At 52.4% G+C, this 53,520-nt stretch carries 42 protein-coding genes and 10 pseudogenes; 14 read left to right on the top strand and 38 right to left on the bottom strand.

Going from position 1 to position 53,520, the window contains the following annotated elements:
- Positions 1-165: 165 nt before the first annotated feature.
- The 4 genes and pseudogenes from DES54_RS18940 to iraP form a co-directional block, all read left to right on the top strand.
- A pseudogene (locus tag DES54_RS18940) lies at positions 166-306 on the top strand (JAB domain-containing protein); the annotation flags it as partial.
- A 310-nt stretch (positions 307-616) separates the two neighbouring features.
- Positions 617-718: pseudogene (locus DES54_RS19285) on the top strand (hypothetical protein); the annotation flags it as partial.
- 53 nt (positions 719-771) lie between these two features.
- Positions 772-1,235: pseudogene (locus tag DES54_RS18935) on the top strand (tyrosine-type recombinase/integrase); the annotation flags it as partial.
- A 159-nt stretch (positions 1,236-1,394) separates the two neighbouring features.
- On the top strand, positions 1,395-1,730 hold the full coding sequence (gene iraP, locus DES54_RS11885) for an anti-adapter protein IraP (protein WP_113867632.1): 336 nt from the start codon (positions 1,395-1,397) through the stop codon (positions 1,728-1,730).
- Positions 1,731-1,813: 83 nt separating this feature from the next.
- Here the strand turns inward: iraP and DES54_RS11880 are convergent.
- Both DES54_RS11880 and DES54_RS11875 read right to left on the bottom strand, forming a co-directional pair.
- Positions 1,814-1,942, bottom strand: a pseudogene (locus tag DES54_RS11880) (integrase core domain-containing protein); the annotation flags it as partial.
- Positions 1,943-2,155: 213 nt separating this feature from the next.
- Positions 2,156-2,560, bottom strand: a complete 405-nt coding sequence (locus tag DES54_RS11875; protein ID WP_113867630.1) for a hypothetical protein — start codon at positions 2,558-2,560, stop codon at positions 2,156-2,158.
- On the opposite strand from DES54_RS11875, the pseudogene DES54_RS11870 reads away from it, so the two are divergent.
- Both DES54_RS11870 and DES54_RS11865 read left to right on the top strand, forming a co-directional pair.
- Positions 2,561-2,755, top strand: a pseudogene (locus DES54_RS11870) (Arm DNA-binding domain-containing protein); the annotation flags it as partial.
- Positions 2,756-3,008: 253 nt separating this feature from the next.
- Positions 3,009-3,905: an NAD-dependent epimerase/dehydratase family protein gene (locus DES54_RS11865; protein WP_113867628.1), complete on the top strand. Its 897-nt coding sequence runs from the start codon at positions 3,009-3,011 to the stop codon at positions 3,903-3,905.
- 175 nt (positions 3,906-4,080) lie between these two features.
- On the opposite strand, the gene DES54_RS11860 is transcribed toward DES54_RS11865, so the two are convergent.
- Together DES54_RS11860 and DES54_RS11855 are read right to left on the bottom strand one after the other, a co-directional pair.
- Positions 4,081-4,815: a phosphatase gene (locus tag DES54_RS11860; protein WP_113867626.1), complete on the bottom strand. Its 735-nt coding sequence runs from the start codon at positions 4,813-4,815 to the stop codon at positions 4,081-4,083.
- A gap of 54 nt (positions 4,816-4,869) precedes the next feature.
- A complete protein-coding gene (locus tag DES54_RS11855) occupies positions 4,870-5,535 on the bottom strand; it encodes an HAD-IA family hydrolase (protein WP_113867624.1) in 666 nt (221 codons plus the stop codon).
- 391 nt (positions 5,536-5,926) lie between these two features.
- Between DES54_RS11855 and ptsP the strand changes: the two genes are divergently transcribed.
- From ptsP to DES54_RS11825, 6 genes are all read left to right on the top strand, one after another.
- Complete coding sequence (gene ptsP / locus DES54_RS11850; RefSeq protein WP_113867621.1) at positions 5,927-8,440, top strand: phosphoenolpyruvate--protein phosphotransferase; 2,514 nt, start codon at positions 5,927-5,929, stop codon at positions 8,438-8,440.
- A gap of 341 nt (positions 8,441-8,781) precedes the next feature.
- Positions 8,782-9,843: a PTS fructose transporter subunit EIIC gene (locus tag DES54_RS11845; RefSeq protein WP_113867619.1), complete on the top strand. Its 1,062-nt coding sequence runs from the start codon at positions 8,782-8,784 to the stop codon at positions 9,841-9,843.
- A 16-nt stretch (positions 9,844-9,859) separates the two neighbouring features.
- A complete protein-coding gene (locus DES54_RS11840) occupies positions 9,860-11,113 on the top strand; it encodes a class II D-tagatose-bisphosphate aldolase non-catalytic subunit (protein ID WP_113867617.1) in 1,254 nt (417 codons plus the stop codon).
- A gap of 22 nt (positions 11,114-11,135) precedes the next feature.
- Entirely contained in the window at positions 11,136-11,456 is a 321-nt protein-coding gene (locus DES54_RS11835) for a PTS fructose-like transporter subunit IIB (RefSeq protein ID WP_113867615.1), read from the top strand.
- Positions 11,457-11,712: 256 nt separating this feature from the next.
- Positions 11,713-12,570 carry a helix-turn-helix transcriptional regulator gene (locus DES54_RS11830; protein ID WP_113867613.1) on the top strand — a complete coding sequence of 286 codons (858 nt, stop codon included), beginning with the start codon at positions 11,713-11,715 and terminating at the stop codon, positions 12,568-12,570.
- Positions 12,571-12,590: 20 nt separating this feature from the next.
- Positions 12,591-12,953 (top strand): PTS fructose transporter subunit IIB, encoded by a 363-nt coding sequence (locus tag DES54_RS11825; RefSeq protein WP_113867611.1) that lies wholly within the window; start codon positions 12,591-12,593, stop codon positions 12,951-12,953.
- 44 nt (positions 12,954-12,997) lie between these two features.
- On the opposite strand, the gene DES54_RS11820 is transcribed toward DES54_RS11825, so the two are convergent.
- The 3 genes and pseudogenes from DES54_RS11820 to DES54_RS11810 form a co-directional block, all read right to left on the bottom strand.
- Entirely contained in the window at positions 12,998-13,315 is a 318-nt protein-coding gene (locus DES54_RS11820) for a hypothetical protein (protein WP_113867609.1), read from the bottom strand.
- Between the two features lie 625 nt (positions 13,316-13,940).
- Positions 13,941-14,915, bottom strand: a complete 975-nt coding sequence (locus DES54_RS11815) for a chemotaxis protein (RefSeq protein WP_113867644.1) — start codon at positions 14,913-14,915, stop codon at positions 13,941-13,943.
- Between the two features lie 419 nt (positions 14,916-15,334).
- Positions 15,335-15,588, bottom strand: a pseudogene (locus DES54_RS11810) (hypothetical protein).
- A 23-nt stretch (positions 15,589-15,611) separates the two neighbouring features.
- Between DES54_RS11810 and DES54_RS11800 the strand changes: the two are divergent.
- Complete coding sequence (locus tag DES54_RS11800) at positions 15,612-15,914, top strand: SymE family type I addiction module toxin (protein ID WP_113867607.1); 303 nt, start codon at positions 15,612-15,614, stop codon at positions 15,912-15,914.
- 41 nt (positions 15,915-15,955) lie between these two features.
- On the opposite strand, the gene DES54_RS11795 is transcribed toward DES54_RS11800, so the two are convergent.
- The 24 genes and pseudogenes from DES54_RS11795 to DES54_RS11680 all read right to left on the bottom strand — a co-directional run bounded on the left by DES54_RS11795 (position 15,956) and on the right by DES54_RS11680 (position 45,501).
- Positions 15,956-16,324, bottom strand: a complete 369-nt coding sequence (locus DES54_RS11795; RefSeq protein WP_113867605.1) for a hypothetical protein — start codon at positions 16,322-16,324, stop codon at positions 15,956-15,958.
- Positions 16,324-19,476: pseudogene (locus tag DES54_RS11790) on the bottom strand (RHS repeat-associated core domain-containing protein); the annotation flags it as partial. The gene DES54_RS11795 and the pseudogene DES54_RS11790, both read right to left, overlap by 1 nt.
- A pseudogene (gene tssG, locus DES54_RS11785) lies at positions 19,470-19,982 on the bottom strand (type VI secretion system baseplate subunit TssG); the annotation flags it as partial. The pseudogenes DES54_RS11790 and tssG, both read right to left, overlap by 7 nt.
- The gene (tssF, locus tag DES54_RS11780; protein ID WP_113867603.1) at positions 19,946-21,712 is read right to left on the bottom strand and encodes a type VI secretion system baseplate subunit TssF; all 1,767 of its coding nucleotides are present in this window, start codon (positions 21,710-21,712) and stop codon (positions 19,946-19,948) included. The pseudogene tssG and the gene tssF, both read right to left, overlap by 37 nt.
- Before the next feature lie 2 nt (positions 21,713-21,714).
- A complete protein-coding gene (gene tssE / locus DES54_RS11775) occupies positions 21,715-22,146 on the bottom strand; it encodes a type VI secretion system baseplate subunit TssE (RefSeq protein WP_113867601.1) in 432 nt (143 codons plus the stop codon).
- Between the two features lie 5 nt (positions 22,147-22,151).
- Positions 22,152-23,630: a type VI secretion system contractile sheath large subunit gene (tssC, locus tag DES54_RS11770; protein ID WP_113867599.1), complete on the bottom strand. Its 1,479-nt coding sequence runs from the start codon at positions 23,628-23,630 to the stop codon at positions 22,152-22,154.
- 32 nt (positions 23,631-23,662) lie between these two features.
- Positions 23,663-24,166: a type VI secretion system contractile sheath small subunit gene (gene tssB, locus DES54_RS11765; protein WP_113867597.1), complete on the bottom strand. Its 504-nt coding sequence runs from the start codon at positions 24,164-24,166 to the stop codon at positions 23,663-23,665.
- Between the two features lie 938 nt (positions 24,167-25,104).
- A complete protein-coding gene (locus DES54_RS11760) occupies positions 25,105-26,046 on the bottom strand; it encodes an oligopeptide/dipeptide ABC transporter ATP-binding protein (RefSeq protein WP_113867595.1) in 942 nt (313 codons plus the stop codon).
- Complete coding sequence (locus DES54_RS11755) at positions 26,043-27,071, bottom strand: ABC transporter ATP-binding protein (RefSeq protein ID WP_113867593.1); 1,029 nt, start codon at positions 27,069-27,071, stop codon at positions 26,043-26,045. The genes DES54_RS11760 and DES54_RS11755 overlap by 4 nt, the downstream gene beginning before the upstream one ends.
- 1 nt (position 27,072) lies before the next feature.
- Positions 27,073-27,984 (bottom strand): D,D-dipeptide ABC transporter permease, encoded by a 912-nt coding sequence (gene ddpC / locus DES54_RS11750; protein WP_113867591.1) that lies wholly within the window; start codon positions 27,982-27,984, stop codon positions 27,073-27,075.
- 5 nt (positions 27,985-27,989) lie between these two features.
- Positions 27,990-29,006 (bottom strand): ABC transporter permease, encoded by a 1,017-nt coding sequence (locus tag DES54_RS11745; RefSeq protein WP_113867590.1) that lies wholly within the window; start codon positions 29,004-29,006, stop codon positions 27,990-27,992.
- Between the two features lie 96 nt (positions 29,007-29,102).
- Complete coding sequence (locus tag DES54_RS11740; RefSeq protein ID WP_113867589.1) at positions 29,103-30,695, bottom strand: ABC transporter substrate-binding protein; 1,593 nt, start codon at positions 30,693-30,695, stop codon at positions 29,103-29,105.
- An 84-nt stretch (positions 30,696-30,779) separates the two neighbouring features.
- On the bottom strand, positions 30,780-31,376 hold the full coding sequence (gene ddpX / locus DES54_RS11735; RefSeq protein ID WP_240635005.1) for a D-alanyl-D-alanine dipeptidase: 597 nt from the start codon (positions 31,374-31,376) through the stop codon (positions 30,780-30,782).
- Positions 31,377-31,458: 82 nt separating this feature from the next.
- Positions 31,459-32,334, bottom strand: coding sequence for a MurR/RpiR family transcriptional regulator (locus DES54_RS11730; RefSeq protein WP_113867587.1), 876 nt, complete (start codon positions 32,332-32,334; stop codon positions 31,459-31,461).
- A gap of 269 nt (positions 32,335-32,603) precedes the next feature.
- Positions 32,604-33,434 (bottom strand): 5-deoxy-glucuronate isomerase, encoded by an 831-nt coding sequence (gene iolB / locus DES54_RS11725; protein ID WP_113867585.1) that lies wholly within the window; start codon positions 33,432-33,434, stop codon positions 32,604-32,606.
- A gap of 111 nt (positions 33,435-33,545) precedes the next feature.
- A complete protein-coding gene (iolE, locus tag DES54_RS11720) occupies positions 33,546-34,436 on the bottom strand; it encodes a myo-inosose-2 dehydratase (RefSeq protein WP_113867583.1) in 891 nt (296 codons plus the stop codon).
- Between the two features lie 37 nt (positions 34,437-34,473).
- Positions 34,474-36,378: a bifunctional 5-dehydro-2-deoxygluconokinase/5-dehydro-2-deoxyphosphogluconate aldolase gene (locus DES54_RS11715; RefSeq protein WP_113867581.1), complete on the bottom strand. Its 1,905-nt coding sequence runs from the start codon at positions 36,376-36,378 to the stop codon at positions 34,474-34,476.
- A gap of 80 nt (positions 36,379-36,458) precedes the next feature.
- Positions 36,459-36,716, bottom strand: a pseudogene (locus tag DES54_RS11710) (Gfo/Idh/MocA family protein); the annotation flags it as partial.
- Between the two features lie 14 nt (positions 36,717-36,730).
- Entirely contained in the window at positions 36,731-37,762 is a 1,032-nt protein-coding gene (locus tag DES54_RS11705; RefSeq protein ID WP_113867579.1) for an ABC transporter permease, read from the bottom strand.
- 12 nt (positions 37,763-37,774) lie between these two features.
- Entirely contained in the window at positions 37,775-39,322 is a 1,548-nt protein-coding gene (locus tag DES54_RS11700; RefSeq protein WP_113867640.1) for a sugar ABC transporter ATP-binding protein, read from the bottom strand.
- Between the two features lie 134 nt (positions 39,323-39,456).
- Positions 39,457-40,413, bottom strand: coding sequence for a substrate-binding domain-containing protein (locus DES54_RS11695; protein WP_113867577.1), 957 nt, complete (start codon positions 40,411-40,413; stop codon positions 39,457-39,459).
- Positions 40,414-40,465: 52 nt separating this feature from the next.
- Entirely contained in the window at positions 40,466-41,452 is a 987-nt protein-coding gene (gene iolG, locus DES54_RS11690) for an inositol 2-dehydrogenase (RefSeq protein WP_113867575.1), read from the bottom strand.
- Positions 41,453-42,006: 554 nt separating this feature from the next.
- Positions 42,007-43,938 carry a 3D-(3,5/4)-trihydroxycyclohexane-1,2-dione acylhydrolase (decyclizing) gene (gene iolD / locus DES54_RS11685; protein ID WP_113867573.1) on the bottom strand — a complete coding sequence of 644 codons (1,932 nt, stop codon included), beginning with the start codon at positions 43,936-43,938 and terminating at the stop codon, positions 42,007-42,009.
- Between the two features lie 51 nt (positions 43,939-43,989).
- Positions 43,990-45,501, bottom strand: a complete 1,512-nt coding sequence (locus DES54_RS11680; protein ID WP_113867571.1) for a CoA-acylating methylmalonate-semialdehyde dehydrogenase — start codon at positions 45,499-45,501, stop codon at positions 43,990-43,992.
- Positions 45,502-45,833: 332 nt separating this feature from the next.
- On the opposite strand from DES54_RS11680, the gene DES54_RS11675 reads away from it, so the two are divergent.
- Positions 45,834-46,694 carry a MurR/RpiR family transcriptional regulator gene (locus tag DES54_RS11675; protein ID WP_113867569.1) on the top strand — a complete coding sequence of 287 codons (861 nt, stop codon included), beginning with the start codon at positions 45,834-45,836 and terminating at the stop codon, positions 46,692-46,694.
- 6 nt (positions 46,695-46,700) lie between these two features.
- Here the strand turns inward: DES54_RS11675 and DES54_RS11670 are convergent, their stop codons facing one another.
- From DES54_RS11670 to DES54_RS11640, 7 genes and pseudogenes are all read right to left on the bottom strand, one after another.
- The gene (locus tag DES54_RS11670) at positions 46,701-47,846 is read right to left on the bottom strand and encodes a M24 family metallopeptidase (RefSeq protein ID WP_113867567.1); all 1,146 of its coding nucleotides are present in this window, start codon (positions 47,844-47,846) and stop codon (positions 46,701-46,703) included.
- A gap of 29 nt (positions 47,847-47,875) precedes the next feature.
- Positions 47,876-48,652 carry an ABC transporter permease gene (locus DES54_RS11665; RefSeq protein WP_113867565.1) on the bottom strand — a complete coding sequence of 259 codons (777 nt, stop codon included), beginning with the start codon at positions 48,650-48,652 and terminating at the stop codon, positions 47,876-47,878.
- Entirely contained in the window at positions 48,649-49,497 is an 849-nt protein-coding gene (locus DES54_RS11660; RefSeq protein ID WP_113867563.1) for an ABC transporter permease, read from the bottom strand. Before DES54_RS11660 ends, DES54_RS11665 begins: the two co-directional genes overlap by 4 nt.
- Complete coding sequence (locus tag DES54_RS11655) at positions 49,494-50,609, bottom strand: ABC transporter ATP-binding protein (RefSeq protein ID WP_113867561.1); 1,116 nt, start codon at positions 50,607-50,609, stop codon at positions 49,494-49,496. The genes DES54_RS11660 and DES54_RS11655 overlap by 4 nt, the downstream gene beginning before the upstream one ends.
- Positions 50,609-51,742 (bottom strand): ABC transporter substrate-binding protein, encoded by a 1,134-nt coding sequence (locus tag DES54_RS11650; RefSeq protein WP_113867558.1) that lies wholly within the window; start codon positions 51,740-51,742, stop codon positions 50,609-50,611. Before DES54_RS11650 ends, DES54_RS11655 begins: the two co-directional genes overlap by 1 nt.
- A gap of 111 nt (positions 51,743-51,853) precedes the next feature.
- A complete protein-coding gene (locus tag DES54_RS11645; protein ID WP_113867556.1) occupies positions 51,854-52,699 on the bottom strand; it encodes a MurR/RpiR family transcriptional regulator in 846 nt (281 codons plus the stop codon).
- A gap of 384 nt (positions 52,700-53,083) precedes the next feature.
- Positions 53,084-53,434 (bottom strand): annotated as a pseudogene (locus tag DES54_RS11640) (nicotinate-nucleotide--dimethylbenzimidazole phosphoribosyltransferase); the annotation flags it as partial.
- Between the last annotated feature and the right edge of the window lie 86 nt (positions 53,435-53,520).

The raw sequence follows: 53,520 nt of genomic DNA, 5'->3' as shown, positions 1-53,520 counted from the left end.
TTTTATGGATGGTTTTCTGCATCCGACGTCGTTCGGTACGGGGTATTGGTGCTATGATCGGCATCGCTCAGTCCGGTTGGTGATTTGTGATTTTTAGCGATTGATCAGATCGCTCAACTCGGACTAAGTTCCCTCAAAGTGATCTACTATTTGGAACAGCTATTTAGCGTGGAAGTTCATCCCCGAATTATTGCTCGCAAGGCGCTCATTCATAATTCCAGAAGCCTGATCCTGGCACACAATCACCCTTCGGGAAATGCCTCGCCCAGCCAGGCGGATCGGGAACTTACCCGTAATATGGCGAAATATAATCTGAAAGCACCCTTCAATGGAGGGTGCTTTTTAATTATGCATTCATGAAAAATGGATTTTGTTATTATCTTTGACGAACTAAAAAGGGAAAGGGCCAACAGCAAGGGGTAAAGGTATTTAAGGGTAACAGGCTTTACCGAAAGTGCCAGAGGCAAAAGGCTATTTCCCTGAACAGGAAATCCTGTTTTCATGTGTTCAGTCTTTAATAAAATATGCTGGAGCTATTTTTGATTAATTGCCGATCTGTTAGCGGCTTTCCATCAAAGTTTCTCCTGTATTCATTCTTTTGGCTTTTCAGTATTTCATGAATTCAGGAGATCCCATAATCATCAGTTTTATCAGTCAGAAAGGTGGCGTCAGCCGTTCAACGCTCGCCCGCGCCGCTGCCGTTGAACTCATCCATTCAGGCAAAAAAGTGCATCTCGCCGATCTGGACAGTAAGCAGCAAACTTCATCCAAATGGCGCAGCAGCGAGCGACCGAAAAAACTGCCCGTTCGCCGGAAAAATGCTTTAAGTCCGTGGCGCTGGACTGGCATCAAAACAACAGAATCTGGTCGGAAAACCACGCCGTCCGTCTGCTTGCCAGCATGAACAATCATATTTTCCCGGTGCTCGGTCATCTGTCGATAACCGAACTGAAAACCCATCACTTCACTGCCTTGCTGAAAGGTACTGAGGCAAAAGGTTTGCTGGAAGTTGCGTCCCGGACCCGGCAGCACCTGTGCAACATTATACGTCACGCCGTGCATCAAGGATTAATTGAAATAACCCGGTATTGAATCTGGACGGCGTGACATCTCCGCCGGTTAAACGCCACTATGACACCAGAACTGATGTCTGTGGTCACGGATTCCGGACGATGGCGTGTAGCGCACTGACGGAATCCGGCATGTGGTCGCAGGATGCCGTTGAACGCCAGATGTGCCCACTATTCGTTCGTGGGTAGGATCAATGTTGCCAGAGCCAATGACGGAGCATGGTGGCCTTCCAACGACCACAAAGGAAATTTGTTTTTTCATTAAAGAAATCTCGCCCTTATTTTACTAAAAGGTTAAGCTGGCGAAAAAAAGGAGGGGATATTATGAGAAATGTAATTATTAGTATGGTCACCAAAATTTCTAAAATGGATGCGGAAGCCAAGCTTCTTGCAGCCCGAGTAGAAGCGCAGTCACTACTCCTTGGAGCCTTATTACTGACCATCGGTAAAAATGGTGGTGTAACCGAAATGATTGAAAACGTTAAAAAAGCCATCAACGCCGCACTTGATTCTGCTGATAATCTGCTTAAATCTGATGCAGAATTACTTCTGAATGAATTTGATACCCTTCTTTCACTAACTCAGTTACTTGAAGAGAGTGATCCTAAAATTGATTATGAATCTTTAAATCCGCTTCCAGGACAGATGCCCACAGATTAAAGCCCTATATTATCGGCTTCCTATACCTGTAGCATTGAGTGTAATGGTAATCCCCCCATTTTTAACGGAGGTCATAAGTAGAGTTATGCAGCACGTAACACATGCTGTTTTGGGGTATATCCGCCCAACGCCATATTCGGCCTTTCGTGATTATAAAACCACTGCCATTCTGTTGCGTACCGTTGTAATTCGTCCAGTGATGAAAATATAAATCCTGGCCTTCTTTTTAATAATCACTGAATAATTATGAATATAAAAAATTAGCCAAAATTTATCTCTGTTCAGCGAGTGGTGATACACCCTTTATACTGTTCGAGGTGGTCCGATTCCGGTTTATCCAGCAGAAGTCCGCCGATAAAATCCTTGTAAGGTTCCATACAGGGAAATTTATCCCAGGTCGCCTATGCTGGTTTGGCAATTTTGTTTTATACCTCGACCATCGCTTTTTCCCATTGTTTGCTATTGGTAAACCAAATTTCGGCAACGAGTTGGAATGGCCCGATTTTAGGCTGGGCCGGAACCCGGCTGGAAATGAAACGGGTGACTTCGGGAAGTTCGGCGATTTCTGGTGCAAACGTCTGCCTGAACCACTGGTCTCCTTCCTGCTGCGAAACGCCGTCGGGATATTTGAAAATGATCAGCCAACGATAATTGGGTCCATCTTCAATCGTTCGGTCGCTGCCTTTAAAATCATCCTCCCAGAATAACGGCGCAAAGGAAAATACCGTCGGATGGTAACCGCCACGGCCCCCAACCCACTGGCCTCCGCATCGGGAAAAATGGTGGTCAGATTTGGGGTCAGATTGGTTCGATAATGGAGTGACCCCCAAATGTCCCTTAACGACTCAAAAATCCGCAACTTAAAATCATCCGCTAATACCTTCAAAGTTTCCGATTCTCATGGCCTATACATTTTGCTCAATCCCGGCGGTTCACGTCTCTGGTATCTCAAATACTGTATCGATGGCAAAGCGTCCCGCCTCAGTTTAGGCGCTTATCCCGACGTGTTTTTGGCCGATGCGCGGTAACAGCGCGACGGCATCCGCAAACTGCTGGCGCAGAATATCAACCTGGCTCACTGAGCGTTATATTTAATCTTGGGGACAGGTTAAGCATAAGCACATGATTTTTGTTGCGAAGGAGGGATAAGAATAACAACATAACGTACTGAATTGTCTGGAATGACATGTTCTGGACTAAGCTTCCTAAAGTAAGCCGTATTATCAGTAGGAGAAAAACCTAAACAGCTAAATGGTTGTCTGAAAAATGGGGTCTGTGATGAAGATTTTTATTACTGGATCAACAGGATACATCGGTGGTTCTCTGTCAGTCTATTTACGCAACGCGGGGCACCACATTCGTGGACTGGTTCGTAATCCAGAGAAAGCAGTACAACTTACAGCCAGAGGCATTGAGCCCGTTATCGGTGAACTAAGCGACAGCGAATTACTCTCTTACGAAGCACAACGGGCAGATGCCGTCATCAATGCAGCTAATAGCGATGACCTAAACACCGTAGAAACGCTATTGACAGCCATTCGCGGAACCAACAAACCACTCATCCATACCAGCGGAACCAGTATCATCGCTGATATAAGCGATGGTAATAAATCAAACGATAACATTTTTGCTGAAAACAGCACACTGCTTATAACCCCAGAAAAACAAGCACGAAGAGCAATTGATGAGAAAATCCTAGAGACGAAGGGAATACGCGGCATTGTTTTGTGTAATAGCCTGATCTATGGAGAAGGGAAACTGCCAGGCACAAACAGTGTACAGATCCCGCTTCTCATTAATCAGGCACGAGACAGCGGCGTAGTGCGCATCGTGGGAAAAGGTTTGAATATCTGGTCGAATGTACATATAGACGACCTCTGCGAACTTTACCGATTAGCGCTGGAAAATGCGCCAGCAGGAGCATTCTATTTTGTTGAAAATGGAGAAGCATCCTTTGCAGAACTAGGGGCAGCACTTGCAAAATGTCTTGGAACTCAAGGACCTCAAAGCTGGTCTATTGAAGAAGCCGCAGAGGTCTGGGGTAAAACGCGGGCTCGCTACTCATTAGGCTCCAATAGTAGGGTCAGATCTGTACGCGCCCGTCAGGAGTTGGGATGGAAACCGCAACATAACTCGGTAATCCAATGGATTTTAACCGAGATGGCGGTCAAGTAGACATGATTATCTCGATTGAATAAACGAAGAATAATTATGCCTCGATTCAAACCACTCATAAATCGAGGCGAAACGTTTGTACCGATCCCATAACGATTCGAAAACCCACAATCAAGCCTTCCAATAAACCCTTAAATTAACGGATTGTGATGCGGGTTAAGCCCAGCAGCATCATTTAAAGCCCGGCAAACTCCTCAATTGGCGACATACCGTGAGAGGCGAGGAAATCCAGTACCCGGCGCGGCGAGACGTTTAGTACACGTTCCAGGAGAAAACACTCGTCATCGAGAATTTTCTGGCATTCGGTGAAATCGCCCAGCGTAAACGCGCTATGGGAATCCGTACCCAGAGAAAGCCAACCGCCCCGCTCCCGCACAGCCGCGACAATGGTCCGACAGTTAGGATCGCTGCCCCGGCGCGAATAAGTAAACGACGAGTTATTGACCTCAAGTGCGACATTGAAGTGCGCGGCGGCCTCGACAATCGACGGGATATCCACCGGGGATTCAGGGTTGCCGGGGTGACTAATGATGTGTACGTGGCCGCTCGCCATCGCCGCGATCATCGTATCGGTATTCGCGATCTTACCGGCGGGCGCGAACACCTGCTTATGAAACCCGGCGATAATCAGATCCAGCGATGCACGCATTTTTTCGCTGCAATCCGTATTGCCGTTGGCTTTGATATTGGCTTCAATGCCGCGCAGTATTCCCACGCCATCAACCAGTCGCGGCAAAATACGCATGTTGGTAAAGTGGAACGCGTGCGGCGCATCCACCATCTCAGGGCCATGATCGGTAATGGCAATCAACTTCACTCCCCGGCGCACCGCTTCGGCGAGGTAATCGTGTACGGTGCTGTACGCATGGGTGCTTGCTACCGTGTGCATATGCAAATCAACGGGATACATGGCTTTCCTCCTGGATGAGCGCCACGCGGCTCACACCGCGCAGGGACAGGCAGATTATGACAGCGGTGAAAACTGTAAGGAAAAATCAGCGCCCCCTGCGGCGCTGATGGAAAAATGCTGGTAGTCGCCCACCGTCAGAATGACATCGGTCGCATGGGCTTCCGATTTGCTCGTGAGTACCTCGACCAGCATACAACCCGCGGCACGGGCGGAGGTCAGCCCCGCTACCGAGTCTTCGAACGCCACGCAGTCCTGCGCCGCGATTGCCAGCCGCTGCGCGCCCAGCAGAAAAGGTTCAGGGTGAGGTTTGCCGTGATGGATGTCTTCACTGGTGACCAGCACCGGCGGCGTCGGGAATCCCACCTGGCGAATGCGGGCCGAGGCGACTTTCAGCGAGCCGGAAGTGACGATGCCCCAGGGTACCGATAACCGCGTCAGCAGCATGAGAAATTTCACCGCGCCGGCCACTGGCGTGATGTCCGCGACATTGTGCGCCTCGAAGTCTTCCAGCATGGTAAATTCATGCACAATGGCGTCATTCGTCGCGGTTGGCATAAAATGGCGCAGGGTCGCCAGCGCGGGCTTGCCGTGTAGAAAATTTCTTACCGCTTCACTGTCCAACCGTTTTTTTTTCGCCCACGCCTCCCATGACCTTTCTACAAAATTCAATGAATTAACCAGTGTCCCATCTAAATCGAACAACAATCCTCTGCAACGCATATTTCCCACCCGCACGGCGTTAAATAAAATGATGAGTCCTTTTTATCTCAGGAACCGCCGTTTAATAAATGGTAAAAAAAACGTATTTATAGTTATTTTGTGATTTTATTTTTTAGTTATAAATATTGTGATTGCGATCCCATTAGTATAAATCTCTAATTAAAATTCACTTTAATCTTATCAAACAACAAGATGAAACGATTCACCTGATAATATTAAAATATGATTTAAATCACAAAAATATAATCAGGTTATTTTTTTCAAGAATAAGTCACAAATTTTCTGTATTAAATCCGACCCGAAACAGCGAGGATTCAAATATACAAGGCGGTCTGTCGCTTCAGTTCGCCAGAAATAATACAACATAAGTATTCGTTTTTCGGGAGTGGTTATGTCTGAACTGATTACTTATCAATGTGAGTTAAAGGAAGGGATTCATGCCAGACCCGCCGGGCATATCGAACGCCTGTGCAATACTTTTCAGTCGGAAGTTGTGTGGAAAAATACGCGAACCGGCTTACAGGGCAATGCGAAAAGCGCATTGTCAATTGTCGCCACCGACACTCTTTTCAACGATGAATGTCAGATTACCATCAGCGGCGACGATGAATTCGACGCATCGCTACAGTTCGGCGAACTGCTCGGCAAACTGGCGTCATTTGAAACGACCCATAATGATGAAGCATGCGCCGCGCCGGACGGTTATTTGCCGCGTTCGCTACGCGAACTCAGAGCCGATTATGTTCAGGGTACGCGTATCAGCGGCGGCGTCGCGATTGCCAGACCGCTTTTGATCCAAAGCCTGAGCCTGGCGGATCTGTCCGTCCGCAATCCCGGCTTCATCGATACGCCAGCCCAGGAGAAAGCGCGCCTGCTCGACGGGCTGGAAAGCCTGAAGCGGGAAAAAGAGGCCTCGCTCGCCAATAGCAGCGGCGTAGAGCACGACATCATTCAGGCGCACCTGTCCATCATTACCGACATCGCCTTTCAGGGAAATATCGCGCAATACCTCAGCGAAAACACCAATGTCTGGGCGGCTATCGTCCGGGCAGCGACGGATTTTTGCGACATTCTCAATCAGTCATCCAGCAAATACATCAAAGAACGTACTCTCGACGTGCTGGATATCACTGTCCAGTTGCTTGGGCATATCTACGGCGAAGACGTTCTGCCGCGCAGCAGCCTTGAGCTACACGAACCGGTGATAATCCTCGCCAACAACCTGACGCCGGGCAAATTTCTCGGCATCAACAAGGCGTATCTGGCCGGCATGGTGCTGACCGCGACGGGCAAAATGTCGCATACGGCAATCCTTGCCCGCTCGCTCGGTATCCCCACCCTGACCGACATTGATTTTTCGGCGTTGGATCTGCCATCCCGCGAAGCAATCGTGATAGACGGCGATCTGGGGATGATGATCGCCCGGCCTGACGAAAATATGTTGCGCTACTATCGCCATGAAATCGTTATTCGCCAGACGATGCAGCAGGAAATACTGGCGGACATCAGCACACCAGCCGCCACGTCGGACGGGCATGAGATAGCCATTGCCGCGAATATCGCCAGTCTGACGGAAGCTGAGGCGGCTTTCAGCAATGGCGCGGAAGGCGTGGGACTGTTTCGCACCGAAATGTCGTTTATGGATCGCGAAACGCCGCCGACGCTGGAAGAGTTGACCGCGCTGTACACCCGCGTGGTCCGGCTCGCCGACGGCAAGCCGGTGATTTTCCGCACCTTTGATATCGGCGGCGATAAGCCGGTGGACTATCTCAGCATCGTTGTAGAAGCCAACCCATTCCTTGGCTACCGCGCCGTTCGCACCTATCCGCGCTATCTGGATCTGTTCAAAATGCAGTTACGCGCCATTCTTTCCGCCTCCGCCGCCGGTGACGCCCGCATTATGATCCCGATGATCGCCAGCGTCGATGAGGTGATCTGGTGCCGCGAAGTGCTTCAGACCGTGCAGCAGGAGATGAGCGCCGCACGGTTGCCGTATCGTGAAAATATCGAAATGGGCGTGATGCTGGAAGTGCCGTCGGTTATGTTCGCGGTACCGGAAATCGCGGAGCACGCGGATTTTTTCAGCGTAGGCAGCAACGATCTGACGCAGTATTTTTTCGCCGCCGACCGCGGAAATACACAGGTTGAAAGCGTTTACGACAATTACTCCCCGGCGTTTTTACGCGCCATGAAATTCGTCGCCGACCAGATGCATCGCGCCGGAAAATGGATCGGTATTTGCGGGGAACTGGCCGCCACCAACGATTTCCTGCCGCTCTTTATCGGAATGGGATTTGACGAACTGAGCATGAGCAACGCCGCGGTTCCGGTAGTGAAACATGCGCTGCGGGACATGGATTATGAGAAATGTCAGGCACTGGTGACCAACGTGGTTGCCGCGAAATCAACGGCGCAGGTAAAAGCGCTGCTGGATCATCCCGATGTCAAAGCCAAAACGTCAAAACCGATTTTAGGCAGGGAATTTATTATCGATAATCTTGATGCCGCCAACCGAAACGAAGTTATTAAAAAACTTACGGATAATCTCTGGCTGCGACACCGCACCGATAACCGGGAAAAACTATGCGACGATCTCTGGGCGCGCGAAGATACATTCCCCACTGCCGTCGGTTTCGGTTTTGCTATTCCCCATACCAAATCCGACCATATTCTTCACTCCACCATCAGCGTGGCAAAACTTATTTCCCCGGTGATTTGGGGTGAGCAGCAAGTGGATACGGTATTTATGCTGACCATCAGTAAATCAGCAGGCAACAATGAACACATGAAATATTTCTCGACCCTTGCCAGAAAACTAATGAATGAGGAATTCAGAAATGAAATAAAAAACTCAGTCACTTCCGAAGCACTCTACAACCGTATAGTCAGAACATTAGAAGTCTGAATATATACCCTAAATAATTCGAGTTACAGGAAGGCAGCAAGCGAAGGACAAATTCGTCGGGAACGAATTTGACCAGCCAACGGCTGGCCACCGGTGAGAAACAGGATGTCTCTCATTTAATCCCGATGAGCATACACCCGTAAGTGATTCGGGTGACAAATCTGCTATGTAGCGATATTAGGATCAGTTATTTAGGAGCAGATTTGAACGCTGTGTGCAGCGGCCCCTTTGGGGCGAGGCCCATGGATGGGCCGAGTAGTGAGCGCAGCCAACGCACCTGCAACTTGAAGTATGACGGGTATAAATACATCAATCACCTCCTTTTATTAGTCGAGGTTAGCATGTTTAAACTTTTAAAAAATACCAAAAGACACTTTATGACCGGCGTGTCATATATGATCCCCTTTGTCGTGGCGGGCGGTGTATTGCTGGCGCTCGCCGTCATGTTCAGCGGCAAAGCGGCGTTACCGGAGCACGGTTTCCTCAAAGCCATGTCGCAAATCGGCATCGCCGGGCTGACATTGTTCATTCCTATTCTGGCGGGCTTTATCGCCTATTCGATGGTGGAAAAACCGGGGATTGCGCCCGGCGCTATCGGCGGCCTGCTGGCCAATGAGATGGGCGCGGGTTTCCTCGGCGGGATGCTCGCCGGGATCATTGCTGGACTGGTGGTGTACGCGCTGCTGCAATTAATTTCCCGGCTGAAAATTCCTGATTTTCTGCGCCTGATTCTTCCAATCTTTATTATTCCGTTGGTCGGTACGTTCCTGACCGGGATGGCGATTTATTATGTGGTCGGCGATCCGATCGCGTGGGTGATGAAGTCCCTGAGCGTGTGGCTGTCCGGCATGCAGGGCGCGTCCTTTATCGTGCTCGGCATTATTCTGGGCAGCATGATCACCTTCGATATGGGCGGCCCGATGAACAAAACCGCCTTCTTCTTCGCCGTGGCGTTGATCACCACCAACCCGCAATTGATGGCCGCCGTTGCCGCGCCGGTGTGTACGCCGCCGCTGGGTATGGCGCTGGCGACCTTCCTGTTCAAACGCATCTTTAACGATGAAGAGCGCGAAGCGGGCAAACCGGCGCTCATCATGGGCTGCATCGGCATCAGCGAAGGCGCGATCCCGTTCGCCGCCGCCGACCCGATGCGCGTGATCCCGGCCAACATGATCGGCGGCGCGGTGGCTTCCGTGATTTCCCTGTGGTTTGGCGCCACCAACGCCGCGCCGTGGGGCGGACTGATCGTGCTGCCGGTGGTGGGTAATCCGGTGGGCTATGTCATTGCCATTATCGCGGGCGCCATCACCACCGCAATCGCGGTAAAGATTCTGAAAACCGTAATGAAATCGAAGGCATACGCGAAAAACGCGGGTGATGACCTCGATATCTCTTTTGACTAAAAAAGCAGGAGTCAATATGAAAAATACGCTGAAACAATATGTCGATTACATCGTGCAAGGCGGCAAATCCACCATGCTGGGCATCGGCCCGATGTCGCCGGCGCTCATCCAGGCTTGCTTTGAACTGGGGAAAGAAAAAGACCTGCCGCTGATGTTTATCGCCAGCCGCAATCAGGTCGATGCCGATGAGTTCGGCGCGGGTTATGTGAATAACTGGGACCAGTTCCGCTTCGCGGCGGACCTGAAAGCAATGGCGGAGAAAGTCGGCTTTGACGGCGATTACTTCCTCTGCCGCGACCACGGCGGCCCGTGGCAGCGCGATAAAGAGCGTAAAGATCATATTCCTGAAGCGGAAGCAATGGTATTGGCCCGTCGCTCCTACACCATTGATATGGACGCTGGTTTCGATCTGCTGCATATCGACCCGACCAAAGATCCCTACGTGGTGGGCAAAGTCATCGACATCGAACTGGTGCTGAGCCGCACCGTCGAACTGATCCGCTTTTGCGAAGCGTACCGTAAAGAAAAAAACCTGAAGGAATTCTTCTACGAAGTAGGTACGGAAGAAACCAACGGCGGCCTGACGGATATCCGCGCTTACGAAGAATTTATTATCGAACTGAACCAACGCCTGACGTCGGAAGGGCTGCCCCAGCCGCTGTTCATCGTCGGCCAGACCGGTACGCTGACGCGTCTGACCCGCAACGTCGGCCACTTTAACGATACGCAGTCCGCCGAGCTATCGACCATCAGCACCCGTTACGGCGTGGGCCTGAAAGAACACAACGGCGATTACCTGCCGGACGATATTCTGTTGAAGCATCCGGGACTTGGCATCACCGCAATGAACGTGGCGCCCGCCTACGGCACCTATGAAACGCGCGCCTACCTGACGCTGAATGAAGTCGAGCAGGATTTGGCGGCGAAAGGCTTGATTGAATCGGCATCCGACCTGAAAAACGTGCTGACTCGCGAATGCGTCATCAGCCACAAATGGGAAAAATGGATGACCGACGAGCACAAGAATAAATCGGAGGAACAAATCTTCAGCGATCCGGAATTACTCAAAGAAATCCTCGAACTCAGCGGTCACTATAATTATGAAAAACCGGATGTGGTGAAAGAGATGCAAAAAATGTTTGCGAATCTAAAATCCTTCGGTATTGAACCTGAGCGTTACGTCGTCAATAAAATTAAGGATATTATTCAGAACGAAGCCGAATGCTTTAATATGCCGGGACTGACTTCACGGGTTGCCGCCGCAAAATAATATTTTCGTAAGGTAAAATATCATGACTATTCTGGTAGCGGTAACAGCCTGTCCTACAGGTGTCGCCCATACTTATATGGCGGCGGAATCTCTGTTAATTGCAGCCCAAAAAAAAGGCTGGGAAATTAAAGTTGAAACCCAGGGAGCGACAGGCATTGAAAATGAATTAACCTCTTCCGATATTGATAAAGCGGATATGGTTATTCTGACCAATGATGTCACCATCAAAAATGAAGGCCGTTTTTCCAGTAAAAAAATTGTTCGCGTCGGCGCAAATACGGCTGTCCGCCATGCCGATGAGATTATGCAGAAAATCGCTGAAAATCTTGGCGTAAACGAATAATCAGCATGAATTAATAAATTGTAAACAAAAAGAATAAATAGCAAGGAGAGGGCCCCTCCTTCCTATTTTATTAACCTATATACGTTAACAGGTAACCGAATGAACCAGCTTAAGCAAATGCGGCAGAAGACGGTTATTGTCGTCGAAACCGCTATCTTTGAGGCGCAGGTGCGGAAAAGCGGAAAGCGCCGCATTGTTTGCTCTTAATAACGTTGTTACGATCCTGGTCCCTCTACGACAAGTATGCAGGCTTTTTATGAGCGCATTCATACAATCGATACTCAGTGAGTTCAGCAATCTGTGCGCAAGCGCCGACGCCGTACTGGTCGCCAACGGCAACGCCCAAGCGCCGACTATGGCGTATCACCTTCACGTTCCCAGAATCGAACTCACCGTAAAGGGCGTGTTCAGTATGCTGCTGCCAAAAGGCGACGATCGTATCGTCAAATTCGATCGTCCGGTCGGCGCCATTACCTATATTCCGGCCAATAGCTGGAATTTCCCGCAATGGTCCGCGCCGATGATCTCGCTGTCGATGGTGTTCTGGAAGCAGGATATCGGATTCAGCATTATTAACTGGGACGGCAACCAATTCAAAGAAGTGGACAAGTTCACGTTGCAAAATACCAGCAGCACGGTGCGCGATACGCTGCTGGATCTGGCGGAGTCGCTGGCGCGGACGCAGGATAAAAACCGTGAGACGTTCTCGCACATCATTTATGCGCTACTGAGCGATATCGCCCACCAAATCACTGTCGGCGCGCGCGAAAAGAAAAGCCCGGTAACGCTGATTGATGAAATAAAACAATACATTAGCCATAACTTTCATAAAGATATCAGTCGGGTGAGCGTCGCAGAGATCTTTAATATTTCTCCAGGCTACCTGTCCCGGCTGTTTTCGAAAGACTCTGAGGTGAAATTTAATGAGTATCTGAAGGCCGCCCGCATCTCCCGTTCACGATCGCTGCTGACCAGCACCATGCTGAAAATCAATGAGATTTCCGAACGCTGCGGCTTCACGGATACCAATTACTTTTGCAAGGTGTTCAGGGAGATTAATGACTGTACGCCTCTGGAGTACAGACGCAGGAATAGGGAAAGTAACCCGGTATGACACTGAGAAGCGGAGACATCATGTCACACGTAAAGAGCGAAAGCAAAATCAACATTGTCGCGGTTACCGCCTGCGCCACCGGCGTCGCACATACTTACATGGCGGCGGAGCAGCTTGAAAGACTAGCGAAGGAATACAACCTGACCATTAAAATCGAAACGCAGGGCGTGCTGGGCATCAAAAACAAAATAACCGACCATGACATCGCCCTCGCCGATATAGCGATCCTCGCGTCCGACATTACTATCGACGATTTCAAACGCTTCGAAGATTGCAGGGTCATCAATGTCCGCATCAGTTCGTTGCTGCTCAAGCCAACGGATTTACTGGCGTGCATTAAAAAGATCCTGCATTACCCAAAACGTAAGGTGATTGATTTATAATTTCACCGCGCCAATCGTGCTCGTGCCCGGTAATCTTCGCCTTTTTAACAGAGATCATCAGCCGGGTTCCAATAATATTTACGACTCAGCCACAGGGAGCGGGTACTCCAGAAAATAATATTGTTTCCCAGATATTCCTCTGCGAATTGAGTAAATTCCTGTCGGGTAAATGGCTTTTTAGTTTGTGGATTTATAAAGCTCAACGTAGGTTCCTGAACAGCCATCGCAACGAGATTCAGTTTATTTTTATAGCGATGAGAAAATGGATATGAATTTTCCATTTGTGTATTTTTATCAGGGACAATATCTCGTCCGCCAAGGCCAATATTGTCCTTTTGCGCAATAGCAAACAGGCGCGACATATAGTTACGGTCATTATTCCACTCATGGGGCCAAGAATTGACATACTGTACAACATACTATTTTCTAAACGCTTTTCTGGTAAAAGGTATGTTGTCCAGCGCCGCTGACACCAGATAACAGAAACAAAATCGGCATCATCATAATCCGCATATCCGCACCTGTAGTCGTCATGAAAATCAGTATGATTAACGGTATCAGACAACAAGGTCTGTTCTTAGAGCGTAGCAGCGCCGGAAACCATTACTGGCAAAATATCTCAGCGGCTAAATTTGGCAGGATAGATATTTACCTGAAATAACGAAAAGAGCATCAGGCTATGCATCCAAAATGGCGACACTCATACCGAAAAGTACTGTCTCCAACACCGTAATATGCTGATATTCCAAATCATGATCTTTAAGGGTTGAAGGTTCACTGACTACGCAAATAATCAATATGAGAAGTTATTCACGAAAATTGTCCAACCGGACGGATGAAGAGCGGGGAAAAGATGGAGATAGGGATGGTGATTAGTGATGGCGTGACGTTGAAAGATATGACGCCGTTGCCGTTTTAGCGACCTCGCCCCGCATCACGAAATCGATAAGGGAGAGGCCAAGGAAATAATACGGCTATAACCTGAGATCAGCGGGATGCTTTATCAAGTACGCCATTGATGGCGTTTGCCAGTTCATTAATCTCGAATTTTGCCACATAAGCATCTGCGCCCACATTACGCACATGATCTTCGTTGGCGCTGCCGGACAGCGAAGAATGAATGATCACCGGAATATTTTTCAGAAACTCATCGCGTTTAATATTACGCGTCAGCGTAAAACCATCCATTTCCGGCATTTCCAAATCGGTTAATACAAATCCGATTTTATCCGAAATCGGTCGACCTTCCGCTTGTGCGGTTTGTGCTATCGCCTTGATTTTATTCCATGCTTCCTGTCCGGTCACATGCATACTGTAGGGAAGCGACATCATATTCAAGCCTTGTTCAAGGAGCGAACGGGCAACTTTTGAATCTTCCGCTACAATAGCGATCGCCCCCGGTTTCATCGGGTATGTTTTCTCTTGTGCGTTCTCGATCCGAATATCACGATCAACCGGTATAATGTCATGCAGTATCTGTTCAACATCCAGAACCAGCGCCAGACGATTACTCGCCTTGTCGTTGTCAAGCTGTGCAATACTCGTGATATAACTGCTGCTCACGCCCGCCTCTGCAGCAAGCACCTGACTCCAGTCAAGACGAACGATATCGTCTACGGATTCCACCGCAAAAGCCTGGGTGCTGCGCGCATATTCCGTCACAAGGAGAATGTTTAGCCCGGTAGCCGGTACACAGCCCGCAACCGCCGGAAGGTCGATGACAGGGATGATTTGCCCACGGATATTCACCATCCCGAGCATGGGAGATTTCATCCCCGCCGCTTTGGTCAACGCCGGCATAGGCACAATTTCGCGAAGCTTAAACACATTGATACCGAACAACTCAGATTGTTCATCATTTGACGCGGATGGTGCAGAACCCAATCGGAACAATAAGAGTTCAAACTTATTGGCAGAGGTGAGGTTGGTTCTCTCCTCAATATCTTTTTGAAAATTATCCATGCTTTCCTCAATGCGAATAATGATTAATGTACGGTAACAAGGCGACATTCGCGATGCGAGCAGAATAAGGGCTGGCATCGGCTCCTTCACTGTTCGCGATCAGTAGCTCCCTTCAGATCTTATCCACCGCCAAATAGCGTTGCTGTGCTCAGCCAAGCGATCACATAAACGTGATCATCGCGTATCTCAACGTTGATCATTTTTTGTTATCGGCAGCACATGATGATTTCATGACATCAAAAATCACCAATAAAGCATCTTTGGCATAGATAACAGTATAAGACGCGTAGCGGGTAATGCAGAGAAAACCTGTAACTCACCGCCCGCGATGGGTAAGCGAACGTCAGGTTATAACAAAGGAATCTCTCACTGGGGCGCAAAAACCGCCAGAAAATCAGGGCAAGCGGGATTCTTTTATTCTATCGCGGCGGGTATTTCGCCGACACTTTGCGCGAGGTATGGGTATGTAATATCCGCAGGATATGCACTTCGTTTATCTCTCGTTTCAGCGCATAGATAATGATGAACGGGAACGTTGTCAGCACCAGTTTTCTTCTCTTCCCTGACTTGCCTATATCGATTGCCGCTTCCACCCGCTGACGCATGACTCCGTCAGACTGACCTGATGACGTTCGGCGGCCTGCATCGCCAGCCGTTTGATCTCCTCATCGATTCTGAAATGGGTAGTTCACGGCACTGCCGCTCACCGGCGACGAACTGGCTCAGGCGGGCTTTACCGCCAATACCCTGTTCCGTATCAGCCTGTACCGCGACGGGCTGGTGCTGACCCGACTCGATGAGGATACCGATATCGCCGCGCTGCTGGCTGAACTCGGCGGCCATGACCGCGAGGGCGCCGACTGGATACGCGATAACGGCGAGCTTTATCTGGCGGGCGACTGGCTGACCCGCTGCGGGTTGCCCGACCAGTCGTTAAATATTGAACTGCTGCCCGGTAAAATAACCATTCGGGCGGAGCGAGGGATTATGCTGGCTTAATAAAAAAGCCGGAAGGATCGACGATCACTTCCGGCTTTTATTTATTTTATTTTTACTTCCCAAAACGTACTATCAAAAACATTAATTATCGCAAGGCAATTCGTTAAATTATCTATATCTACGTCCTCATATAATAATAAACCAGAACTAGCCACGATAAAAAAAGTCTTTATATCATCTAATGAATTAGCCAATAATTTAACTTCACTCCATGACATTTCCAACCCATGTTTCTTTGATAAAACCAGATCCTCAAAGTCAGGCATAGATAAACCATACAAAGCACATCCAATAGCATCTATTTCGTAGAGATACCAATTCCAATCATTTTCTGGAATAGCTTTTATTAGATCAATTAATTTTAGTTTTATATTTTCCTTGGAAAACATCTCACCGTTTATTACTTGCATTATGGAAGCTCCAACTTTCTGGCTGGGCCGTGCTGAGGTGTCCCGCCCGTAGGATTTGGAATATAATCATGTTGATGAGGATTAGGATGTTTAGCCGGTCGCCCATGATCTGTAAAATCTATATCTCGCTTAGGAACGAGTTTACCATTTTCATCATATCCCCATTCTCTCGCTTGAGTGTATGTTCCTTTTCTGCCTTTCTTAGAACCTAACTGTGTATGCGGGGCATCAGTATCCGGAACAGGATTTCCGTTCTTATCACGAGGCAAAGGACGATCCGGTCTATAAGAACCATAGGAATCCTTTGACGCCCCGTCTTCTCCCGGACACCCAACCAACCCCAGCGGGTCAACCCATTCCAGCGGATTATGCACATATCCCTGAGGTCGGATGCCCCCACGCAGTCCCACCGGGTCAGGCGAAATATACTGCTGAATACCCTCCGCATCATAATAACGATGCCGATTATAGTAAAGCCCTGTTTCCGCATCGTATAACTGCCCCTGATAGCGCAGGTCGCAGTACACCTCCTCGTTCGCCGCATCGCCCAGGTAGCGTCTCCGCAGAATAGGGATTTTTTCCTCGCGATGCGCGCCCCATAGCCCCTGCTCGCCCCGCCAGTGAACCTGGCCTACTTCACTGCATAACTCCCGCGCCGTCCCCGTCAGGTCCGTCACGATATAGTGCAGCCGCGTCGCACCCTCCTTTGACTCCACCTGCGCCAGCGGACGAAAACTTCCCGGCTCATACACCCACTGCACATCCCACTCGTACCGCGTTTCCTTCACCCGGAAGCCCGCCCGCAACGTCCGTTTCTCCACCAGACGCCCACACTCGTCATACCGGTATTGCGTATCGCCGCGCTCGACCAACCGGCCCGCCGCATCATACCGCGCCGACCACTGCACAGCCGCATCCGCAACCGCCAGCGTCTCGCCTTTTCCCGGCGCTATCCCGGCGATTTCACACAGGTTCTGCTCGCTGTCGTAACCAAACAACCTCGCCTGACGCCGCTTCCCTTGCTCCCTACGCTCCGCCGTCACCTGACCCGTGCCGTTCAGCCTGAATGCCTGCTCGCCCCAGTTACTGTCGCTGATGCCCGTCAGCCGGTCCAGCACATCATACTGGTAGCGACGCTCCATCACGTCGCTCATCCCCTCCAGCGCCTGATGTCGCAGCAACCCGTTCGGACTCCACTCCTGACGCAGGGAAAATCCGGCCTCGTTGCTTCTGCGCTGCTCCTGACCCGATGCCGTGTGGCTGAACCTCAGCGCCTGATGCGCCCCGATGCCCAGCACCGACAATTGTCCCGACGACCACGACAACCGCAGCGGGGCCAGCACGCCCTCCACCACCGATCGCTGCCCGCCCGCATCGTAATCGCTGGTCACCGCCTCCCCATTCACGGTTTCGCTCACCACCTGACCGGCGCGGTTATAGACGTACGCCACCACCGCATCCGGGCTGGCCGCCCTGACCAGCCGGCCGGCCATATCATACGCCAGCGTCGTGACGCCCTCTGTTGTCCCGTCCGTTTTCAATGTCGTGAGCGTCGTCACTCGCCCGGCCGCATCATGCGCATACCGTATCGCGCTGCCGTCCGGGGCGACACGCTGCGTCAGCCGACCCGCTGCGTCATACGCGTAGCGGTATAACCGGCCGTCATAATGCCGCTCTTCACTCAGACGCCCGCTGCTGTCAAAGCGATACTGCCACTCCCGTCCCTGGCTGTTGGTCACGCCGGCAAATTCGGCTTCCGCATTATAGTGATAGCGCACCGTCGCGCCCAGCGGGTCAGTGGCGGTCATCAGGTTATCGAACGCCCCGTAACGGAACTGATAGCGTTGACCCAGCGCGTCGGTTACCGTGGTCAGATTACCTTCCACGTCATAACCAAACCGGGTTTCGCTGCCGTCTTCATAAATCACTTTTGACGGCGACTCGCGTCCCCCCTCGTATTCCCAGCGACGCACCTGCATACACTGCTCATGGGCGATGTGCCGTTCCGTCAGACGGTCATGGTCGTCATAGATGAACGTGACCGCTGGCGCGTCATCGCGCTCAAGCCCGCTCAGTAAGCCACGCGCATTGTAGTGATAACGTTGCAGCACCCCATCCGGCCCGATGAGCGTCGCCAACTCGCCATTATCATGATAATGATGCAACCACTCGCGGCCTTCCGGGTCATTCACTTCCACCAGTTGGTCAGCGGCATTACGCTGATAACGCCATACGCTGCCCATCGGGTCGGTATAAGCGGTTAACTGACCATCGTCGTCATAGTCATAACGGTGTATCGCGCCATCCGGCAACGTCACCGTCGTCACTTGCCCCCATGCATTACGCTGGTATTCCGTGCGATTGCCCAGCGGATCAATTTCTGCCGCCAATTGGTTGTTTACCCACTCAAACCGGTTTTCACCGCCATCTGGCTCGCGGCGTAGCAAGATATTATTGTGTTCATCACGCACATAGCTGATCACCCTGCCAAAACCACTGTGATAATGGCTGGTCAGGTTGTCATCGTCATATTCGAAATGGCCCGGCCAGTATCCCCCGGCGGTTCTGTCACGTATCGCCCAGCCTTTTTCATCGTAATCATGCTCAACCCAGGTAGAGCCCAAATCAGACCAACGCAACAGCCATTCCGGCGAGTAACGGTAGTCAAAATTACGTCCTTCCCCCGCACGAACACTTAACAAGTGTCCGCGCGCGTCATAGGTATAACTGGCCAACGTTTTCAGCGGCTGACGATGCGCGTCGCATAGCGTCAGTTTGACAATCCGGTGATGCGCGGTTTCCACATGCACCAGACGGCCATCCGGTAAGGCAACCCAGCACAGGGTCGCCCGATCCCATAGCAGCGATATACGGTTTCCTGACCGGTCCTCGATCGCCGTCAGACACAGTTGCAGACCGAGCGCATGCTCAAACCGGTAGCGCAAGCCATCAACATGCTGCAACACCAACTGCCCCTGCCGACGGGTCAGTCGCCACGCCGGGTTAGACGGCGCACGGCTTGATTCGCCTTCGGCGGGCAGAGCGAATACCGCCTGATCGAACTCGCCGTCGGTTAGCGTGATCACGCCTTTGTTCAACGCCAGACTCATATCCCAGTTGCAACGCCACAGCGTACCCAGCAACCCCGGCTGACCGGCAGGCTGTCCCGTACGGCGTCGTTGCCCAATCCCACCAGAGCGAACATCAGCCGGGAGAAACCATCCTCGCCGTCATTCTGAAAACGGACGTGGTAGCGATATTTGCGCCAGGCGCGATGAAGCAGCGTCAACAGCCGGTGATGAAAGAAATTGAGAAACACGCCCAGCTTTTGCTCGCCCTGCGCGTACTCCCAGGCCAATTCTTCCAGGTAATAACCCGGCATCGGCGACTGGCTGCCGTGCAGCCCCAGAAACGCCACCTCCAGTTCCTGACGCCCCTGGTTATCCTGTCCCACCCGCAGAACATCCGCAGGATGGAAACCGATTGATGCCGTCGAGCGGAAACGCAACCGTTCCTGATCGGGCCGGAAATCCAGTTCCTGCTCCAGATCAACCTCTTCCAACTGATTCAGCAGTTCCACCAGTTGGAAAAAATTGAAGCGTGAGGCGTCCTGGCGAAACTTCACATCATCGAGTGCTGACCTATCTGTACCGGCCATCGGTAGCGCTCCTTGTTATCGATGTTGACCACCTCCAGCAGGTGGAAAGCATTGACGCTGGCGTACAGCGAGAAGAAATGCGCCAGCACCGTACTGAACAGATACAGTTCTCCTTCGCTGGAGAAGGCGGACTGCCGTATCGACAGCACCGACTTCAGACCGCGAACCGGCATCCCCCGCACCAGCCGATCAATGGGCGTGGTGTCGATGGACTCGATCCCCGCTAGCCGTTTACGCGAGGCCTGTTCCGCTTGTTTGTCATGCAGGGCGGGGAAATCGTAGGTGCGCAAAATTTGCACCAACGCATCGCGGCGCAGCAACGAAACATAGTTCAACGACAGGTTGGAAATCAGCGTCCAGTGCAGGCTGCCGTCCATTGCCGGTCTTAGCGGACGGGTTGGCCAGGTCAGATTGCGAAATGTGGCGAAGGAGGGAGAATTGCCGGTCGGCACACAGATCGCGCCAACCGGCAATTGCGCCGCCCGCGAACGATTGGTGCAGGTCAGGCTGACGGAAATGGATTCATCCAGATCAATTACTTCACGTTCATCCCCACGGACAAAGGAAAGCAAATGCTCAAAACCGTCGCCGCTAACGGCTTCCCGTACCCGAATACGGTAATACAGCGCTAGCCGCCCTTTGGCGCGCTCAATCTGATGCTGGAAGCTTTCAAATGGCTGGTAGACGCGCGGCACGCCGCGTGAACGACCGGCATTGCCTTCCACCCAACCGTCCACCTTATCGATGGAGAAAATTTCAAATCCCTCGGCATGGCGGTAACTGGCTTTCAGCGGATATTCCGTCTGACGTCCGCTGAGATTGATCGGTTCGCTGTCATGCTGGAACAGATTGATGGCCGGGACACAGTTGAGCATGAATGAGTCGGGCCGGATTTTCAGTTCCGCGGGCAAGGGACGATCGAAACAGAAATGCAGGCGGAACGCCGTCACCGTTAACGGCAAGTCGGGCCATGCCGCACCGGACAGTTGGAAGAACAGAAAGCTTTCAGGGAAACAGAAATACTCTTGTAGAATACGATAGCCGGAATAAACGTTGCCCGGATACGGTAGCAGCGCATCTTCACGTTCAAATCCCACCGTTTTCAGTACGCCGGCTTCCTGACGGAAGCGCTGGCCGTCGACTTCCAACTCAATGTGCGATAACTGGCTGGCTATCCAGAAATAAAGTTCATAGGCGGTGTAAGTATCGCCGCCCAGATAAAAGCGCAGTTTGTCGAGTTGCAGAGAGCCTAATGACAGCGGGCCGTGCAGACCGATATCCAGCGTTATGGTCGAGAGATCGTTACCGCTTTGTACGTTGATCTGGCGGATATCCGCCGGGTAGATCCAGGCGTCGTGACAGGTCTGAAAATGCCAGACCATCTCGTCCACCGGCAAGCTGTCAAGCTCGCAGCCGCGTGCGACAAAGGCGGGCTGCGCGATGGCGCCGGGGAGTACCGAAAACTGCATAATCGTCATACTCGGCACGGGGCGCAGATAGTTGGGCCACAGCATGCCCAGCAAACCATGCGTCAGTTCAGGAAACTCGTCCTCGATCTTCGCCCGCAGACTTCCGGTCAAAAAAGCGAACCCTTCCAGAAGTCGCTCGACATCCGGGTCAGTGGTCTGTTCTGACAAAAATCGGGTTAGTTCAGGGTGGGCTTTGGCGAATTCGCGCCCTTGCAGGCGCAAGTAGGTCAATTCATCCCTGAAAAAATGTTCCAGTGACATAATCAGATCATTCTGTAATGGCGATGACTATCCATATGAATATTGAAGGAGGCGACCTGCTCCAGTTCATCCAGCCTGACATGGGCGGTGACCTGAAACGACATCTCCAACGGATTAGACAGATAGTCCGACGCACTGATGTCCACATGGACGATTCGAGGTTCAAAGCGACAGATACACTGCCGGATCGCCTCCCGGATTTTTCCCCGAATATCGGCGCCGCTTTGCGTGGCGTCATTGAAATCAATCACGCCAAGCTCAGGTGCGCTGCGACAACTTCCGGGCCGGGTATTGAGCACCTGATCCAATTGACGCTTCACGGACGCAATCAGTGCTTCAACATCCGTTTCAGGGGAGGCGCGTGGCGCTTCCCCCCGGATACGATCGAACAGGCTGGCCGCGGTTCCCCTTTCCCAGGCGGAAAGCGACGGCATCAGCGTTATTCCTTATCCAAACGACCTACCAGCGACAGTTCAAAGTTTGCCCCCATATACTTGAAGTGAGGACGAACCGCCATCGTGACCTGATACCAGCCGGGTTCGCCTTCCACATCCAGCACATTGATTTGGGCGGCGCGCAGAGGACGGCGGCTGCGAACGTCTGCCGGCGGGTTTTCCTGATCGGCGACGTACTGTTTAATCCAGCTATTAAGCTCACGCTCAAGATCCTGACGTTCTTTCCATGCGCCAATTTGCTCACGCTGCAATACTTTGATGTAGTGCGCCAAACGGTTGATGATGAACATGTACGGCAGTTGCGTACCCAGCTTGTAGTTGGTTTCCGCCTCTTTCCCTTCTTTGGTGTTTGGGAAAACCTTGGGTTTCTGCACCGAGTTGGCGGAGAAGAACGCCGCATTGTCGCTGTCTTTACGCATCGTCAGCGTGATAAAGCCCTCTTCGGCCATCTCGTATTCGCGACGATCGGTAATCAGCACTTCTGTTGGGATCTTGGCCTGAAGCTGTCCCATCGCTTCATAAACATGCACCGGCAGATCGGTGATCGCGCCGCCACTCTGCGGGCCGATGATGTTCGGACACCAGCGGTACTTGGCGAAGCTGTCGGTCAGGGCCGTTCCCATCAGGTAAGCGGTGTTGCCCCACAGATAGTGGTTATGATCGGAACTGATGTCTTCCTTGTAGTTGAAGCCCTTGATCGGGTTCTCTACCGGAACGTAAGGCAGACGCGCTAAAAAGCGCGGCGCCGTCAGCCCCAGGTAGCGCGCTTCTTCCGATTCGCGCAGCGAGCGCCATTTGGTGTAGGCGGGGCCTTCGAAGACCGATTTCAGATCTTTGATGGAAGGCAAATCGGTAAAATTGTCCACGCCAAAGAAGGTCGGCGCCACGGAGGAGATAAACGGCGCATGGGCCATCGCGCCCACCGCGCTGACATACTGCATCAGTTTGATATCGGGAGAACTCTGGGTCATGGCGTAGTCGCCGATCACGCCGCCGATAGGCTGACCGCCGAACTGTCCGTATCCACTGGAATAAACGTGTTTGTAGAAACCGGACTGCGTGATTTCAGGCGCGAACTCGAAATCCTCCAGCAGTTCTTCCTTGGTCGCGTGCAATACCAGGATTTTGATGTTTTCACGAAAATCGGTGCGATCCACCATCAGCTTCAAAGAGCGCCAGGATGATTCCAGTTCCTGAAGCGCCTGAGCATGCAGGATAACGTCGATCTGCTTGCTGAGCTTTTTGTCCAGTTCGACGATCATACTGTCGACCAGCGCTTTATTTACTGGCTCCGCCGCGTTGCCGTTATCAAGGATATTGGCGACCAGCGCGGCGATCCCTTGTTTGGCGACGCTGTATCCTTCATCCACCGGGGTGATGCGCGCCTGCGCCATAATTTCGTCAAGCAGTGATCCAGAGGCACTGGCGGCCCCGGACTGCGCCTGTTCTTCAACGATTGACATAATTGTTTCCCTATCTCGTCAGTAAACGTCAATTATTCTGCGGGTTTCACCAGATCCAGTTCTTTGAGTAGCTGCTCTCTGGCCTCTTCACTGGACAACAGATCCTGCAAACGATTACGGAAGGAAGGAATATTGCCGAGAGGTCCTTTCAAGGCCACCAGCGCCTCACGCAATTCCAATAACTTACGTAATTCAGGCACTTGTTGAGCAATGCGATCAGGCGAGAAATCATTCAGAGAACCAATGTTCAGTTTGACCGGCAGATCATCCTGACCCTCATCTTCAAGGCGATTAGGCACACTAAAATTCAGTTCCAGATTGGCCTCTTTCATCACCGAGGCGAAATTGTTTTTGTCGATCGATACCGTTTGACGTTCCTCGATAGGCGTTTCCTCTGTACGTCCTTTCATATTTCCCACCACCATCAGCGTCAACGGCAATTCTATTTCCGCCTGCTGACCACCAGTAGCCGGAACATATTTAATATTAATACGTTCCTTTGGTGCGACAGATGCACCGTCCGTTCCTTTAGCCATATGTCTATACCAACGTAAGGATGCTCTGGCCCGGAGAAATAAAGTCGATTTTCATCGAAATCCCTGCCGATTCCATCAATAGCAGACCATCCGAATCACAAATAAATAAATTATTTGTTTTTTTCGACCAACGAGATAAAAGAAATAAAATCCGCATCATTATACGGAATTACCGACGCATTATTAAATCGTATGAACCACGATTCAAAAGGAGAAAATAAGCGTCAAATAAAGAAAGAAGCCCTAAATACGCTTATAATTTTCGTTTGGATCATACACACAACACCAACAGATGGTCAATGCCTATATGATTAGATGAACGACTAAATTGATTTTTAAAACAAATATAATAAAAACAATAAATTAAACAAATATAAGGCATCAAGAACAGCGTTAAAAAACCCATCACGCCCTTATTCTCCGGCAGTCTCAATTAAACAAAAAAAGCGCTATTTTTTGTCTTCTAATTTAATTTGGGATTTAAATAGTTAGAAAACTAATAATGAAAATATTCGGTAATTTATAGGCGGTTTTATTTTAACTAATTTTTAATTCTAATTTTTTTCAGGATAAATAACCATAGTAATAATCCAGGGCAGAATTCATGAAAAAAACAATCTGTTGGTTTTTATAAATCATATACTCTTAATAAAAACTATCAGAATTTTTATTTATAAACATCACTTAGGTTAAAATAATAAACTAATGAGTGTTGTACTAAAGATAAATCAGAATGTTGATTTTGATTAATAAACAAACAATCAATTTAATGTCAGTAAAATGGCCGGAGAGTAAGATCCATTCTGAAATGTGGCAGATAGATTGGAAATATTCAGAACAACGGGCAGGACAGGATGATTGATATTCCATTGGAATAGCGCGGGGTATTGCGCCTGCAATCCATTGCAGGCTCTACAGAGGATAACGACGCTTATCCCCTACACCCGATGACAACGCACCGCCGTGCCGGAAGAGGTCATACTCAGCGTTTGCGGAAGCTGGCAGCCCTCCCCGGCGTAGGGACAGCGCTCGCGGAAAAAGCAGCCTGATGGCAGATTACGGTTACTGGGAAGCTCGCCTTTACGATCCACCTGTCCGTCATCCAGCAACCGTCCGGCCTGCGGTACGGAATCCAGCAACAAACGGGTATAAGGATGCTGCGGTTGCGTCAGCACCTGTTGCGCTGGACCGAGTTCGACAATCTGTCCCAGATACATGACCGCCACCCGGTCGCTCATATGTCTGACGACCGACACATTGTGCGAAATCAGCACAAACGTCAGATTTCTCTGCCGCTGTAACGTCACCAGCAGATTAAGGATTTGCGCCTGTACCGAAATATCCAGCGCGGATGTCGGTTCGTCCAGTACGATAATATCCGGTTCGGAGGAGAGCGCCCTGGCGATGGAGATTCGCTGGCGCTGACCGCCGGAAAACTCGTGCGGCAGGCGGTCAAGATAGGCCCGGCGGATACCCACCTGTTCGGCAAGTAGCGCGGCCAGTTCACGGCGATCCGCCACGCTGTTGCGCTTTTGCACATAAACCGGCTCGGTGATAATACGCCAGACCGGTAAGCGCGGATCAAGCGACGATTGCGGGTCCTGAAACACCATCTGCATACCCGAACCAAACCAGGAACCTCCCTGACGCGCCCGGTTCAGTTCGCCGCCGCTTGGCTGCTGCAATCCCATCAGCAATTGGGCCAGCGTACTTTTTCCGCAACCGGATTCCCCGACGATGCCCAATGTCTCGCCGCGCATAATTTTCAGATCAAGCCCATTCAGCGCGTGGACATAGCTTTTCGGTTTACCCAGCCAGTTATAGCTGGCGGGGAAACGCACCCGCACATCCTGTAATTCCATTAATGCTTCTTTCATCATCTCATCTGCTCCTGTTCAGCCGGTTGCGGATGCCAGCAGGCGGCCTGCTGATGCCTGCGCGTTACCAGCGGCATTAACGATGGCGACCGCGCGCACTGGGTATCGGCATGCGCACAACGTTCACGGAAGGCGCATCCCGGCGGCAGTTGCGCCAGATTGGGCACCGTTCCGGGAATGGCGTGCAGCAAACTGCGCGGTTCGGCATGCTCCGGCGCAGCCTGCAACAGACCAATGGAATAGGGATGCGCCGGATGCGCCATCACCTCATCGGTGGTGCCGCTTTCAATCACCTGCCCCGCGTACATCACATAAACCCGATCGCACAATTGCGACACCACGGCCATATCATGCGTTATAAACAGTACCGCGGCGCCGCTGGCGCGTGCCTTCTGTTGCAGCAGACGCAATACCTGCCGCTGTACGGTGACATCCAGCGCGGTGGTCGGTTCATCGGCAATAATCAACGCCGGCTCGCAGGAGAAGGCCATAGCAATCAGCACCCGCTGACGCATGCCGCCCGACAGTTCAAAGGGATAGCGATTCATCACCTGTTCCGCATCCGCTATCTGCATGTCATTGAGCAGACTTATCGCTTTCCTGCGCGCCTGTTTAGCGTTCAGCGACTGGTGGAGACGGAGGATCTCGCTCATCTGCCGCCCGATTTTATGTGTCGGGTTGAGGGCGTTCATCGGCTCCTGAAAAATCATCGCCACGCGCGAACCGCGCACGGTGCGCATTGTCTGTTCGCTGGCCTTGACCACATCCAGTCCGAGCATGTTCAGGCGTCCGCCGGTAATAATAAAACTATCCGGCGGCAACAACCGCATCGCCATCATCGCGGTAACGGATTTCCCTGAACCGGACTCCCCCACCACGCCCACGATTTCCCCGGCATTGACGCTAAGCGACACCTGATTCAGCGCTTTTATTTCTCCGCCATAAACCGGAAACACCAGTTGCAAATTGTCGATATCCAGTACCGGTGGTGGTAACGAAACATCAGCCAGGATGCGTTCAGTCTGCATATCAACGCCCTCTTCCTTTCGGGTCCAGCAGGTCGCGCAGACCGTCGCCGAACAGATTAAAACCGGTTGCGGTAATCAGGATCGCCATACCCGGAAACGCCGAGTACCACCACTGATCAAGAATATAGTTACGTCCGTTAGCCACCATCGCGCCCCATTCGGCGGTCGGCTGCTGCGCGCCAAGACCGATAAAGCCAAGCGTTGCCGCCATCAGAATCGAGGTGCCGATATCCAGCGAAGCCTGCACCACCAGCGGCGGCAAGACATTACGCAATACATGCCAGCTAATCAGATGCCAGCGTGACGCGCCAAAGGTGCGGCTTGCCTGCATATAAGCCTGATGACGCAGCATCAATGTTTGCCCGCGCGCCAGGCGGACATAGAAAGGAATGCGCACCACCGCAATCGCTAGCATCGCATTGAACAGGCTGGGGCCGAGCGCCGCCGCCAGCGCCATGGTCAGCACCAGCGAAGGCACCGATAACATGATGTCCATACAGCGCATAATCAGCGCATCCACTAACCCGCCCATCACCCCGGAAAAACAGCCGAGCAGCGAACCGATAATCCCCGCGACCACCACGACCGCAACCCCGGCGGTTACCGACTGTTGACTGCCAATCAGCACGCGGCTGAAAATATCGCGCCCGACTTCGTCAGTACCGAACCAGTGCAACGCGGAAGGCGACTGTAACCGGGCGGTCAAATCGATAGCGTTCGGGTCATACGGCACCAGCCACGGCGAAAACAGCATCAGCAACGTCACGATAAGTATGATAAGCGCCCCAACCAGCGTCAGCGGGCTGCGGCTAAGCAGATAACCGGTACGCCGGCAGTTGGCGAAGCGCGAGGTGGTTTCCGGCGGCGGTAGATTCACGCCGCCGTTCTCCACGCCATTTTCAATCAAAGACATCGCGCTTACCCCTCACGTCCGATACGCGGGTCAACCCACACGTAGAGCAGATCCACCAGCAAATTGACGATCACATAAGCGAACGACACCACCACCGCAAAACCCATTACCGACGGGAAATCCAGCGCCTGAATCGAGTTCACCACATAAGCGCCCATACCAGGCCAGGCAAACACCGTTTCGGTCAGCACCGCGCCATAAAGCAAGTCTCCCAGCGCCAGGCCAAGGACGGTAATGGACGGGATCAGCGCGTTGGGCAGCGCATGACACAGGATCACCCGCCAGCGCGACAGGCCATTGGCCCGTGCGGTGCGGATATAGTCTTCCCCCAGTTGTTCCAGCATCGCCGAACGGATTTGCCGGGCGACAACGCCCATGTGCACGAACGCCAGCGTCAGCGCAGGCATCACCAGATGCTGGAAACTGTTCCAGAACGCCTCGCTGTTGCCCGTCAGCAGTGAATCGAGCAGATAAAAGCCGGTGATGTGCGTCGGCGGCTCCAGCCAGTCATCCAACCGTCCGCCCCCCGGCAGCACATTCATCTGACCGTAAAACAGAATAATCACCCCCAACCCCAGCCAGAATGCCGGCGTGGAGATCCCCACCACCGAGAGCAGCCGCACCAGATGATCGGGAAATTTATTGCGATAAACCGCGGACAACACCCCCAGCGGCACCCCCAGCACGATGGCCAGCAGCAACGCGCTCAGCGCCAATTCCAGCGTCGCCGGGAAAAATGCTTTCAGATCTTCAAGCACCGGGCGGCCGGTGCGAATCGAGGTGCCTAAATCACCGTGCAGCAGGTCAGTCACATAGCGGTAAAACTGTACGTACAGCGGCTGATCCAGCCCCAGTTGCTGGCGGATGCGCTGCACGATCTCGTCACTCGCGCGATTGCCCGCCAGCATGCTCGCCGGATCGCCGGGGATCAGGTGCGAGATGATGAACGTAATCACACATACGCCGATCATCACCAACACCAGCCCCCAGCAACGCTGGCGGATAATAGTCAAGAAAGTCATACACGTCCCCTGACCGGCTGACGGCTTTCAACCGCCGTCAGCCGGAAAAAACAGTCATCGGATGGCGTTCGCAGACGCCGCCAGCGTCTTTACCGTTTATTGCTTGCTCATCTGTCCGACGTTGAACACCTGTTCCAGCATCGGATTAAACACAAATCCCTGAACCGCTTTGTTCATCGCCACCTGATAGTTTTTCTGGAACAGGTAGACGTAAGCCGCTTCGTCGATCACCACCTTTTGCGCCTGCTGGTAGTAATCGGTACGTTGCTTTTGATCGGAAACCGCGATGGCTTTTTGCAGCAGCGCGTCGACAGCCGGGTTGTCATAGAAAGAGCGGTTGCCCGGCAGCCCTTTCTTGTTGGATTCAAACCAGTAGTTCATATACATATAGGGATCGGCGAAATCGGGGCTCCAGTTGCCGATGGCGATATCGTAATCCTCCTTGCCGATACGATCGCGCATGGTGGCGTTAGCCAGTTTTTCCAGCTTCACGTTGATGCCCACCGAGGCCAGACTCGCCTGCATGGAAAGCGCGACCGGCTCCCAGTTCGGATCATTATCCGAATAGAGGAAGCTCAGCGTCTGACCGCGATCCGTCACCTTCGCCAGCGCCGCTTTCGCTTTTTCCAGATCCAGACCATATTGCATCGCCGTCGCATCATAACCCCACATGCCTTCCGGGATCGGGCCGCGCATCTGTTTGCCGTTTCCGCCCAGAATGCCTTTCACCATGCCCTGATAATCGGTTGCCCAGGAGATGGCGCGCCGGAAATCGGCATTATTCAGCGGCGCTTTACCATTATTGAGATACAGATAGGTCACGCGCAGCGCCGGGTACTCTTGCACCGCGACTACACCGCCTTTTTTCAGCGCCGCCAGTTGATCCATCGGCAATGAGTCGGCGATATCGATATCGCCACGGGACAGTTGCAGACGACGGCTGGAACTTTCACCAATGATTTTCACCGTCACGCGCTTAAACGCAGGCGTCGGGCCGTTGTAGTGCGGGTTCGGCACCAGCACCAGTTGCTGCCCTTTCTGCCAGCGCGAAAGCTTATACGGCCCCGATCCGGCGGTGTTGGCGGCCAGCCAGCTTTTGCCCTGATCGTCAGGATGCGCGTCGGCGATAGCCGGGTTGACAATGCCTGCGCCATCATTCGCCAGCGTATAGAGGAATGGCGCGAACAGGGTTTTCAGTGTAAAACGCACCGTCATCGGATCGACAACCGTGACCTGCATATCTTTGGGAAACGCTTCCGACGGCCCTTGTCCAATCTGCATCAGGCGATCGAACGACCACTTCACCGCGTCAGCATTGACATCCGTGCCATCATCAAACTTTGCGCCCGGTTTCAGTTTGAACGTCCATACCCGTTGGTCATCGGATGTTGTCCAGCTTTCCGCCAATTCGCCTTCAACGTCCGTCGAACCTTTTCCACCTGCCGTTTTGTACTGCACCAACCGCTGATAAGCCGGATAAGTGACCGTCCAGTCGTTATTATCAATAGTTACCGCCGGATCCAACGTCTGCGGATCGGCGGCTTTGCCGATCACCAGCATATCCTTCGGCACGGCGGCCTGGGCCTGAAACGCGGCGCCTGCGACGGCAAACAGTACGGCGCCCGCAACCAGACCAGAGGCGAACAGGCGATGAAACGAGACAGGGACTTTGGCGCTAATCGTGCTCATGGGTAATCTCCTGGTATCAATAAAAGTTCGGATAAGGTCGTTTTTTGTGTCATGGTTTGCGCAAGGTTTGCGTCTAATTGGTCATCAACCGGCGTTGATCGGCGGATAGCAGCCGAAACGATCGGTTAACAACGGGTATTCCTTAGCGTTGGGTAATTCAAAATGCCACCACTCGCTGGCAATGCCGCAATAGCCCCCCGCCTGCATCACCGCGTTTAATAACAGGCGATTACGCTGTATCGTCGGCGGTAAATCGGGATAGAAGGGATGCGAGCGTTCATTCATTTCATCAAATGCCGCGCCCATGTCGAGGGCATCGCCATGTTCATCCAGCAACGTGAGATCAATAGCGACGCCCCGGCTATGATGCGAGCCAAGACGAATATCCATCACGTATTCAGGATTGGGAAACGCCGTCCACAGACAGACCTGCGCCTGTTGCGGGCGATAAGCGTCAAAAATCTTTAGATTGAAACCGGCCAGTCTCGCAACGTTGGCACAGCGTGCCAGCGCCTGCGCCGCATCCGGGTGTAACAGGCAGCGGTATTCACGGTAAATCGGTTGTCCGGTCAGGTTATCGTCGGTGGCGTATTTCAGATCGATAACCACCTCCGGCAACAGCGCCGCGACATCCACCAGTTCCACCTTGTCACTTTTCTTTGTCAGACTGTTTTGCGTCACCGTGCATTCCTTATTCATCACATCAGCTTTATTTGGGTTAAGTCGTATTTGGGTTAGAAAGATTGCAGCGCTGGCGCGGCAGTTAAGATTCAAATTGGCCGAACTGTTTTTGCAGCGTTCGATTTTCCGCCAGCCGCTGTTCGGCCTCGTTGCCGCGCCATTCCAGCACCGCCGAGGTCAACAGGTTGAACAGGCAACTGAGCGGCGCCAGCGAATCCCAGAACTGGCCGGTATCGGTTTTCACCTGAAGCAGATCCACCGGATAGTCGCGCGCCCACGGACAATAGACGTCGGTAATCAATGCCAGCGACAGACCGCGCTCACAGGCGGCGTGGCAATATTTCTGCGCCACCACCGAGTAAGCGCGCGTATCCGTCACCACCAGATACGGGTTGGCGAATTCCGAATTCAGCGATTCCACATAGGTTCCCGATAACCCATCGGCGAAGTAAACCTTGGGACGCAGGTATTCAAGATGGCTGTAAAAGGCATTGGCGATGCCGCGGGTGGATTGAATGCCCAGGATGAATACCGCATCGGCGTCGGCCAGTCGGCGACTGATGCGGGTAAACATCTCTCCTTGCGCCAGTTGGTAGACGTGGTTGATCGCATCCAGTTCCAGCGCCAGCGCCTGTTGTAATTTTTCCCGCTGCGGTTGTTGCCGGCGCTGCTGATACACATCCAGCCGATCCGTCACCAGCCACGGCTGATAAAACCCGCCGCCGCTCTGCTGACGCAATGTGCGTTTGAAATCATCCAGATTGCGGTATCCAAGACTGCGCAGATAACGGCCAACCGAAATGCCGCTGGTGGCGGCGCTGCGGCCAATACTGTCGGCGGTTTCAAACGGAACCTGCGCCAGATTAGCCAGCAGATACCCGGCAATGCGTTTGCCGGTTGGCGTTTGTCCGGCAAACGATGCTTCAATCTGTGCAATCACATCGTGATTATCAGCCATGCCGCGTCCTTTGTTGTTTCGCTGTCAGAATCGACCATATTGTTATTTAGCTAACAAAGCATGAAGCGTGCCAATTATCTTTTTAAGATCCATTCATTTAATAAACAGAATATTACGGGCAGATAAGCTGTCATTACATCGGGTAAGAGCGGAGGGTAAGGCGGGAAAAGCGAGCAAGGCTGCACAATAACAAGGCAGTTGCCCCAGAAGTTAACAATCCACAACATTGCGATAACGCTTCTGGGGAAACCGTTTTTATCTTAACCCTTTCAGGCGGCGGGATGCTTTTGCGCGTACTCGGCGCTGTTAATCCATTGATGCGCCCCTTCCCAGCTAAAGCGCCACTCCCGGACGGGACCGGCCATCACATTCAGATAATAGCTGTCATAGCCCGCGATGGTCGCCACCGGATGATAGCCTTTAGGCACCATGACCACATCCCGGTCATAGACCGCCATGCTTTCATCCAATGAACGATCGTCGGTATAAACGCGCTGCATGCAAAATCCCTGTGGCGGATTAAGCCGGTGGTAATAGGTTTCCTCCAGATAGGTTTCATGCGGCGGATTATCCTGATCGTGCTTGTGGCTGGGATAGGAACTGGTGCAACCTTCATCGGTGTACACCTCAACCACCAGCAGGCTGTCCGCCGCATTATTTTCCGGCAGGATATTGTGTACATAGCGCCGGTTGTTGCCGTACCCGCGCTGCTCAGCGTCAATGTCCGGCGGAGCAATCAGGCGGGTTGGATAGGTTCCCTGCCCCGGCGCGGAACAGACCGCCAACTCCAGCGCCGTATGCGCCGTTACCGTGATGCTTTCACCCGCGGTGACATAGACCGCATACGGTTTTCGGCGTTCAAACGGATCCATGCGATCACCGATATTTTCAAAACATTCGCCCGGTGTGACCACCGTCGCCTTACCACCCAACAGCACCAGACAACGTTCATTGTCGGTTACAGGCAGTAACAGCGTTTGCTCCGCCGCCAACTGAAACACTTCAAACCCAACGTATTGCCAGCCTGCACGTTGCGGCGTAATACGTTGGATACAGCCCTGTTTATCCGGGGCGTGATGACGGGATAATAGCTGAGACATCGTGGGCTCCTTAACTCTGACGACGCCTGCAAGGTGAAGATCGACGGGCTCATACCTTGCAGGACAGCCTGATACCGCGATGTGACCGATATCAGGCGGAAAATCTTGCGATCAAATCAACCCGGCCTGCTGAGCGAAGCGTTGCAGATTATTGTAGCCCAATGTGGCATACGTCAGCGGGTGCGCCACAGAAGGGTCCTGCTCCGCTTCCACCACCAGCCAGCCCTGATAATGATGTTGTTTCAGTATGTTGAACAGCGAGGGGTAATCGACACAACCGTCGCCGGGTACAGTGAATACGCCGCTGAGCACCGCATCCAGGAAGCTGGTTTTGCGATTTTTGACATCCTTCAGCACATCCGCGCGAATATCTTTGCAGTGCACATGATTGATGCGTTTAATCCAACGTTCAGCGACCGCCACCGGATCAGCGCCGGCAAAGGTCAGATGGCCGGTATCCAGCAGCAAGCCGACTTCCGGCCCGGTATGCTCCATCAGATTATCCACATCTTCCGCGCTTTCGATAACGGTGCCCATGTGATGATGATAGGCGATTTGCACGCCCTGACTCTGGGTGTAACGCGCAAACGCGGTCAGCTTCTCGCCGTATTCGCGCCACCGCTCGGCGGGAAAACGGGGACGCAGATGTACCGGCTGTTGCTGGTCGCCGTGAATGGCGCCAGTGACTTCCGCAAACACCAGCACCGTCGCGCCCAATTCATGCAATAACGTCAGGTGATCCTGCACCGCCGCGATCTCTTCTTCCACCGAGCGAGTCAGCAACTCGCCGGAATACCAGCCGGAAACCAGCTTGAGGTGGTGCGCCTGCAAAATCGGCCCCAGCACCTCAGGTTTACGGGGAAATTTATTCCCCAGTTCGAATCCGGTAAAGCCAGCCTGACCGCCTTCTTTCAGGCAGGTTTCCAGAGGGGTTTCCGCCCCCAGCGAGGGCAGATCGTCATTCGTCCAGGTGAGTGGATTAATACCAAGTTGAACAGCCATAGTCGTTTCCCTTAATCATACTAGTGAGGATGTCCGGCTACCCGCGCTGACGCCATAAGGCAATCAGTTGCAGGTAGTTATGTTTAATTTGTTCAATCAGTTGTTCATCGTCGATCGCGCCTTTCAGCCACTGTTGCGCGGGCTGGGCAAACAGCGTGCGTCCAACGGCAAAGCCTTTCACAATCGGGAAGCCGACGGCGGCGTTGAACGCCTGACGCAAACTTTCCAAAGGTGCGTCCAGCCCCAAAATCACCACGCCGCGGCAGTACGGATCGCGCTGCGCCAGAATCGGCGTCAGTTGCGCCCATCCGCTGGCCGACAGCGGCGGCAGCTTCCACCAATCAGGGCGGACGCCAAGGTTGTAGAACCGCTGGATCGCCCGCAGATAGAGTTCGTCGCTGTGCGGCCTCCCGCTCGGCAGAATGACTTCCAGCAACAGTTCATGACCGGATTTACAGCAGGCCTGATACACCTCCAGCACTTGCATTTCCTGCTCGCGCCGCAACGCGTGATTGTCTTCCGGGTGGAAAAACACCAGACATTTCACCACCTGCTCCAACGGCCAGTTGATCAACTGAGAACCGATATTGCCGTATTCCATCGCCAGCGGGCGCGATCCCGGCAGTTCAATCGGTCGCCCAATCCACCAGCCCTGGCCGGTAATGGCGTTCAGCGCATCCTGCCCGAACGTGCCGTCGCACAGCAGCCCGGATTGGCCTTCCAGCCCGGCCTGCCGCGAGGTTTCGTAACTGGCCTGAAGGATCAGTTTTTTAAGCGTCGGGAGGCGGCTCATCGGCGCGCCGCAGTTCAGCGCCATATCTTCAAGCTGGCTGCGATGGTCAAAGGCCATCACACACAGTTCATGCCACTGTTTACGGCGCGTCGTGACGCGATGCAGATGGTTCAGTTCGCTATCCAGATCGGGACGGGGAACCTCGGACGCCCGCGCCAGATAGTTATCCAGTTCAATCCGGCTTGGCATGGCGGGCGCGCAGCCGTGACGCGAGACCACCAGCGCGCCGCACGCATTGGCGTAAGTACAGGCTTTCTCCCAGCCTTCGCCGCTGAGATAACCGCGCAGCAGACCGGACATAAAGGCATCGCCTGCCCCCAGCACATTCAGGACGTCCACCCGCACCCCCTTGATGGTGATGCCTTTATCCAGATGATCCGGGATGGTGTCGGTAAACACCGAACAGCCCAGCGCGCCGCGCTTGCAAACCAGTTCCGCCTGCGTGTGCGCCCGTACCGCACGCAGCGCCTGCAACGTATCGGTACTGCCGCCCGCGATATGAAACTCTTCTTCGGTGCCGACAATGACATCAAACAACGTCAGCACCTGCTGCAATTGCGCGGTCACCTGTTCGGCGGCGATAAAGCGCGTTTCACCATCCCCCAGCGAAGTGAGTCCCCACAGTACCGGGCGATAGTCGATGTCCAGCACCGTCTTGACGCCGTTGCGCCGCGCATAGCCCAGCGCGGTCAATACCGCTTCACGCGTGTACGGATGCGAAAGGTGCGTGCCGGTGATCGCCAGACAGCGGGAAGAAGCGATGTACTCTTCCGTAAAATCCTCTGGCGCAATGGCCATGTCAGCGCAGTTGTCACGGTAGAAAATCAGCGGGAAGGTTTCACGATCTTTAATGCCCAGCAGCACCAGCGCCGTCAGCCGCTCTTTATCGGTAATCAGATGACTGGTATCGCAACCCACCTGATTTAGCTCCTCGCGCAGGAATCTACCCATATGTTCATCGCCGACCCGCGCCAGCATTGACGAACGCAAACCTTGTCTGGCAGTGCCGTAAGCCACGTTGCCGGACGATCCGCCCAGATATTTGGCGAAGCTGCCCATATCTTCCAGACGCGAACCAATCTGCTGCCCGTAGAGATCGACAGCCACCCGGCCCATGCAGATCACATCAAATGTCTTTTCCTTACTCATACGTCAACACCCTGTAAATAAAAAAGAAATTAAATTAGATTGTTGACAGGCCCATCAAACGATGGTTGCCGTTGATCCCATCAGCCAATTTCGTCTACCGTCACCCAACGTGACATCTGGTGTGACAGAACAAATCTGGTGTGACAGAACAATGGCATCCAGAATGCATGAGACTTTCCATCCCTCTTCAAAATCCGGCCACAGCGGTAGATCGGCGGTGATACCGTCAATCAGATCATGGACTTCCACCGTCTTTTGATCGTTAAACCCGATACCGTGTCCGGCGCCGATATAAAACGCCGCATATAATCCGGGTGCAACGGGCCGGTCAGCAGGGTTCAGCCTGTGTCTGTCAGATGGCGCCGCGACGACTCTTGGCGTAGGTATCAAACGCCACCGCCAGGACAATAATCAGACCGGTGATAATCTGCTGGTAGTAGGCCGAAACATTCATCAGCACCAGACCGTTAATCAGAATCCCCATGATGATCGAGCCGATAATCGTGCCGCTGATACGGCCATATCCGCCCATCAGCGAGGTGCCGCCGATCACCACCGACGCGATGACGCGCAGTTCAAACGTGATCCCGGCGACCGCTTCCGCGCTGCCCAGACGGGCGCTGAGAATGAAGCCCGCCAGCCCAGCCAGACAGCCGATCGCCACATACACGCTCACCAGCACCCGCTGCACATTGACGCCCGCCAACCGTGCGGCTTCCGTATTGCCGCCGATGGCGTAGACGAACCGTCCCCAGCGGGTTTTATGCAGCGCCAGAAAACCCGCCAGCGCCACCAGCGCAAAAATCCAGATGGGTACGGAGATGCCCAATATTTCTCCACGTCCCCACCAGCGGTATCCGGCATCAAATCCGGCGATGGGCGCGCCGTCGTTTATGACCAGCGTCAGACCACGCCAGATGGTCATTCCGCCCAGGGTGACGATAAACGGCGGCAGACGCAGGCGAGTGACGCCCAGCCCATGCAAAAACCCAATCAACGTGCCCATCGCCAGACAAACGCCCAGTCCAACCAGCCAACTCATGCCGTACCAGGCATCAGGATCGACGGTGGTGAAGTTATCGCCTTTGATGAGTGACGCCGCCGTGATCGCGCAGACCGCCAGAATGGAGCCCACCGACAGATCGATGCCTGCCGTCAGAATGACGAAGGTCATCCCCACCGCCATGATGCCGTAGATGGAAACCTCGGTAAGAATATTGGTGATATTGCGCTCGGTCAGAAAATTGCTGTTCTGAGACTGAAAGAAAATCAGCAATAAAATCATAAAAATAAACACGCCAAAACGTTCAAAAAACGCAATGGGATCGAAACGTCCGGGATTGCTGGACGGTACGCTGATCTTAGAAAGCGGCTGCTGCGACATGCGTCACCTCCGTTATGCTGCGTGTTGTGCATCCTGACAGATGGCCATCATGGTCATCAGTTTCTCTTCACTGGCGTCATCGCCATGTATCTCTCCGCTGAGACGTCCTTCGCTGAGCGTGATAATGCGATCGGAAATCGCCAGGATTTCCGGCAAATCGGAAGAAATAACAATCACGGCCACGCCCTGCCTGGCCATATCGAATAACACCTGATGCACTTCGGATTTGGTGCCGACGTCAATACCGCGCGTCGGCTCATCAACGATTAAGACTTTCGGACCGAGGGCCATACACCGGGCCAGAATCACTTTTTGCTGGTTGCCGCCGGACAGTTTGCGCACCTCTTGCTGGCTATCCACCATTTTGATGCGCAACGCCTGACGGTAGGACTCAATCAGTTGATCCTCCTTGCGGGTATTCACGAACCAGCGCCAGCACAGCAATGAAGACAAACTGGACAGCGTGATGTTGTCGCGGATGGGTAATCCCAGCACCGCGCCCTCTTTCTTGCGATCCTCAGGAACCAGCGCGAAGCCTTGCGACAACGCATGCATGGGATTGGTGGGGTGATAGGGCTGGCCGTCCAGCAAAAACTCACCGGCGGTGAATTTGTCAGCCCCGAACAGACAACGGGCGATCTCGGTTCGTCCGGCGCCTACCAGCCCGGCGATCCCCAGCACTTCCCCCGTATGAACCTGAAAACTGATATCGTTCAGCGCGATGCCGTGCGTATCCAACGGCGGTTTTTCCCGGCTGAGCCCGTTGACCGCCAGCCGCACCGGTTTATCCAGATGATGCGTTTCACTGGCGGGACGACGGTTGAATACCACATCACGCCCCACCATCAGGCGGATAATCTCTTGGACGTTGGTCTGCGCCACCTCGCCTGAACCGCTGTAGCGACCATCCTGAAAGACGGTGAAGCGATCACACAGTTGGAAGACCTCATGCAAACGGTGCGTCACGTAGATTACGCTGACGCCCCGGCCCTTCAACTCGCGTACCACTCGATGCAGACTTTCTACTTCGCTGTCGCTCAGCGCGGCGGACGGTTCATCCATCACGATCAGACGGGCGTTAAGGGTTAATGCTCTGGCGATTTCCACCATCTGTTGCTGCGCGACGCTCAGACGCGCGACTTGTGTGGTCGGCGTGATATTCAGTTGCAGATAATCCAGTACCGCTTTGGCTTCCTGATTGACTAAGGATGTTTCCACAAACAGCTTGCCGCGACAGGGTTCGCGCCCCAGAAACATATTCTCCGCCACCGTCATATTCGGCAGCAGATTAAATTCCTGATAAATGGTGACGATGCCCTGCTTTTGCCGCTCGACGGGAGAATCCTGCACCGACAGTACTTTCCCGCCGAACCAGATATCACCGCTGGTCTGCGGCTGCGCACCGGCCAGCGCTTTCAGCAGCGTCGATTTACCGGCGCCATTTTCTCCCAGCAGCGCATGAATTTCCCCCGGCATAACCATCAATTGGGCTTTGCTCAAGGCCCAGACGCCGGAAAAGCTTTTGGTCAGGTCGGTAATTTTCAGTAAGGGTTGCATGATGCTTACTCTCCTCAATTACAGGCTTTCCTGATCTAACGTTCCGGCCCGCTCGGTTTTTTCCTGCCCGCTCCCTCATTTCCGCCGCTGGTTGGTCATTCCCGCCTGCGCGGGAATAGCGGGAAGGAGCCGGTAAGCTATTTACCCGCTTTGCTGGTGTTGCCCGCTTCGCTAATACGCTCAGCGTCATTCAGGTTATCTTTGGTAATCATGGTCGGTGGATAGTCGGCGCCGGTGATAGGCGTCTGGTTGCGGATATTGTTGGTCAATTGCGTCAACGCGGTTGTCACGGCGTAGCCTGGACGCTGATCGGCGGTCACCGTCAACCAGCCTTCCCGCACACGGGCCAGCGCTTCCGGCACGGCATCAAAGCCGGTCACCATGATGTCGCCGGGTTTCAGTCCCTGCCCCTGCAACGCTTCAATCGCGCCCAACGCCATGTCGTCATTGGCGGAAAGAATCACCTGCGGACGCTTCGGCAACGATGGCAGAACGCTTTCCACAATGCGCATTCCTTCGGAACGCATCCAGTTACCGGTTTGATCGGCGACAATACGGTATTTGGCGCCGCCTTCCTTCAGGCTGTCACGAATCCCCTGAGTACGTTCGATATTGGAAGAGGAACCAGGTTGCCCGGTCAGCAGGATGATTTCGGCCCCGTCCGGGAATTGGCTTTTGACATAATCCCCGATTGCCTGACCGCCTTTGTAGTTATTGGCGCCAAAATGCGGCACGACTTTTTCCGTTTTCACGGATCGATCCAGTGTGACGACCGGCAAATTGGCTTCCTGAATTTCGGTGACGGCGCTGGATACCGCATTCACATCATTCGGCGATACCACAAAGCCCTTCGCGCCACTGGTGATCGCGTTTTCCAGATCGGCGGCCTGTTTCGGCGAACTGCCCTGACTATCAAGCACCTGCAAATTCACGCCCAGTTCTTTGGCGGTTTTCACGGCAGTGCGCTGCATGTGAACTTCGAACGGCAAGGCCAGGTTGGGCGTACTGAAAACGATCGGCTCATTCTGCGCCTGAGCAAAACCGGAAAGACCCAGCGCGAGGGAGATAGCGGTCATGTTGATTATCTTTTTCATGCGTCTTTTCTCTGCATCAATGGTAGGTGTAGGGTATGAATCGCCGGTCGGATTACAGCGTGATCGCTTTGCCTTGAACCAACGATTCCAACGCTTTATCCGCCAGATAAAGCGCGCGTTCGCCATCCAGCCCGGTGCATTCCGGCTGAACACGGCCATTGAGGACCTCGACAAAATGGTTCCACTCCGCGACATAAGCCGATTGATAGCGTTGCAGGAAGAAATGCTCAGGTTTCGCTGCCAGACAGCCATCGTCCGTCCACTGCTCCACCACGTTTTCACGAATATTGCCGGCGCTCAGTACGCCTCCGGCGCCGTGCAGTTCCAGACGCTGGTCATAGCCATAGCCGGAACGACGGCTGTTGACGATGGTCGCCATCGCGCCGGACGCAAATTTCAGCACCACAAAGGCGGTATCAATATCCCCCGCCTGCCCGATCGCCGGATCGACCAGATTACTACCCTGAGCGAACACCGAAACCGGCTCTTCCCCCATGATGAATCGGGCCATATCGAAATCATGAATGGTCATGTCGCGGAACATGCCGCCGGAAACACGAACATATTCAGCCGGCGGCGGCGACGGATCGCGGGAGACAATCAGCAGAGATTCCGCTTTGCCGATGTTTCCCGCTTCAGACAGGGTTTTCACCCGGCGGAACTGCGGATCGTAACGACGGTTAAAGCCGACAAACAACGGCACCCGCTGTTGCTCCACCACCGTCAGACAATCCCGCACACGGGCGATATCCAGATGTACGGGTTTCTCACAAAAAATGGCTTTGCCGTTTTTCGCCGCCAGTTCAATCAGATCGGCGTGGGTATCCGTTGCGGAAGCTATCAGCACCGCGTGAACAGCGGGATCGCCCATCACTTCATTGATGGTGCGCACCTGGGCGTGATAGCGCTCGGATAAGGCCTGGGCATTGGCCGGATTGGGATCAACCACGGCATAAAGATTGGTTTCTTTGTGTTCAGTGATGTTCACGGCATGGACCTGACCAATACGACCCGCGCCCAATAAAGCGATGTTAAACATAAAGGCTCCCTTGATAGCTGAGTTACTCATGCAAGTTGTTGTACCCGCTATTTTCAAGTTGCTGATTTCGCATCGTCGATTACCAGTGTGCCGACCGGCTGCAATTTAAAATCGATGGGGTACAAATACCGTAAGGTGGAAAACGGAACCACGATTAACAACAGGCTTGACTGCACGTTTCCCTGCCTTTGTTCTTTAGCAAAATGTCTGACAGGTAAAATAAAACATTTATTTTATTTTTAGTTAATTTGAAAGTTATATTTTTGCGTGTCAGTTAACATTTCCGTGACAGATTCAATGATTTTTGTGATCAGAATCACACATTAGATGAAATACAGAAACAAATAGGGCAAAAATGAAGGGATCACAGAAGAAGTGGCATATCAGGGAAATTGCTATCGACAAGCAAAAATGAAACATACATTCCATTTTTGCTCGCTATCCCGCCAGTGGCGACGGCGGGATAGCGTAAACGTAAAACTATGATTGCCGGAAAACCATGATCGCTGGAGAACAATAATCTCTGGAAAACCATGATCACTGGCAAACAGGGATCAATACTGCCGGGCGTCTGACAATTTATCTCTGACCTGGCGCGCCGCGGCTTCTATCTCAGGGTTATCGGCTACCTGCGCCGTACCGGTGCGCCACCATGATTCATAACCGTGCGTCATGGTTTTAGGCAGAACTTTAATATCCAGCAAGACCGGGCCGGGATGCCGCCGGGACATCGTCAACGCTTCCAGCAATGACGCCTCATCATGCACCCGCCATGCTTTACAACCGTAACTCTCGGCATTGCCGGCAAAATCAACGGGTACCAGCGGCCCGCACAGTTGTCCGGTGTCCGGGCAACGGTGGCGATTCTCGGTACAGAAACTCCCCATTCCCTGGCTCATTTGCAGGTTGTTGATGCAGCCAAATCCCGCATTATCAAACAGTAAAACGGTGATTTTTATTCCTTCCTGCACGGCGGTTTGCAGTTCCGTGTGCAACATCAGATACGAACCGTCTCCCACCATCGCATAAACCGGCTGTTCCGGCGCGGCCAGACGCGCCCCGATCGCGGCAGCAATTTCATATCCCATGCAAGAGTAGCCGTACTCCAGATGATAACTATCCGGCGTACGAACCTGCCAGAGACGCTGTAAATCCCCCGGCAACGATCCCGCGGCGCCAACGACGATGGCATCCTCCTCCAGCTTTTCGTTCAGTAGCCCCAACACACGCGTTTGCGTCAGGTGAGTAGCCAACATCCGGCGGTACTCATCAAGCTTATCCGCTAGCCCGTCCACTACCTCTGGAACCCGTTCGCCCGCATCCTGCAAAGTAAACAGCCGGTGTAGTTCGGTTTGCCACACGGATCGCGCCTGCGCGATTTCATCCTGCCAGCGACTGCGATAGTTCACAGCAGTCAGGCGCTGGGACAACATTTCCAGCCCGATGCGCGCATCGGCAATCAGCGGCAGCGCATCCAGTTTCAGCGCATCAAACTCGGCGACGTTCAGCAGCAGAAAATCGACATCCGGGTGCTGGAACAGGGATTTCGAACCGGTGGTGAAATCGGTTAGCCGCGTGCCGACGCCAATCACCAGATCCGCTTCCCGCGCCAGCCGGTTAGCGGGCAGCCCGCCGGTTACCCCAATACCGCCGCAATTGAGCGGATGTGACGATACCACCGCCCCTTTGCCAGCCTGCGTTTCAGCGAAAGGAATGGTGAACTGCTCCGCAAATTGCCGTAACGCCGTATGCGCGCCGGCATAACGCACGCCGCCGCCGCAAATCAGTATTGGCCGCTGTTTGCGCCGGATCAAGGCCGCCGCCGCTTCCAGCCGGGCGACGTCAGGAGGACGGCGTTCAATGTGATGCACGCGTTTACGGAAGAACGCTGCGGGATAATCCCAGACTTCCGCCTGAACATCTTGCGGCAGACACAGCGTCACCGCGCCGGTATCCGCCGGATCGGTCAATACCCGCATGGCATTGATCAGCGCACTCATCAATTGTTCCGGTCGGTTGATGCGATCCCAATAACGGGAGACCGGTTTAAAGCAGTCGTTGGTGCTGATCGAAACATCGTGATACTGCTCAACCTGCTGCAATACCGGGTCCGGTTGCCGACAGGCAAACAGATCGCCGGGCAACAGCAGCAGCGGAATACGGTTGGCGGTGGCGGTGGCGGCGGCCGTCACCATATTCGCGGCGCCCGGCCCGACCGATGAGGTCACGGCATAAATTTTCCGGCGCAGATGTTGCTTGGCGAAACCGGTGGCGATGTGAGCCATCCCCTGCTCATTACATCCCTGATGTACCCTAAGATGACCGGCGTCCTGTTCCAGCGCCTGACCGATGCCCAGCACATTGCCATGCCCGAAAATCGTCATCACCCCCTGCACAAACGGGGTTTCCTCACCATCCACACTGACGTACTGCTGGTTAAGAAACCTGACCAACGCTTGCGCCATGGTCATTCGTCGCGTATCCATCGTGTGCTCCTTCGTATGAGCGCTTTTTTTGAAGATGCCTGAAACGATCAATCACTCCATTGTCGGCATCACGAAGCTGCTGTTGTGTTGTTCAAGACGCACGCTGGCCGGCCAGCGACTGGTGACGGTTTTCATTCGGGTATAGAAACGCACGCCGTCATTGCCATGAACATTCAGCGGCCCGAAAATAGAGCGTTTCCAGCCGCCAAAGCTGTGGAATGCCATCGGCACGGGGATCGGTACATTGACCCCCACCATCCCGGCCTGAACTTCTTCACAGAACTGCCGCGCCGTTTCACCATCGCGGGTGAAAATCGCCGTACCGTTGCCGTACTCGTGATTGTTGATCAGCGTTACCGCCGTCTGATAATCCGGCACGCGCATCACTGCCAGCACCGGTCCAAAAATCTCTTCACGGTAAATTTTCATTTCCGGCGTCACGCCGTCAAATAACGTCGGGCCGATAAAATACCCCTGCGGGTGGCCGTTTACCGACAGCCTGCGGCCATCAATGCGCAACGTGGCGCCCTGATCCACGCCGCTTTGGATATAGTCAGCAATTTTGCGCTTATGCTGAGCCGAGATAACCGGCCCCATTTCATTCTCCTGCCCTTCGACCAGGCCGGGGCCGACACGCATGCCTCGAATCTGCTGCTCCAGACGCTGACACAGCGTCTCCGCCGTTTCATCGCCTACCGCCACCACGACGGACAACGCCATACAACGTTCGCCCGCCGCCCCAAACGCGGCGCCCATAATGGCGCTGGTCGCCATCCCCATGTCCGCATCCGGCATCAGGATACAGTGGTTTTTAGCGCCGCCCAGCGCCTGACAGCGTTTGCCGTGCGCCGACGCCGTTTGATAGATGTACTCCGCTACCGGCGTTGAGCCGACAAAACTCACCGCCTGAACCCGCGGATCGCTCAGCAGCACATCAACCGCCTCTTTGTCGCCTTGCACCACATTGAATACGCCGTCCGGTAACCCCGCTTCCTGCAACAGTTCCGCCAGCATCACGGACAGCGACGGATCTTTTTCCGACGGTTTGAGCACAAACGTATTTCCGGTCGCCAGCGCAATCGGGAACATCCACATCGGCACCATCGCCGGGAAATTGAACGGCGTAATCCCCGCGCATACGCCAAGCGGCTGCATCAGCGAGTAGCTGTCTACGCCCGTTCCCACGTTGGCCGAATGCTCGCCTTTTTGCAGATGCGGGATACCGCAGGCAAACTCCACCACCTCCAGTCCACGCGTCAATTCCCCAACCGCGTCGGAATAGACCTTGCCGTGCTCCTGCGAGATCAGCCGGGCCAGCGTATCCATCCTTTCTTCCAGCAGCGCCTTGAAACGAAACAGAATACGCGCGCGCCGCAACGGGGAATATTTAGACCAGGCGGGGAAAGCGGCCGCCGCCACCCCAATAGCCTGTTCCACCTCGTCGGCACGACACATGACAACCTGACGAATCTGCTCGCCTGTCGCCGGGTTATAAACCGCTGCATAGCGTTGACTGCGGCTGGCGACGACAGCGCCCTGAATAAAGTTAGATACGGTTTCCATGTTTACACCTCTGTGGGTTCTAAAGGAGGACAAAGGGCTGATACCGGATTACAGTATATGAAATAAACGTTTCATTTTATAAAAAAAATAAAATAAATGTTGATTATTGTGATCTGCTACGAATTTTTATGTAAACTGAGTTCAGCGCTTAGGGATGCGACAATCCGGCGATTATCACCACTTCATCTGTCGAGCCGCACTGAACCATATGTTCTGTTTCCAGCCCCCAGAATGAAAAAAACAGTTGAGATAACAAGCTATCAGGCACTGCCAACCCACCTGATATTGAAAAATAACGGGCTGAGATAAATTCTTTTGGGAGAGTATAAATTATGGCAATGGCGACCAGCCTGAGAGAGTTGCAGGAACAAATCCGCGATCGTTACGATACGCTGAGCAAACGGCTACAGCAGGTCGCTCACTATGTGCTTGATAACACCAACAGTATTGCGTTTGATACCGTGGCCGTGATCGCTGAACGGGCCGACGTGCCGCCCTCAACCCTGATCCGCTTTGCCAATGCGTTTGAATTCAGTGGGTTCAACGAGATGAAACAGCTATTCCGTATGAATCTGGTGGAAGAAACCGCCAGCTATACCGATCGGGCGCGGCTGTTTCGGGCGATGGAGTCCGACGCGATACCGGAAACCCCACTCGATATCCTGCATGAGTTCGCCCGGTCGAACTCACAGGCGATGCAGCAATTGGCCGCCCGGACGCCACAGGACGATCTGCAAAAGGCCGTCGATTTGCTGGCCAGGGCGGACACGATTTATGTCGTGGGCCTGCGTCGTTCATTCAGCGTCGCCACCTACCTGACTTATGCTCTCAGTCATCTGGAAAGCAACCCGCTGCTGGTCAACGGGCTGGGCGGCATGTTCCGCGAGCAACTCAACCGCGTGGGTGAAAAGGATATTGTGGTTTCCATCAGCTTTTCGCCCTACTCCGAGGAAACCCTGATGGTCAACGAGATTGCAGCGAAAGCGGGCGCGCGGCAAATTGTGATCACCGACAGTCAGATCAGCCCGCTGGCAACGCTCAGCGATGTCTGCTTTGTGGTCAAAGAAGCGCAGGTAGACGCCTTTCGTTCACAATCGGCCACGCTGTGTCTGGTGCAATCGCTGATGGTTTCGCTGGCCTATCAACAGGGAAACGGCACGAAAAGCGGGGAAGAAAAGCAGCATCGCGCCTGATCGGGTTTAGCGGTCTGCGATAAATAGCTGGCGCGGCGCTTGCGTCAGCCGCTGATGTCCTTGCTCAGTAATGGCAATTGTTTCGCTGAATGCCAATCCCTGCGCATAAATATACATATGGAACACCATGCCGGGTTTCAGACGCCATTCCGCATTCGGTAGGAAGACACGGCTGAAATCGCTGGTATGGGGCGTGGATATCGGATAATAGCCCAGGTTATACCCTGTAATGCTGGCATAATCATCCCGTAACCCGCCAGCAAGCACGGCATCGTGAGCTATCGCATCCACCTCCTTCGCCACCACCCCTGGTCGCATGGCGGCAAATTGTGTGTCCTGAATAGTGATAAGTTGCTCCGCGATTTCTCTCTGCCGCTGCGAGGCCTTACCAATAATGATCGGACGCATCAATCGGGCGCTATAACCATGTAGAATCGGCAATAATTCGGTATGTACGATGTCTCCTTCCGCCAAAGCATGATCATGTAAATTTCCATGCAGAAAACTATTGCCAATCCCCGTGGTGATGATGCCATAACGATAAGAGTCCAGACCGTTCTCCATAAATACCTGATGCACAATGGTCGCGGCTGCCCGTTGCGTTTCCCCGGTCTTAAGTCCGGCACAAGCGGCAGATAATGCGACATCTGCCACTTGCGCGGCTATGGCGATATAACCTATCTCTTTTTGTGATTTGCATTCGCGCAGTTCCCCCAGCACACCCGAAGAATCCAGTAAGGTGCGTTGCGGAAAAGCGCTTTGTAAACGATTAAAACGTTTTACCGTCATAATGTATGAATCAAAATCCACACCGATATTCAACGTCTCCCACCCACGTTCTGTGATCGTATCAATAAGAACATTAAGCGGGTCCTGCCAATCAGAAAAGGTCACCGTATCAGTGACCCAACTATTTTCCTGAAAGGTATGCGCATCCATTGCGCGGAATATCATTACCGGCGCATCCTGCAATGTGAGTAAACATGCCCGATACAGATTCTCTGAAATGCCAAATCCGGTGAGATAATATAAAAACTCAGTTTGATCGACGATCAATAATTCAATGTTTTTCTGTCGCATATAGGCGCGAACAATTTCAACCCGTTGATGATACTCTTCTGGCGTAAATATTATTTCTTTACGACTATTCATCTTATCTTCATCAATTTACTGGAACATAATTATCGTTTTGGCATGAGATTCGCTGTTAACAACATAACCGTCGTAATCATAATTAACAATACGCTCACCGCGGCTATAGTCGGCTCTAATTCAAATTGAATGTTATTCCATATTCTCACCGACAGCGTCTGTGCATTATTTCCCGCCATAAACATGGCAATAAGCAATTCATCAAAAGAACTGAGAAAAGAAAATATCGCGGCGGATATCATTCCCGGCGCCGCAAGCGGAAAAGTAATGCGTCTGAGTACGGTAACGTTGCCGGCACCCAGACTCATGGCGGCGTATTCAAGCTGACTGTCAATCCCCTGTAAGGTTGACGAGATAATGATCGTCGCAATAGGGAGCGAGATAACGGCATGCCCGATAATAATAGCGCCGACGCTGTCAACCACATCAATGGCGGAAAAGAAAAAGAACAACGAGAGCGCTGAAATAATATTAGGAACAATCAGGGGAAGTAATATCAGCGCATAAATAATGCGCTTACCTGTAAAACGAAAACGCACCAATGCCATTGCCATCAACACGCTTAAAAGCATTGCCAGCATAGTCGAGATAAACGCAATACGAAAACTCAGCCATAAAGAATCAAGCCATTCGGCATTGCTCAATACTTTCTCCATCCAACGCAGGGAAAATCCGCTTGGGGGAAAAGCCAGATAGTTCGCCTCGTTAAACGCCAAAGGAAAAATAATGATAATGGGCAAGGCAAGAAATAATAGCACCAGCATTGAGAGTATTAACGACAAAAAGCCAGGCTTATTTCGATTCATCGTTTCGCCTCAAATAAACGTTCCAGTCCGACAAGTCGCTGGTATAACCAGAATAACAACAACGTAAACACTAATAATAACGATGACAGCGCCGAACCAAAGCCCCAGTCAAAATAGATTTCAATCTGGCTTTCAATCACCATAGCGATCATGGTCTGCTGCGGCCCGCCCATCAACGCCGGCGTGATGAAAAACCCCAACGCCATAATAAATACCAGTAATCCGCCCGCGGCGGCCCCCGGTAACGAAAGCGGGATAACCACCCGCCAAAAAGCCCTGAGACGTGAAGCGCCAAGACTTTCCGCCGCGCAAAGCAACGTGGGATCAATACCGCGCATTACACTGTAAAGCGCCAACACCATGTAGGGCAGCAGAATATAGGTCATACCAATCAACACCCCGGTCGTGGTATACATCAGCTTTAACGGTTCACTCACCAAACCAAGCGTGATCAGGGCGCAGTTTATCATGCCGTCGGTTCCCAGCAGCACCATCCACGCATAGGTTCGCACCAATACGCTGGTGAAATAAGGAATGATGACAATAATCAGAAAGATATTGGCAATACGGGGCGTCAATCTTGCCAAAAACCAGGCAAGCGGATACCCCAGCAGCAATATGCTGAGCGTGACCCACCACGCAGTGCGCAGCGTAATCCATAGCACATTAAGCCAGACCGGTTCATGAATAATCCGCAGATAATATTGCCAGGTGAATTCTGGACTGTAGACGCTAAAACTCAGCATTTTTATCAATGGATAGACAAAGAACGCTGACAAAGCCAGAAGTGATGGCGCAAGTAGCAACAACAGCGTCCGGTTTTTACGCGACAACGATAACTTCACGACGAGGATTCCCCGGCAATAACCCATAAATCTTGCGGTTGCCAGCCAAGAGAAACCGTCATGCCGGGCATCAGGGCTTTTTCCAGATGGATGTTCTGGGCCTGAACCAGGAGTTCCGTTGCATCATTGAGTCGCAGCGTCACTTTTACCGTATGCCCCAGATAGAGCACATCGGTAACGATAGCTTTCACCGGTAATATACCCAATGCCGTCAGACGAATTTTTTCAGGCCGTAATACCGCAAGCACCCGCTGACCAGAAGTCAGGCCCGCTACACCTCTGCCACTTATCGTTTCGCCGCTATCCAGCACCACCTGATAGCCACTCGCCTGAACCGCCAGAATGCGACCGCCAATAAAATTAGACTGCCCGATAAATTCAGCAACCCGGCGATTCGCCGGTTGTTCATATAACAATTGCGGAGAGTCAATCTGCGCCATCCGCCCATCCTGCATCACCGCCACGCGATCGGAAAGCGTGAGCGCTTCTTCCTGATCGTGGGTGACAAACAATACGGTAGAGCCGGATGAGGTATGTAATCGCTTGATTTCCAGTTGCATATGCTCACGCAACTTTTTATCCAGCGCGCCCAGCGGTTCATCCATCAACAGGGCCTGAGGTTCATAAATCAGCACGCGCGCCAGCGCAATTCGTTGCTGTTGACCGCCGGACAATTCACGCGGCAACCAATGACCTTTATCGGCCAACTGCACCATCTCCAGTGCATCGGCAACTTTTTTTCGGATCGCCCCCGACGACTCGCCGCGCATTTCAAGCGGGAATGCCAGATTGCGGGCAACCGAAAGATGAGGAAAAAGCGAGTAGTTCTGAAACACCACGCCCAGATCCCGTTTAGCAGGCGGCATATCGGTGACATCTTTTCCGCCTAATAAAATTCGTCCGGCGCTGGGATCGGTAAATCCGCCCACCATCATTAACGTGGTGGTTTTGCCCGATCCACTGGCGCCCAGCAACGTAACGAACTCACCCGGCGCAATCGTCAGATTCAGATTATCAACCGCAACGGTCTGACCAAAACGGCGGGTAATACCCTGTAACCGGATTTCCGTTCCCACCTTGCGGGAACGGAATGACAGATTGGCGATCCCCATTAAGCCTGACCCAGGAACCACTGTTGCCAGACTTTTCCAACCCGATCAAGATTATCTGACCACCACACCGCGTCCTGCACAAAAGAATGAGAAAAATAGGCGGGATTAGAGGGCAACTTCGCCAAATCTTCAGGGCGCACAAAATCGAAGGCTTTTTTGTTGGTGGGGCCATAAGAAATGAATTGAGTCAGTTTTGCCTGTATTTGGGGTTGCAGCGCAAAATCAATCAGCAGTTGTGCATTTTCAGGATTGGGCGCGCCTTTCACCACACTCCAGTATTGTACTTGCTGTTTTGCCTGATTCCATTCGATGGCCAAGGGTGCGCCTTGGTCGATTAACGCCTGCGCCCTGCCATTCCAGATCGCACCAAGAACCGCATCTTTACGTTCCAGTAGTTGAGCAGAGACAGCGCCAGTGTCCCACCACTTTGATACCTGGGGCTTAATTTTATCCAAAGAGGCTAAAGCGCGTTCAATATTAATGGGATAAATATTTGCTTTTTCTACATTATCGGCCAATAAAGCAAACTCAAGTTCGACAGATCCTGAGCGCATATCCGCCAATGTGCGGGGTCCTGGAAAACGCTGAACATCCCAGAACTCTTTCCAGGATTTCGGGTGTATCCCCGTTTTGAATACGTCTGTGTTATAAACCATGACGGTAGCAAATAAAAGATTACCAATCATATTTGGATGACGCAGCTCCGGTAAGATATCATCAGGATTACAGAACTTCATTCCCGAATAATTAATCGGCACCAATGCCCCGGCTTTATCCAAATTGATTTGTATGATGTCGCCCAAATCAAGAACATCAATACTTACTTGACCGGATTTTACCATCGCCAATATCTGTGCCGCTGTAGAGGGCTGAATTTTTACATTAATCCCCGTTTCTGCCGTAAAAGGGTTATATACTGCATTTTCCATGGCTTCCTGATAGGTGCCACCAAGCCCCCGGACAATAACTTCCTGTTTACTTTTAGCAAATACGGCAGGAACAGAGAAAGAACTAAGCGCCATACCCGCACTAATAATCGAACCCTGTTTGATTAGTCGCCGACGGGATGCATTAATACTTTCAATTCTTTCATCCTGACAGGTAGAAAGTAGGATTTTCCTTTTATTACGCATACTCATTATCCTTTGGTATATAGAAAAAACCCTCTCTGGCGTTTAATATTAAAAAAATTTATCATTACCTAACTTTATTATTTTATATTTATTGAAATTCCCCTGGTGTTGTCACTTTTTCCAATGACCTAGCAATTCCCAGACCTTATCTGACTGTCGTAATCTTTCTTTTATGTTTTTCTCATCCAAAATAATCATCTGCGACATTAACCAATCAGCTATTATTATGGTTCCAACTTGTGACCACCACGCGACAGAAGAAGAATTCCTGGCAACATAAAGCGCCTCATCTGCTTCTTGTGCCAAAGGCGACTTCTGTCTATCAGTAAATGCAACAACACACGCGCCTTGTATGCGAGCAAGGTGCATTAATTCAATAGTATATGGAATATAACGCTCATAGCCGATACCAATGAAAACGTCACCTTCCCCGACATGTCTTATACGATCGGCAATATCACCATGTCCAATATCAAGTATATCCGCATGTTTCAGTACATTAAGTTGCATCGCCAGATAAGCGGCCATGGCATGTGTTGTGCCGTGAGCGCAAACCCATATGCGTCTTGCCGAGATCAACTTCTCTGCGATGCGCGAAACCACTTCCGTACTATTTAATTCCGCCGTCTGATTGATTAACAGATTACCATTGTCAAAAACGCGGGTTTTTAATTCTACATCACTGGATGGCATCGCTGACCATTTGAATGTACCGCTTAACCCTGTCTTTTCAATCAAGGCTTCGCCCAAATCCTCACGCAGATGCGCATAGCCACGATAACCCAAAGCACGGGAAAATCTCACTACCGCAGCATCACTGATATCAATGGCATTCGCCAACTGTCTGGCCGTCATAAACGCTACCCGTTCTTTATTGCGCTCAATGTAACGTGCAATAATTTTTTGTGATGGTGTCAGACTTGAAAAACGTTCACCGACCAGCTTTGAGAAATCCATATCGTCCTCATGTAAATCATTCACTACAGTAAATTACAAACATGTTGTGCATGCAACACTAAATTTTTTTTTTTTTATAAAACAAATCATCAATCACAAAATTCCATTGATAGCCGGGGGTTAAAAATTACATTTCATTGATAGCAAGCACAACACATAAATAGCGCCCTAAGCATAATCCATTCATAAAACTAATGCTTATCTCACTGACTAAAATAAGTCATATAAGCTTGCTATATATTAAAAAACTAAATAAATCATCTTGTTATCGCTATTATACTAATAGTGGGAATATACAGGATACGCCCAGGGTCACCTATGTTGTCAAATCATACTATAAACGAAAAAGCATAAATTTTTTCGCCACTGAATATATTTTTCGGGTTACGCAGGCAATACGATATCACTGTCCTTCAGCCTTCCCATATTATTGTACATGGCGCAAGCGGCATCAATCACATGCATGGCGATAGCCGCGCCACTGCCTTCGCCAAGTCGCATCCCCAATTGCAGATAAGGCTCCAGTTGTAAGTGCCGCAAGGCAATAAGAGCGCCTTTTTCCGCTGAGACATGAGAAGGAATAAGATAATTACGCACGGTCGGCGCAATCAGGCAGGCCGCCAGTGCTGAGGCATAAGAGAGAAATCCGTCCAGCACCACGGGGCGGCCTGCCGCCGCCGCCCCCAGCATCACGCCGGCCATACCGACCAGATCGAAGCCGCCTACCCTAAATAACTGCGCCTATTACCGCTCCACTTTTGTTAGTCCAGGTTTGTTGCCTGGGAAAGGTGATGCGGTTTTAATAAATTGTCTGACATTTT

The sequence above is a fragment of the Brenneria salicis ATCC 15712 = DSM 30166 genome (genome assembly GCF_003315515.1).
Taxonomy (GTDB): domain Bacteria; phylum Pseudomonadota; class Gammaproteobacteria; order Enterobacterales; family Enterobacteriaceae; genus Brenneria; species Brenneria salicis.
Note: the sequence above shows the minus strand (reverse complement) of the source record. Positions and strands in the feature narration are given on the sequence as shown.

What these genes read in the sequence shown, in the direction of transcription:
- iolD (WP_113867573.1), bottom strand. Translation starts at nt 43,938, where the DNA reads ATGGATACGCGACGAATGACCATGGCGCAAGCGTTGGTCAGGTTTCTT.
- DES54_RS11645 (WP_113867556.1), bottom strand. Translation starts at nt 52,699, where the DNA reads ATGGATTTCTCAAAGCTGGTCGGTGAACGTTTTTCAAGTCTGACACCA.
- iolE (WP_113867583.1), bottom strand. Translation starts at nt 34,436, where the DNA reads ATGGCTGTTCAACTTGGTATTAATCCACTCACCTGGACGAATGACGAT.
- DES54_RS11730 (WP_113867587.1), bottom strand. Translation starts at nt 32,334, where the DNA reads ATGGCTGATAATCACGATGTGATTGCACAGATTGAAGCATCGTTTGCC.
- iraP (WP_113867632.1), top strand. Translation starts at nt 1,395, where the DNA reads ATGAGAAATGTAATTATTAGTATGGTCACCAAAATTTCTAAAATGGAT.
- tssB (WP_113867597.1), bottom strand. Translation starts at nt 24,166, where the DNA reads ATGGCTAAAGGAACGGACGGTGCATCTGTCGCACCAAAGGAACGTATT.
- DES54_RS11670 (WP_113867567.1), bottom strand. Translation starts at nt 47,846, where the DNA reads ATGAATAGTCGTAAAGAAATAATATTTACGCCAGAAGAGTATCATCAA.
- DES54_RS11760 (WP_113867595.1), bottom strand. Translation starts at nt 26,046, where the DNA reads ATGATGAAAGAAGCATTAATGGAATTACAGGATGTGCGGGTGCGTTTC.
- DES54_RS11845 (WP_113867619.1), top strand. Translation starts at nt 8,782, where the DNA reads ATGTTTAAACTTTTAAAAAATACCAAAAGACACTTTATGACCGGCGTG.
- tssE (WP_113867601.1), bottom strand. Translation starts at nt 22,146, where the DNA reads ATGCCGTCGCTTTCCGCCTGGGAAAGGGGAACCGCGGCCAGCCTGTTC.
- DES54_RS11745 (WP_113867590.1), bottom strand. Translation starts at nt 29,006, where the DNA reads ATGACTTTCTTGACTATTATCCGCCAGCGTTGCTGGGGGCTGGTGTTG.
- DES54_RS11825 (WP_113867611.1), top strand. Translation starts at nt 12,591, where the DNA reads ATGTCACACGTAAAGAGCGAAAGCAAAATCAACATTGTCGCGGTTACC.
- DES54_RS11740 (WP_113867589.1), bottom strand. Translation starts at nt 30,695, where the DNA reads ATGAGCACGATTAGCGCCAAAGTCCCTGTCTCGTTTCATCGCCTGTTC.
- DES54_RS11835 (WP_113867615.1), top strand. Translation starts at nt 11,136, where the DNA reads ATGACTATTCTGGTAGCGGTAACAGCCTGTCCTACAGGTGTCGCCCAT.
- DES54_RS11865 (WP_113867628.1), top strand. Translation starts at nt 3,009, where the DNA reads ATGAAGATTTTTATTACTGGATCAACAGGATACATCGGTGGTTCTCTG.
- ddpC (WP_113867591.1), bottom strand. Translation starts at nt 27,984, where the DNA reads ATGTCTTTGATTGAAAATGGCGTGGAGAACGGCGGCGTGAATCTACCG.
- DES54_RS11665 (WP_113867565.1), bottom strand. Translation starts at nt 48,652, where the DNA reads ATGAATCGAAATAAGCCTGGCTTTTTGTCGTTAATACTCTCAATGCTG.
- iolG (WP_113867575.1), bottom strand. Translation starts at nt 41,452, where the DNA reads ATGTTTAACATCGCTTTATTGGGCGCGGGTCGTATTGGTCAGGTCCAT.
- DES54_RS11695 (WP_113867577.1), bottom strand. Translation starts at nt 40,413, where the DNA reads ATGAAAAAGATAATCAACATGACCGCTATCTCCCTCGCGCTGGGTCTT.
- DES54_RS11715 (WP_113867581.1), bottom strand. Translation starts at nt 36,378, where the DNA reads ATGAGTAAGGAAAAGACATTTGATGTGATCTGCATGGGCCGGGTGGCT.
- DES54_RS11840 (WP_113867617.1), top strand. Translation starts at nt 9,860, where the DNA reads ATGAAAAATACGCTGAAACAATATGTCGATTACATCGTGCAAGGCGGC.
- DES54_RS11860 (WP_113867626.1), bottom strand. Translation starts at nt 4,815, where the DNA reads ATGTATCCCGTTGATTTGCATATGCACACGGTAGCAAGCACCCATGCG.
- DES54_RS11815 (WP_113867644.1), bottom strand. Translation starts at nt 14,915, where the DNA reads ATGGATAATTTTCAAAAAGATATTGAGGAGAGAACCAACCTCACCTCT.
- iolB (WP_113867585.1), bottom strand. Translation starts at nt 33,434, where the DNA reads ATGTCTCAGCTATTATCCCGTCATCACGCCCCGGATAAACAGGGCTGT.
- DES54_RS11650 (WP_113867558.1), bottom strand. Translation starts at nt 51,742, where the DNA reads ATGCGTAATAAAAGGAAAATCCTACTTTCTACCTGTCAGGATGAAAGA.
- tssF (WP_113867603.1), bottom strand. Translation starts at nt 21,712, where the DNA reads ATGTCACTGGAACATTTTTTCAGGGATGAATTGACCTACTTGCGCCTG.
- DES54_RS11795 (WP_113867605.1), bottom strand. Translation starts at nt 16,324, where the DNA reads ATGCAAGTAATAAACGGTGAGATGTTTTCCAAGGAAAATATAAAACTA.
- DES54_RS11680 (WP_113867571.1), bottom strand. Translation starts at nt 45,501, where the DNA reads ATGGAAACCGTATCTAACTTTATTCAGGGCGCTGTCGTCGCCAGCCGC.
- DES54_RS11755 (WP_113867593.1), bottom strand. Translation starts at nt 27,071, where the DNA reads ATGCAGACTGAACGCATCCTGGCTGATGTTTCGTTACCACCACCGGTA.
- DES54_RS11820 (WP_113867609.1), bottom strand. Translation starts at nt 13,315, where the DNA reads ATGTCGCGCCTGTTTGCTATTGCGCAAAAGGACAATATTGGCCTTGGC.
- DES54_RS11855 (WP_113867624.1), bottom strand. Translation starts at nt 5,535, where the DNA reads ATGCGTTGCAGAGGATTGTTGTTCGATTTAGATGGGACACTGGTTAAT.
- DES54_RS11655 (WP_113867561.1), bottom strand. Translation starts at nt 50,609, where the DNA reads ATGGGGATCGCCAATCTGTCATTCCGTTCCCGCAAGGTGGGAACGGAA.
- ptsP (WP_113867621.1), top strand. Translation starts at nt 5,927, where the DNA reads ATGTCTGAACTGATTACTTATCAATGTGAGTTAAAGGAAGGGATTCAT.
- tssC (WP_113867599.1), bottom strand. Translation starts at nt 23,630, where the DNA reads ATGTCAATCGTTGAAGAACAGGCGCAGTCCGGGGCCGCCAGTGCCTCT.
- DES54_RS11675 (WP_113867569.1), top strand. Translation starts at nt 45,834, where the DNA reads ATGGCAATGGCGACCAGCCTGAGAGAGTTGCAGGAACAAATCCGCGAT.
- DES54_RS11705 (WP_113867579.1), bottom strand. Translation starts at nt 37,762, where the DNA reads ATGTCGCAGCAGCCGCTTTCTAAGATCAGCGTACCGTCCAGCAATCCC.
- DES54_RS11830 (WP_113867613.1), top strand. Translation starts at nt 11,713, where the DNA reads ATGAGCGCATTCATACAATCGATACTCAGTGAGTTCAGCAATCTGTGC.